This is a genomic window from Aeromicrobium panaciterrae, assembly GCF_031457275.1.
GTDB classification, from domain to species: Bacteria; Actinomycetota; Actinomycetes; order Propionibacteriales; family Nocardioidaceae; genus Aeromicrobium; species Aeromicrobium panaciterrae_A.
This window is the reverse complement of the sequence record NZ_JAVDWH010000001.1, coordinates 2,709,707-2,765,057: the sequence shown is the minus strand read 5'-3', so window position 1 is coordinate 2,765,057 and position 55,351 is coordinate 2,709,707. Positions and strand designations below refer to the sequence as shown.

Annotated in this window: 59 protein-coding genes (1 of these 59 only partly in view); 42 read left to right on the top strand and 17 right to left on the bottom strand. The window is 64.8% G+C overall.

What is annotated here, in order from left to right:
• From tilS to J2X11_RS14130, 9 genes are all read left to right on the top strand, one after another.
• On the top strand, nt 1–912 hold the 3' portion of the coding sequence (gene tilS, locus J2X11_RS14170; RefSeq protein ID WP_309972161.1) for a tRNA lysidine(34) synthetase TilS. Its footprint begins 39 nt before the window's first position; the window shows 912 of its 951 coding nt (coding positions 40–951); its start codon lies off the left edge, out of view; it ends in the stop codon at nt 910–912.
• A 4-nt stretch (nt 913–916) separates the two neighbouring features.
• Nucleotides 917–1,474, top strand: coding sequence for a hypoxanthine phosphoribosyltransferase (gene hpt / locus J2X11_RS14165; RefSeq protein ID WP_309972159.1), 558 nt, complete (start codon nt 917–919; stop codon nt 1,472–1,474).
• A 122-nt stretch (nt 1,475–1,596) separates the two neighbouring features.
• Nucleotides 1,597–3,594 (top strand): ATP-dependent zinc metalloprotease FtsH, encoded by a 1,998-nt coding sequence (gene ftsH / locus J2X11_RS14160; protein WP_309972158.1) that lies wholly within the window; start codon nt 1,597–1,599, stop codon nt 3,592–3,594.
• Nucleotides 3,591–4,157 (top strand): GTP cyclohydrolase I FolE, encoded by a 567-nt coding sequence (folE, locus tag J2X11_RS14155; protein WP_309972156.1) that lies wholly within the window; start codon nt 3,591–3,593, stop codon nt 4,155–4,157. Before ftsH ends, folE begins: the two co-directional genes overlap by 4 nt.
• 2 nt (nt 4,158–4,159) lie before the next feature.
• On the top strand, nt 4,160–4,999 hold the full coding sequence (folP, locus tag J2X11_RS14150; RefSeq protein WP_463675078.1) for a dihydropteroate synthase: 840 nt from the start codon (nt 4,160–4,162) through the stop codon (nt 4,997–4,999).
• Nucleotides 4,996–5,430 carry a nuclear transport factor 2 family protein gene (locus J2X11_RS14145; protein WP_309972152.1) on the top strand — a complete coding sequence of 145 codons (435 nt, stop codon included), beginning with the start codon at nt 4,996–4,998 and terminating at the stop codon, nt 5,428–5,430. The genes folP and J2X11_RS14145 overlap by 4 nt, the downstream gene beginning before the upstream one ends.
• Nucleotides 5,430–5,807, top strand: coding sequence for a dihydroneopterin aldolase (folB, locus tag J2X11_RS14140; protein WP_309972150.1), 378 nt, complete (start codon nt 5,430–5,432; stop codon nt 5,805–5,807). The genes J2X11_RS14145 and folB overlap by 1 nt, the downstream gene beginning before the upstream one ends.
• Nucleotides 5,804–6,367 (top strand): 2-amino-4-hydroxy-6-hydroxymethyldihydropteridine diphosphokinase, encoded by a 564-nt coding sequence (gene folK / locus J2X11_RS14135; RefSeq protein ID WP_309972149.1) that lies wholly within the window; start codon nt 5,804–5,806, stop codon nt 6,365–6,367. Before folB ends, folK begins: the two co-directional genes overlap by 4 nt.
• Before the next feature lie 17 nt (nt 6,368–6,384).
• On the top strand, nt 6,385–6,879 hold the full coding sequence (locus tag J2X11_RS14130; protein WP_309972147.1) for a DUF3180 domain-containing protein: 495 nt from the start codon (nt 6,385–6,387) through the stop codon (nt 6,877–6,879).
• Here J2X11_RS14130 and J2X11_RS14125 read toward each other — a convergent pair.
• Both J2X11_RS14125 and J2X11_RS14120 read right to left on the bottom strand, forming a co-directional pair.
• Nucleotides 6,876–8,525, bottom strand: a complete 1,650-nt coding sequence (locus J2X11_RS14125) for a DUF885 domain-containing protein (RefSeq protein ID WP_309972146.1) — start codon at nt 8,523–8,525, stop codon at nt 6,876–6,878. The two genes, J2X11_RS14130 and J2X11_RS14125, sit on opposite strands and share 4 nt — an antisense overlap.
• Nucleotides 8,526–8,560: 35 nt before the next feature.
• Nucleotides 8,561–9,565 (bottom strand): AraC family transcriptional regulator, encoded by a 1,005-nt coding sequence (locus J2X11_RS14120; RefSeq protein WP_309972144.1) that lies wholly within the window; start codon nt 9,563–9,565, stop codon nt 8,561–8,563.
• Between the two features lie 41 nt (nt 9,566–9,606).
• On the opposite strand from J2X11_RS14120, the gene J2X11_RS14115 reads away from it, so the two are divergent.
• Nucleotides 9,607–9,861 carry a DUF4242 domain-containing protein gene (locus J2X11_RS14115; RefSeq protein WP_309972141.1) on the top strand — a complete coding sequence of 85 codons (255 nt, stop codon included), beginning with the start codon at nt 9,607–9,609 and terminating at the stop codon, nt 9,859–9,861.
• A complete protein-coding gene (locus J2X11_RS14110) occupies nt 9,861–10,133 on the top strand; it encodes a hypothetical protein (protein WP_309972139.1) in 273 nt (90 codons plus the stop codon). Before J2X11_RS14115 ends, J2X11_RS14110 begins: the two co-directional genes overlap by 1 nt.
• 26 nt (nt 10,134–10,159) lie before the next feature.
• Here the strand turns inward: J2X11_RS14110 and J2X11_RS14105 are convergent, their stop codons facing one another.
• From J2X11_RS14105 to J2X11_RS14095, 3 genes are read right to left on the bottom strand one after another with little or no spacing between them, the layout of a single operon-like run.
• Nucleotides 10,160–11,302, bottom strand: a complete 1,143-nt coding sequence (locus tag J2X11_RS14105; RefSeq protein WP_309972137.1) for an NADH-quinone oxidoreductase subunit D — start codon at nt 11,300–11,302, stop codon at nt 10,160–10,162.
• Nucleotides 11,299–12,801 carry a polysaccharide pyruvyl transferase family protein gene (locus J2X11_RS14100; RefSeq protein WP_309972135.1) on the bottom strand — a complete coding sequence of 501 codons (1,503 nt, stop codon included), beginning with the start codon at nt 12,799–12,801 and terminating at the stop codon, nt 11,299–11,301. Before J2X11_RS14100 ends, J2X11_RS14105 begins: the two co-directional genes overlap by 4 nt.
• Entirely contained in the window at nt 12,798–13,730 is a 933-nt protein-coding gene (locus J2X11_RS14095) for an SAM-dependent methyltransferase (RefSeq protein WP_309972133.1), read from the bottom strand. The genes J2X11_RS14100 and J2X11_RS14095 overlap by 4 nt, the downstream gene beginning before the upstream one ends.
• Nucleotides 13,731–13,771: 41 nt before the next feature.
• On the opposite strand from J2X11_RS14095, the gene J2X11_RS14090 reads away from it, so the two are divergent.
• The 7 genes from J2X11_RS14090 (at nt 13,772) to J2X11_RS14060 (ending at nt 21,442) form a co-directional block, all read left to right on the top strand.
• Nucleotides 13,772–14,194, top strand: coding sequence for a hypothetical protein (locus J2X11_RS14090; RefSeq protein ID WP_309972131.1), 423 nt, complete (start codon nt 13,772–13,774; stop codon nt 14,192–14,194).
• Between the two features lie 107 nt (nt 14,195–14,301).
• A complete protein-coding gene (locus J2X11_RS14085) occupies nt 14,302–15,204 on the top strand; it encodes a Rossmann-like and DUF2520 domain-containing protein (RefSeq protein ID WP_309972129.1) in 903 nt (300 codons plus the stop codon).
• Between the two features lie 2 nt (nt 15,205–15,206).
• A complete protein-coding gene (panC, locus tag J2X11_RS14080; protein WP_309972128.1) occupies nt 15,207–16,052 on the top strand; it encodes a pantoate--beta-alanine ligase in 846 nt (281 codons plus the stop codon).
• Between the two features lie 2 nt (nt 16,053–16,054).
• Nucleotides 16,055–16,489: an aspartate 1-decarboxylase gene (gene panD, locus J2X11_RS14075; RefSeq protein ID WP_309972126.1), complete on the top strand. Its 435-nt coding sequence runs from the start codon at nt 16,055–16,057 to the stop codon at nt 16,487–16,489.
• Nucleotides 16,489–17,265 carry a type III pantothenate kinase gene (locus tag J2X11_RS14070; RefSeq protein WP_309972124.1) on the top strand — a complete coding sequence of 259 codons (777 nt, stop codon included), beginning with the start codon at nt 16,489–16,491 and terminating at the stop codon, nt 17,263–17,265. Before panD ends, J2X11_RS14070 begins: the two co-directional genes overlap by 1 nt.
• A gap of 75 nt (nt 17,266–17,340) precedes the next feature.
• Nucleotides 17,341–18,798 carry a lysine--tRNA ligase gene (gene lysS / locus J2X11_RS14065; protein ID WP_309972389.1) on the top strand — a complete coding sequence of 486 codons (1,458 nt, stop codon included), beginning with the start codon at nt 17,341–17,343 and terminating at the stop codon, nt 18,796–18,798.
• A 133-nt stretch (nt 18,799–18,931) separates the two neighbouring features.
• Nucleotides 18,932–21,442, top strand: a complete 2,511-nt coding sequence (locus J2X11_RS14060; RefSeq protein WP_309972122.1) for an ATP-dependent Clp protease ATP-binding subunit — start codon at nt 18,932–18,934, stop codon at nt 21,440–21,442.
• 39 nt (nt 21,443–21,481) lie between these two features.
• Here J2X11_RS14060 and J2X11_RS14055 read toward each other — a convergent pair whose 3' ends face one another.
• The gene (locus tag J2X11_RS14055; RefSeq protein WP_309972120.1) at nt 21,482–22,369 is read right to left on the bottom strand and encodes an A/G-specific adenine glycosylase; all 888 of its coding nucleotides are present in this window, start codon (nt 22,367–22,369) and stop codon (nt 21,482–21,484) included.
• Nucleotides 22,370–22,415: 46 nt separating this feature from the next.
• On the opposite strand from J2X11_RS14055, the gene J2X11_RS14050 reads away from it, so the two are divergent.
• The gene (locus tag J2X11_RS14050) at nt 22,416–23,090 is read left to right on the top strand and encodes a hypothetical protein (RefSeq protein ID WP_309972118.1); all 675 of its coding nucleotides are present in this window, start codon (nt 22,416–22,418) and stop codon (nt 23,088–23,090) included.
• Nucleotide 23,091: 1 nt separating this feature from the next.
• On the opposite strand, the gene disA is transcribed toward J2X11_RS14050, so the two are convergent.
• The 4 genes from disA to J2X11_RS14030 form a co-directional block, all read right to left on the bottom strand.
• Nucleotides 23,092–24,192, bottom strand: coding sequence for a DNA integrity scanning diadenylate cyclase DisA (gene disA / locus J2X11_RS14045; protein ID WP_309972116.1), 1,101 nt, complete (start codon nt 24,190–24,192; stop codon nt 23,092–23,094).
• Between the two features lie 46 nt (nt 24,193–24,238).
• On the bottom strand, nt 24,239–25,615 hold the full coding sequence (radA, locus tag J2X11_RS14040; RefSeq protein WP_309972114.1) for a DNA repair protein RadA: 1,377 nt from the start codon (nt 25,613–25,615) through the stop codon (nt 24,239–24,241).
• A gap of 27 nt (nt 25,616–25,642) precedes the next feature.
• Nucleotides 25,643–26,281 (bottom strand): VOC family protein, encoded by a 639-nt coding sequence (locus J2X11_RS14035; protein WP_309972112.1) that lies wholly within the window; start codon nt 26,279–26,281, stop codon nt 25,643–25,645.
• Nucleotides 26,282–26,361: 80 nt separating this feature from the next.
• On the bottom strand, nt 26,362–27,099 hold the full coding sequence (locus J2X11_RS14030) for a hypothetical protein (RefSeq protein WP_309972110.1): 738 nt from the start codon (nt 27,097–27,099) through the stop codon (nt 26,362–26,364).
• A 54-nt stretch (nt 27,100–27,153) separates the two neighbouring features.
• Here J2X11_RS14030 and J2X11_RS14025 point away from each other — a divergent pair, with 54 nt between their 5' ends.
• The 9 genes from J2X11_RS14025 (at nt 27,154) to J2X11_RS13985 (ending at nt 34,455) form a co-directional block, all read left to right on the top strand.
• Nucleotides 27,154–28,065, top strand: a complete 912-nt coding sequence (locus J2X11_RS14025) for a Ppx/GppA family phosphatase (RefSeq protein WP_309972108.1) — start codon at nt 27,154–27,156, stop codon at nt 28,063–28,065.
• Between the two features lie 24 nt (nt 28,066–28,089).
• A complete protein-coding gene (locus tag J2X11_RS14020) occupies nt 28,090–28,884 on the top strand; it encodes a sugar phosphate isomerase/epimerase family protein (protein WP_309972106.1) in 795 nt (264 codons plus the stop codon).
• Nucleotides 28,881–29,528: a LysE family translocator gene (locus tag J2X11_RS14015; RefSeq protein WP_309972104.1), complete on the top strand. Its 648-nt coding sequence runs from the start codon at nt 28,881–28,883 to the stop codon at nt 29,526–29,528. Before J2X11_RS14020 ends, J2X11_RS14015 begins: the two co-directional genes overlap by 4 nt.
• Before the next feature lie 36 nt (nt 29,529–29,564).
• Complete coding sequence (gene proC, locus J2X11_RS14010) at nt 29,565–30,368, top strand: pyrroline-5-carboxylate reductase (protein WP_309972102.1); 804 nt, start codon at nt 29,565–29,567, stop codon at nt 30,366–30,368.
• Between the two features lie 79 nt (nt 30,369–30,447).
• Nucleotides 30,448–31,623, top strand: a complete 1,176-nt coding sequence (locus J2X11_RS14005; RefSeq protein WP_309972100.1) for an acetoin utilization protein AcuC — start codon at nt 30,448–30,450, stop codon at nt 31,621–31,623.
• A gap of 171 nt (nt 31,624–31,794) precedes the next feature.
• Nucleotides 31,795–31,980, top strand: a complete 186-nt coding sequence (locus tag J2X11_RS14000; protein WP_309972099.1) for a helix-turn-helix domain-containing protein — start codon at nt 31,795–31,797, stop codon at nt 31,978–31,980.
• Between the two features lie 175 nt (nt 31,981–32,155).
• On the top strand, nt 32,156–32,257 hold the full coding sequence (locus tag J2X11_RS13995; protein ID WP_019143756.1) for a 30S ribosomal protein bS22: 102 nt from the start codon (nt 32,156–32,158) through the stop codon (nt 32,255–32,257).
• 3 nt (nt 32,258–32,260) lie between these two features.
• Nucleotides 32,261–33,235, top strand: coding sequence for an NAD-dependent epimerase/dehydratase family protein (locus tag J2X11_RS13990; RefSeq protein WP_309972092.1), 975 nt, complete (start codon nt 32,261–32,263; stop codon nt 33,233–33,235).
• Nucleotides 33,232–34,455, top strand: coding sequence for a lysophospholipid acyltransferase family protein (locus J2X11_RS13985; RefSeq protein WP_309972090.1), 1,224 nt, complete (start codon nt 33,232–33,234; stop codon nt 34,453–34,455). The genes J2X11_RS13990 and J2X11_RS13985 overlap by 4 nt, the downstream gene beginning before the upstream one ends.
• Nucleotides 34,456–34,525: 70 nt before the next feature.
• Here the strand turns inward: J2X11_RS13985 and J2X11_RS13980 are convergent, their stop codons facing one another.
• The 3 genes from J2X11_RS13980 to J2X11_RS13970 form a co-directional block, all read right to left on the bottom strand.
• A complete protein-coding gene (locus J2X11_RS13980; protein ID WP_309972088.1) occupies nt 34,526–35,560 on the bottom strand; it encodes a DUF5667 domain-containing protein in 1,035 nt (344 codons plus the stop codon).
• A gap of 85 nt (nt 35,561–35,645) precedes the next feature.
• Nucleotides 35,646–36,353: a sigma-70 family RNA polymerase sigma factor gene (locus tag J2X11_RS13975; RefSeq protein WP_309972086.1), complete on the bottom strand. Its 708-nt coding sequence runs from the start codon at nt 36,351–36,353 to the stop codon at nt 35,646–35,648.
• Nucleotides 36,354–36,405: 52 nt separating this feature from the next.
• Nucleotides 36,406–37,278, bottom strand: a complete 873-nt coding sequence (locus J2X11_RS13970) for an HAD family hydrolase (protein WP_309972084.1) — start codon at nt 37,276–37,278, stop codon at nt 36,406–36,408.
• Between the two features lie 52 nt (nt 37,279–37,330).
• On the opposite strand from J2X11_RS13970, the gene J2X11_RS13965 reads away from it, so the two are divergent.
• From J2X11_RS13965 to hemB, 8 genes are all read left to right on the top strand, one after another.
• Nucleotides 37,331–38,911, top strand: a complete 1,581-nt coding sequence (locus tag J2X11_RS13965; RefSeq protein WP_309972082.1) for a class I adenylate-forming enzyme family protein — start codon at nt 37,331–37,333, stop codon at nt 38,909–38,911.
• Nucleotides 38,908–39,171, top strand: a complete 264-nt coding sequence (locus tag J2X11_RS13960) for a glutaredoxin family protein (protein ID WP_309972080.1) — start codon at nt 38,908–38,910, stop codon at nt 39,169–39,171. The genes J2X11_RS13965 and J2X11_RS13960 overlap by 4 nt, the downstream gene beginning before the upstream one ends.
• Nucleotides 39,172–39,225: 54 nt before the next feature.
• Nucleotides 39,226–39,765 (top strand): DUF4333 domain-containing protein, encoded by a 540-nt coding sequence (locus J2X11_RS13955; RefSeq protein ID WP_309972078.1) that lies wholly within the window; start codon nt 39,226–39,228, stop codon nt 39,763–39,765.
• 204 nt (nt 39,766–39,969) lie between these two features.
• Nucleotides 39,970–40,644 (top strand): redox-sensing transcriptional repressor Rex, encoded by a 675-nt coding sequence (locus tag J2X11_RS13950; RefSeq protein ID WP_309972075.1) that lies wholly within the window; start codon nt 39,970–39,972, stop codon nt 40,642–40,644.
• The gene (locus J2X11_RS13945) at nt 40,641–41,930 is read left to right on the top strand and encodes a glutamyl-tRNA reductase (RefSeq protein ID WP_309972073.1); all 1,290 of its coding nucleotides are present in this window, start codon (nt 40,641–40,643) and stop codon (nt 41,928–41,930) included. The genes J2X11_RS13950 and J2X11_RS13945 overlap by 4 nt, the downstream gene beginning before the upstream one ends.
• Nucleotides 41,927–42,865 (top strand): hydroxymethylbilane synthase, encoded by a 939-nt coding sequence (gene hemC, locus J2X11_RS13940; protein ID WP_309972071.1) that lies wholly within the window; start codon nt 41,927–41,929, stop codon nt 42,863–42,865. The genes J2X11_RS13945 and hemC overlap by 4 nt, the downstream gene beginning before the upstream one ends.
• A gap of 14 nt (nt 42,866–42,879) precedes the next feature.
• Nucleotides 42,880–44,505, top strand: coding sequence for a bifunctional uroporphyrinogen-III C-methyltransferase/uroporphyrinogen-III synthase (locus J2X11_RS13935; protein WP_463675077.1), 1,626 nt, complete (start codon nt 42,880–42,882; stop codon nt 44,503–44,505).
• 3 nt (nt 44,506–44,508) lie between these two features.
• A complete protein-coding gene (gene hemB, locus J2X11_RS13930) occupies nt 44,509–45,486 on the top strand; it encodes a porphobilinogen synthase (RefSeq protein WP_309972069.1) in 978 nt (325 codons plus the stop codon).
• Between the two features lie 67 nt (nt 45,487–45,553).
• Here hemB and J2X11_RS13925 read toward each other — a convergent pair whose 3' ends face one another.
• The 3 genes from J2X11_RS13925 to J2X11_RS13915 all read right to left on the bottom strand — a co-directional run bounded on the left by J2X11_RS13925 (nt 45,554) and on the right by J2X11_RS13915 (nt 49,083).
• Nucleotides 45,554–46,522 carry an NAD(P)H-dependent flavin oxidoreductase gene (locus J2X11_RS13925; RefSeq protein ID WP_309972067.1) on the bottom strand — a complete coding sequence of 323 codons (969 nt, stop codon included), beginning with the start codon at nt 46,520–46,522 and terminating at the stop codon, nt 45,554–45,556.
• Nucleotides 46,523–46,600: 78 nt separating this feature from the next.
• Nucleotides 46,601–47,773, bottom strand: coding sequence for an HNH endonuclease signature motif containing protein (locus J2X11_RS13920; RefSeq protein ID WP_309972065.1), 1,173 nt, complete (start codon nt 47,771–47,773; stop codon nt 46,601–46,603).
• Nucleotides 47,774–47,910: 137 nt separating this feature from the next.
• A complete protein-coding gene (locus J2X11_RS13915) occupies nt 47,911–49,083 on the bottom strand; it encodes a lytic transglycosylase domain-containing protein (RefSeq protein ID WP_309972063.1) in 1,173 nt (390 codons plus the stop codon).
• Nucleotides 49,084–49,249: 166 nt separating this feature from the next.
• Between J2X11_RS13915 and hemL the strand changes: the two genes are divergently transcribed.
• From hemL to ccsB, 6 genes are read left to right on the top strand one after another with little or no spacing between them, the layout of a single operon-like run.
• A complete protein-coding gene (hemL, locus tag J2X11_RS13910; protein WP_309972061.1) occupies nt 49,250–50,566 on the top strand; it encodes a glutamate-1-semialdehyde 2,1-aminomutase in 1,317 nt (438 codons plus the stop codon).
• Nucleotides 50,566–51,216 (top strand): histidine phosphatase family protein, encoded by a 651-nt coding sequence (locus tag J2X11_RS13905; RefSeq protein WP_309972059.1) that lies wholly within the window; start codon nt 50,566–50,568, stop codon nt 51,214–51,216. The genes hemL and J2X11_RS13905 overlap by 1 nt, the downstream gene beginning before the upstream one ends.
• Entirely contained in the window at nt 51,213–51,788 is a 576-nt protein-coding gene (locus J2X11_RS13900; protein WP_309972057.1) for a TlpA family protein disulfide reductase, read from the top strand. The genes J2X11_RS13905 and J2X11_RS13900 overlap by 4 nt, the downstream gene beginning before the upstream one ends.
• Nucleotides 51,785–52,531, top strand: a complete 747-nt coding sequence (locus J2X11_RS13895; protein WP_309972055.1) for a cytochrome c biogenesis CcdA family protein — start codon at nt 51,785–51,787, stop codon at nt 52,529–52,531. Before J2X11_RS13900 ends, J2X11_RS13895 begins: the two co-directional genes overlap by 4 nt.
• Nucleotides 52,528–54,087 carry a cytochrome c biogenesis protein ResB gene (gene resB / locus J2X11_RS13890; protein WP_309972053.1) on the top strand — a complete coding sequence of 520 codons (1,560 nt, stop codon included), beginning with the start codon at nt 52,528–52,530 and terminating at the stop codon, nt 54,085–54,087. Before J2X11_RS13895 ends, resB begins: the two co-directional genes overlap by 4 nt.
• Nucleotides 54,084–55,019, top strand: a complete 936-nt coding sequence (ccsB, locus tag J2X11_RS13885) for a c-type cytochrome biogenesis protein CcsB (RefSeq protein ID WP_309972051.1) — start codon at nt 54,084–54,086, stop codon at nt 55,017–55,019. Before resB ends, ccsB begins: the two co-directional genes overlap by 4 nt.
• 1 nt (nt 55,020) lies before the next feature.
• Here ccsB and J2X11_RS13880 read toward each other — a convergent pair whose 3' ends face one another.
• On the bottom strand, nt 55,021–55,293 hold the full coding sequence (locus J2X11_RS13880; RefSeq protein ID WP_309972049.1) for a PLDc N-terminal domain-containing protein: 273 nt from the start codon (nt 55,291–55,293) through the stop codon (nt 55,021–55,023).
• Between the last annotated feature and the right edge of the window lie 58 nt (nt 55,294–55,351).

Here is a 55,351-nt window from a genome sequence, read left to right as displayed (position 1 = left end):
GCCGTACGCGCTGCCCTCGCGGATCTGGGTCCCGGCAGCCGGGTCGTGGTTGCCGTGTCGGGCGGCGCCGATTCGTTGGCGTTGGCTCAGGTAACCGCCTTCGTGGCAGGTCATGAGTCGTGGGATCTGCGGGCCGTGATCGTCGACCACCAACTGCAGGATGGCTCGGCCGACGTCGCTCGAGAGGCGGCCAAGCAACTTGCCGGGATCGGCATCGATACCGAAGTGGTGGCTGTGGACGTCGGCCGCGCCGGTGGTCCGGAGGCGGCGGCACGCTCGGCGCGGTACGCCGTCCTCGAAGCGCAGGACGCCGACGCAGTCCTGTTGGCGCACACCCTCGATGACCAGGCCGAGACCGTATTGCTGGGTCTGGGCCGCGGCTCCGGCCCGCGATCGATTGCCGGTATGTCTCCGATCAACGGCATCTTTCGTCGGCCGTTCCTCAAGCTGAGGCGTACCGAGACCGAGCAGATCTGCCGGGCAACCGACCTGGCGTGGTGGGTTGACCCGCACAACAGTGACCCTGCCTTTCGACGCGCACGCATCCGTTCCGAGCTGATGCCAGTGCTTGAAGACGTACTCGGCGGCGGTGCGGCGGAAGCGATCGCGCGTACGGCCGAGCAGGTCCGAGCCGATGGTGCCTGTCTCGATGACATCGCGGATGCGATTGACGACCCGCTCAACGTCGCTTCACTCGCGTCCCTCGCTCCTGCCCTGCGGTCTCGGGTGCTGCGTCGTACGGCGCTGGCGGCGGGAGCCAATCCGTCAGAACTCTCGGCTGCGCACCTTGCCGAGATCGACCGACTGGTCACGGATTGGCACGGACAGCTCCGTATTGAGTTGCCTGGTGGCGTGGCCTGCGTACGAGTAGGGGATTCCCTCGCATACGTGACAACGCCTGTGGGAGGCTGAGCACGTGGATCAGACGCATGTTGCTGGAGAGATCGAAGCAGATCAGGTGCTGTTGACCGAGAAGCAGGTGCTTGATCGCCTCGGCGAGATGGCCGCGCAGATCGAGGCCGACTACGAAGGCAAGGACCTCCTGCTGGTCGGCGTCCTCAAGGGAGCCGTCATGGTGATGGCCGACCTCGCACGAAGCCTCAACCGCCACGTCGAGATGGACTGGATGGCGGTCTCGTCATACGGCTCGGGCACCAAGTCGTCCGGCGTCGTGCGCATCCTCAAGGACCTCGACACCGACATCAAGGACCGCCATGTGCTGGTCGTCGAAGACATCATCGACACCGGCTTGACGCTGTCGTGGCTCATCACCAACCTCAAGTCCCGTGGACCGGCTTCAGTCGAGATCGCCACGCTGCTGCGCAAGCCCGAGGCCGTCACGATGGACGTCGACGTCACCTATGTCGGCTTCGACATCCCCAATGCCTTCGTCGTCGGCTACGGACTCGACTACGACGAGAAGTACCGCAACCTGCGCTGCATTGGCACGTTGTCGCCGCACGTCTATTCCTAGAGGACGACGTGGATCCCGGAACTAACCGTGATTCCGGCTTCGTTCTATGGGTGTACCGGGCGGCGTGTACCGTCTAGATACCCACTATTTACTAGGGAGAAGTGGACGAGTTCCACACTGTCATGAATCTGAAACGCCTCTTCAAGGGCCCGCTGCCCTGGATCATCGCCATCACCGTGCTCGTCTTCGTGGTGCTCGGCTTCGCCAACTCCGCAGACGGCTACAGCGAGGTCAAAACCGCCACGATGGTGAAGTACCTCGAAAACGGCGAGGTCAAGGACCTCAAGTTCGTCGAGGGCGACCAGGAGATCCGCGCGACGCTCAAGGAAGACGGTAAGAAGGTCCGTGCCACGTGGCTCGGTGACCAGGGCTACGAGCTGGTCAAGCAGGCCGATCAGGCAGTCAAGGACAAGAAGCTCTCGAACTACGACGTCGAGATCCCCAAGAGCAGCCCCATCGTGAGTCTGCTGCTCAGCATCGCTCCCTTCGTACTTCTCTTCATCTTCATCATCTGGATCATGAACAACGCCGCCGGTGGTGGCGGACGGGTCATGCAGTTCGCCAAGTCCAAGGCGAAGCTGATGAACAAGGACACTCCCAAGACCACGTTCGCTGACGTCGCCGGTTGCGACGAGGCGATCGAGGAGCTCGGCGAGATCAAGGAATTCCTCCAGGCCCCAGCCAAGTTCCAGGCCGTCGGCGCCAAGATCCCCAAGGGCGTTCTGCTCTACGGTCAGCCCGGTACCGGCAAGACGCTGCTCGCTCGTGCAGTCGCTGGCGAGGCAGGCGTCCCGTTCTACTCGATCTCCGGTTCTGACTTCGTCGAGATGTTCGTCGGCGTCGGCGCCAGCCGCGTTCGCGACCTGTTCGAGCAGGCCAAGGAAAACGCGCCCGCGATCGTGTTCATCGACGAGATTGACGCTGTCGGACGCCACCGAGGCACCGGTATGGGCGGCGGCCACGACGAGCGCGAGCAGACCCTCAACCAGCTTCTCGTCGAGATGGACGGATTCGACGTACGCGGCGGAGTCATCCTGATCGCCGCGACCAACCGTCCGGATGTTCTTGACCCGGCGCTGCTGCGTCCCGGTCGCTTCGATCGTCAGATTGGCGTCGAGGCCCCTGATCTCAAGGGCCGTACCCAGATCCTCAAGGTGCACTCGCGCGGCAAGCCGATCGCACCTGATGTCGACCTCGAAGCCGTTGGCCGTCGTACGCCCGGCTTCAGCGGCGCCGATCTCGCCAACGTGCTCAACGAAGCCGCGCTGCTCACAGCGCGCAACGGCGACAAGACGATCGACAACGCAGCGCTTGACGAGGCAATCGATCGCGTCATCTCCGGCCCGCAGAAGCGCAGCCGTCTGATGAACGAGAAGGAACGCCTCATCACGGCCTATCACGAGGGCGGACACGCTCTCGTCGCTGCGGCACTCCCGCAGAGCGACCCGGTCCACAAGATCACGATCCTGCCGCGCGGTCGCGCCCTCGGCTACACGATGGTGCTGCCCGACGAGGACAAGTACTCGCAGACACGAGCCGAGCTGCTCGACAAGCTCGCCTACATGATGGGTGGCCGAGCGGCCGAAGAGCTCGTGTTCCACGATCCGACGACTGGCGCCGGCAATGACATCGAGAAGGCCACAGCGCTGGCCCGGGCGATGGTGACTCAGTACGGCATGACCGAACGCCTCGGCGCCGTACGTCTCGGCGAGGACCAGGGTCAGCCGTTCCTGGGCCGCGATATCGGCCACGCCCGCAACTACTCCGAATCAGTTGCCGCGATTGTCGACGAGGAGATCAACCAGCTGATCACGTACGCCCACCAGGAGGCGTTCGACATTCTCAGCGAGAACCGCGACGTCCTCGACGCACTCGTCATGGAACTCATGGAGCGCGAGACGCTCGACAAGGCTGAGGTCGCCGAGATCTTCGAGCCGCTGCGTCGTCGCAAGATCCGTCCCCCGTGGACGGGTTCCAAGACTCGCGTGCCGTCCAAGGTCCCGCCGGTTGAAGGAGCGCCGCGTCCCAGTGCCAATGGGCACACGCCCGAGGTCGGCGTGGTGATTGGTCCCGACACCGGACCCGATGCCCCAGCGCCTGACGCTCCGGAGACCGCGTGACGGTCGACCTGCCTCGCGCCGAGGCAGCAATCCGCGAGCTGCTGTTCGCGGTCGGCGAGGACCCAGACCGTGACGGTCTGCGAGACACCCCTGCTCGGGTCGCCAAGTCGTACGTCGAGCTACTTGCAGGGCTCGACCAGACGCCGGAGGAAGTGCTCACCGCCGTCTTCGAGGTTGGTCATGACGAGCTCGTGCTGGTCAAGGACATCGAGATGTGGTCGATGTGCGAGCACCACCTGGTTCCGTTCTTCGGTGTTGCCCATGTCGGCTACATCCCGTCTGAGGGTGGCAAGGTCACTGGCCTCTCCAAGCTTGCCCGGGTTGTCGACGTGTTCTCCCGTCGCCCGCAGGTGCAGGAGCGACTGACGACCGACATCGCCGAAGCGCTGGTCGAGCACCTCGAACCGCGCGGCGTCATCGTCGTGATCGAGGCCGAGCACCTGTGTATGACGATGCGAGGCGTACGCAAGGGTGGCGCCAAGACGATCACGAGTGCCGTACGCGGTCAGCTGCGCGATCCGGCAACCCGAGCCGAGGCCATGGGCCTCATCACTTCGCGCTAGCGATGGTTCCCGGGTTGGCAGGCGACCGCTGCCTGGTCATGGGAGTCATCAACGTGACGCCCGATTCGTTCTCTGACGGCGGCAAATGGCTCGACCCCGCCTCGGCGATCCGGCACGGTATCGAGCTCACGGAGCAGGGCGCCGATCTGGTCGACGTCGGGGGTGAGTCAACCAGACCCGGAGCGATCCGGATTGACGCAGCAGAAGAGTTGCGTCGCGTGATCCCCGTGATTGAGGGACTTGTCGCAGAAGGCATCACCGTGTCCGTTGACACGATGCGAGCGTCCGTCGCTGAGCAGGCTCTCGGCGCTGGAGCTGCGATCCTCAACGATGTTTCGGGTGGGCGCGCGGACCCAGCCATGGTGGGCGTCGCAGCGACCGCAGCATGTCCGCTGGTCCTCATGCACTGGCGACAGCATTCGGCCGTCATGCAGGACAAGGACCACACGACGTACGACGACCTGATCGCCGACATCATCCGCGAGCTGATGGGGCAGGTCGAGGTTGCCCTGGCGGCTGGAGTCGACCGCAACCACATCATCATCGACCCGGGTCTGGGCTTCTCCAAGACGGGCGACCAGAACTGGTCGGTGCTGGCCAACCTCGACTCGTTCACCGCACTCGGCTACCCGGTGCTGGTGGCTGCGAGCCGCAAGCGGTTCCTCGGGGAGCTGCTTGCCGAGGGCGGAGAGCTTCGTCCGACTGACCAGCGCGAGGACGCCACAACGGCGATCACCACGATGTGCGCCGACGCCGCTGCGTGGGGCGTACGCGTGCACGAGCCAGCCGCGTCTGCCGATGCCGTACGCGTCGTCGCACGGACACATCAGGAGCGTCCTTGACCGAGGCGGCTCTCGCGACGCACAGGGCGTTCTACGACGCTGTCGAAACAGGTGATGTCGACCTGATGGCATCGCTGTGGGTCGATGATCCCGAGACGTCCTGTGTGCACCCCGGTGCCGTGCCGCTGCGCGGCACACAGGCCGTCCTGAGGTCGTGGACGGTGCTGATGGCCAACGTCGGCTACATCCAGTTCTTCCTGACGGAGCGCGAGGTCACAGCCCTGCCTCCTAATGATGACGACCCATCCGTCGTCGTGATCACCTGCACCGAGAACATCCTGTCGGGCGGCGAGGCGACCGGAGCGGAGACATTCTCGGGGGCCAAGGCGGTGTGCACCAGTATCTTGGTACGTGACGGAGCCGGCTGGAAATTCTGGTCCCGTCATGCGTCGCCGGTCGCTGAAATCGGCAACTTGGACTCGGAGGGCTGATGGCGATTCCTGAAGGGCTCGACCGCATCGACTTGCGGGGCGTCAGCGCCCACGGACGTCACGGGCTGTTCGATTTCGAACGGGAGAACGGGCAGCTTTTCAGCGTCGACGTGAGCCTCGGTCTTGACCTCGGACCGGCCGCCCGAGACAACGATCTGACCAAATCAGTCGACTACGGGGTCCTCGCTCAAGGTGTGCACGATGCCATCGTGAACGACCCCGTTGATCTCATCGAGACCGTCGCGCTCCGTATCGCGGACATGTGCCTCTCCGATGAGTCGGTGCAATGGGTTAGCGTGACGGTGCACAAACCAGAAGCGCCCATCGCGGTGACGTTCTCAGACGTCGCCGTCACGATCGAGCGGAGCAGACAGTGACCGAATCGCCCACCCCGTATGTCTTGGACGCTGACACGATGACCGGCGGTATGCGGCCCATCCGTCAGGCCGTGGTGGCGTTCGGGTCCAATATGGGCGATCGTCACGGCCGGATCCAGGGCGGAGTGTCCACGCTTGAAGACACCCCTGAGGTCACGGTCGTCGCCATCTCCTCGGTTTACGAGACTGAGCCGATCGGTACGCCCGATGGATCTGACAAGTTCCTCAACGCTGTCGTCCTGATCGACACCACCTTGACGGTCCACACGCTGCTCGATCGCGCTCTTGCAATCGAAGACGCCTTCGGTCGCGAGCGTTCGGAGCCTGGCGCCCCGCGCACTCTCGATGTTGACCTGATCATCGTGGGCGATCGCGTCGCTGACGACGATCAGTTGATCCTTCCCCACCCGCGCGCGCACGAGCGTGGCTTCGTTCTCGTGCCGTGGCTGGAGATCGACCCCGAGGGAGAGATCCCGGGCAAGGGCTTCGTGGCGGATCTGATCAGCGGTGTCGACACCACTGGAGTCACCAAGCGCGAGGATCTCGAGATCATCTTGTGAGCCGCTAGGCCAAGCGCATGAACAAGTCCAGACGTACGTCCGCGCTCGTGATCACGTCGCTCGTCGGCATTGGTCTGGTCGTTGGTCGCCTGATCCCCGAGCTCATCCTCCGGGCTGATCGCAGTGTTCCCGTCGTGAGCTGGGGTCCCGCGGTGATGCTTCTGCTGGGGGCCATCGTTCTTGGCGGACTGGCATGGAACACCTGGCAGAGCCTGCACAAGAAGAACCTGCGCATGACGTCAGACCACGGTGTCACGATGCTTGCGCTGGCCAAGGCGAGCTCCGCCGTCGCAGCTCTGTTCGCGGGAGCCTACGGCGGCTACGCGATCGCATACCTCGACTCCCTCGACTCTCCGCTGGGTGAGGATCGCGTGTTCCACTCCGGCGCTGCCGCGATTGCCGGCCTCCTCATGCTCGTCGCCGCACTGGTGCTCGAGCGGTCGTTGCGCATACCCGGCGGAGACGATGAATCCGACGGGGGCAAGGCCGTCCCGGGTGCCACTCCGGCTTAGCCGAGCAGGGTGTGGCGCAGCGTGCCAAGCCCGACACTGCCGACACCAAGAGCCTGGCGGTGGAACTCCTTGAGGTCGTTGCCGTTCGCTGAAACCCAGTCCGCACGGAGCTGCTCCCAGATGCGCTGACCGACCTTGTATGACGGTGCTTGCCCGGGCCAGCCGAGATAGCGGTTGACCTCGAACCGTACGAATGGCTCGTTCATGTTGACGTGCTGAGCCATGAACCCGAAGGCGTCATTGCCGGTCCAGGTGCCTGAGCCGTCCGGCTTGGGCTTGCCGAGGTGAACGCCGATGTCGACGACGACGCGAGCGGCCCGCATGCGCTGTCCGTCGAGCATCCCGAGGCGATCGGCGGGGTCGTCGAGGTAGCCGAGCTCCGCCATGAGTCGCTCGGAATACAGCGCCCAGCCCTCGCCGTGGCCCGAGTTCCAGTTCATCCGGCGCCATCCGTTGAGCTCGGCGCTGTTGTAGACGGCGAGTCCGCACTGGAGGTGGTGTCCGGGGACGCCCTCGTGGAAGACCGTGGTGAGCTCTCGCCAGGTGTCGAACTCGGTGACGCCCTTGGGCACGCTCCACCACATACGGCCAGCGCGCTCGAAGTCCTCGCTCGGCGGCGTGTAGTAGATCCCGCCTTCTTGCGTCGGAGCAATCAGGCACTCCAGCCTGCGCATCGGCTCGGGGATGTCGAAGTGGGTGCGTCCGAGGTCCGCGACAGCCTTGTCGCTGGTCTCCTGCATCCAGGCCTTGAGCGCATCGGTGCCCTGCAGCTTGCGTGCGGGGTCGGCTTCGAGGAACTCGATCGCCTCGGCGACCGTCGCACCTGACTTGATCTGGTCGGCAATCGACTCCTGCTCAGTGACCATCCGAGCGAGCTCTTCAAGGCCCCACTCGTACGTCTCGTCGAGATCGATCTCTGCACCGACGAAGTAGCGCGAGGCGAGTGCGTAGTGGTCTCGCCCGACTCCATCGGCTTCGGGCGCGTGGGGTGCCAGTTCGTTGTCGAGGAATTCGACCAGCGCTGCGTATGCCTCGATCGCCGTCTTGGCGCCGCTCTCGAGCTCTTGCGAGAGCGAGGTCGGCGCATCAGGTCGCGTTGCGAGCTTGGTGAAGAAGCTGTCGCTGCCGATCTGCTTGCGGGCTTGAGCTGAGACCTCGCGTACCTGACGGATCGCCGGTGCGTTGCCCGCAGCGATGCCCGCGCGGAGCGACTCGAGATATCCCGCCATGGCGCCTGGGATGTTGGTCATACGCTGCGCAACATGTGCCCAGTCGTCCTCGGTTCGGGTCGGCATCAGGTCGAAGATGTCGCGGAGATCCTGGCCCGGAGATGCGATCACATTGAGGTCGCGCTGCCAGAACCCGGCCTCGTACTTCTCGATGCTGAGCCCGAGCGTGCGGGTCAGCTCTGCCTTGGTCACGGCGTCAACCTCATCAGCAGGATCCGACACCCGTACGCGGGCCAGCATCGATCGCGCAGCGTCAGCTGATGCCGCATGGCCGTCAGGGGAGCGGTCGCCATAGTCGGACTCACGACCGGGACGGCCGAGATGGACGTGGAGCTCCGGTTCGAGGTCGAGGAGGGTGTTGAGCCACTCTTCAGAGAGCGAGTCGAGGGCGGTTGGATTCCGAGATTGATCAGCCACGTCTCCGACTCTATGTCGGGCCCAAGTCACCCAGGTTAGAGGCGGGCGACGCGCCAGACGCTTGGAGCTGACCCATGGTCCCGTTTGAACGCGCGGCTGAATGCTTCTTCCGACTCGTAGCCAACACGGTGTGCGATCGCCGTGACGGACAGGGTCGTCGAGCGCAGTAGATCCTCGGCGACATGCATGCGCCAGCCGGTCAGATAGCGAATGGGCGCAAGTCCGAGTACTGAGCGGAAGCGCTCGTCCAGGACGGTTGATGAGACGGTCGCCTCCCGGGCGAGGTCGGCAAGTGTCCACTTGCGGCTCGGGTCACCGTGGATGGCAGCAATCGCCGGCGCGACGACCGGGTCGTGCAGGGCTGCCAGCCAGCCGGTGTCGGTCGCGGGTGCGTTGGCCAGATGCAGCTTGAGCACTTCGCGAAGCAGTAGTTGCGGGATGTCGGTGGGTGCAGCGATGAGATCGCCGGTTGCCGCCGTTGTCTGCTGGAGGACGAGATCGCTGCTCGCCTTGACCCACAACCGGAGTGGGCCGTCGGGTGGCGTCACGACGAATACCGGCGGGAAGATGCCCATGCGTGGATCGAACAACCGGTCGTCGCAGGCCAGATACCCGCAGACGACTTCACTTCTCGACCCGCCGAGCCCATGGACAATGTGCGGCATGCTGCTCCACGGCGGCGGGTTGACGAGCTGAGAGATCGGCACGAGGTCGGCAGTCTCGATTCCGCCCATCCGGTGCTGGTCGTTGTAGGGCAAGACGACAACGTCGCCTTCGTGAGCCCAGACCTTGTCCGACCCTGCTTCGATCCAGCAGCTGCCGGTCACGACGACATGGAACAGCACGAGTTGCGCCGCTTCCGGAGCGAGCACAGCGACGGTGCTGTCGGACGGCATCGATTCGTACGCCCAGGCCTCGGTGTATTCCGCGCGCAGGAAGATCGCGCCGGACAGCTGGATCTGCGCCAGAGCCTGTGAAAGCGCGGCGGATCGGTCATCTGCGGCGGCTTCCGGGTCATGGCCCGGGCGCGCGATCGTCATGAAACTGAGTGTGACAGTGACAACTCGAAGGAGATAGCAAAATGCCGCTCTACATGGATGTTCACGAGAAGCTCCCGGAAGGCGCTGGGCCCGCGGATGTGGCTGAGGCGCACAAGGCCGACCTTGCAACGCAGGGCGCCTACGGCGTCCAGTACCTGCAGTACTGGGTCGACGAAGCCAACGGCAAGGCGTTCTGCCTCGTCGATGCGCCGGACCCCGACGCCGCGATCGCTGTGCACCGCGAGGCGCACGGTCTCGTCGCGGACCGCATCTATCCGGTGGTCGAGGGCATCTGATGTCGCGCGCCGAGAAGTTCAACGCGACCGGTTTTTCTTGCTGGGTCAACGGGTCGAGCGGCCGCGCGTTCCGACTTTTCGGCGGCTCGGCGTGGCTCGTCTTCGGACTGGTGTTCCGCGATCACTGGTGGGGTGTGGCGGCGATGGTGTGGAGTTTCTTCCCGCTCACCGCCGGCATCTTTGATCTCTGCTGGATCAGCGCCGCTCTGGGCGGGCCACTCCGCAGCAGGACCATCCGCAACCAGCAGGCTGGGCGTTCCGTAGCCGCCTAGGGCTCGAGCGAGTTCCGCACGCCGACCTATTTGTCGATGTCGCCGACGACGAAGAACATCGAACCGAGGATCGCGACAAGGTCGGCGACCACACACCCCTGGACGATCTCGGGGAGCACGGCCACGTTGTTGAACGACGCGGTGCGGAGCTTGAGTCGCCATGGTGTCTTCTCGCCGCGTGACACCAGGTAGTAGCCGTTGAGGCCAAGCGGGTTCTCGGTCCACACGTACGTCGAACCTTCGGGTGCCTTGAGAATCTTGGGCAGCCGTACGTTGACCGGCCCGGGCTCAAGTTCGGCGAGGCGGGCCAGGCAGGCATCGGCGAGGTCGAGGGCAACCTTGGTCTGGTCAAGCAGTACGGCGAAGCGGGCGAAGCAGTCGCCGTCGGTTCGCACCGGAACGCGAAGCGTGTCCTGGAGCTCGCCGTATGCGAGGTAGGGCTCGTCGCGACGCAGGTCGAAGTCGAGACCTGATGCGCGGGCGATCGGTCCGGATACGCCGTAAGCCTCGACGAGCTGCTTGGAGAGAACGCCAACGCCCTTGGTGCGGGCGCCGAAGATCTCGTTGCCGAACACCAGATCCTCGATCTGCTGCAAGCGGCTTCGTACGGTCGAGATCGCGGTGGAGGCGCGACCGGTCCAGCCTGCCGGGAGGTCTTCCTTCAGTCCGCCGACGCGGTTGAACATGTAGTGCATGCGGCCGCCGGAGACTTCCTCCATGATTTCCTGGATCGTTTCGCGCTCGCGGAAGGCGTAGAAGATCGGCGTGATGCCGCCGAGCTCCAGCGGGTAGGAGCCGAGGAACATCAGGTGGTTGAGCACGCGGTTGAGCTCGGCGAGGAGCGTGCGAATCCACGTCGCGCGCTCGGGGACTTGCATGCCGAGCATGTCTTCGACGGCGAGTACGACGCCGAGCTCGGAGCTGAACGCGCTCAGCCAGTCGTGGCGGTTGGCCAGCACGATGATCTGGCGGTAGTCGCGCACCTCGAAGAGCTTCTCCACGCCGCGGTGCATGTAGCCGATGATCGGCTCGCAGGCCATGACGCGTTCACCGTCGAGCGTGAGGCGCAGGCGGAGTACGCCGTGCGTGGCGGGGTGCTGGGGCCCGATGTTGAGCACCATGTCGGTGGTGGCGAAGCCCGTACCAACGCTCGCGGTGACCTCTGTCATGAGCGTGAGAACAGACGCTTGAACTTGTTGAACGCCCGTTTGGTGACTCCCCAGGGAGACGTTCGCTCGAACTCCTCGACCAGCTTGATCCGTGCAGCCAGCGCGTCGATCTGCTTCTTCTGGGCGGCGATGACCGCGTTCTGTGCCGAGATCTTCTTCGACGTCGCGGCTTGGAGTCGCGCGTGCCTGCTGCCTGCACCGGACCACAGCGGGTGCGGGTACGGGTGTTGGTAAGCCTGCTTGTTGCGGGTGATGTCCTGAACGTGGTTCGTCGAGAGCCACCGCAGTCTCGCGGCGATCTCGTGTCCGTCGGAGGAAACCAGCGGCTGTACGGGCGGTGGGAACGTGGCGGAGGCGACCCGAGCGTCGAAATCGGACTGGCCCGAACCGGACTTCCAGATGTGGTCGAGACCGTTGCGATCCAGGAACGCCGTGTAGCGGTCGAAGCCCTCGGGGAGTGCCGCATTGAATTCCGTCAGATCCGTTGCGGCGTAGAGGTCGGCCGCCTTCACGTCGGTGCCGAACTCGGGCATCACGGTGAAGGGCATGCGGTGATATTCGGCGAGCTCCAGCGTGCGCGAGTCATGGGCGAGCAGCATCGCCGGAGTGCCGGCGAGCAGGGCCGCGACGTTGCCGTGGAATCGCGTTCCGTACGCGAAGTCCTGCGTGGCCAGGAAGTCGTACCAAGTCCAGGTGTCGAGGAACAGTCGGATGCGATCGCCCTGGTACATCGGGTGATCGAAGTGCACCGGAACCAGCGGGTCCTGAACCTTGGGCGACGGCGTGCCCCACAGCAGCAACCGCAGATCATGTGAGTCCTGGGCGATGTACGTCAGGTTCGGGTGGCGCTCGGCCTGGGCCACAGCGAACGCGCCGATGCCCGGCACCTCAGGGGTGAGGTTGAGAGCCAGGGGACTGTCGGCCGCGATCGCGTCGACCTTCTTGTTGACCGTGAAGTCGCGACCGTGCAGGAAGATCGACGGGCAGCCGATGATGTCGATCGAGTCGGAGGGGAAGCCGAGACTCTCGAGATAGGACTTGGTGAACTCGCCACGTACGCCGATCGAGGCCGAGCGATCGAGGACAAGACCGACGAAGCGCTTCACCGTTTCAGAGATCCCGGCGAGCGATTCGATGCCCTGACCGTGTGCGGCTTGCGCGCCGATGCCGACAACTGTGGTCGGAACGGTGACGCCCTCGAGCAGCTCGTTCAGTCGCTCAAGACGCGACTCGAAATCGGGACGAAAGGCGTTTGCGAGCGGGATGACGAAATGGTCGAACTCGTTGACGCGTGCCGCGTCGCCTTCCTCGGGCGGCATCCGCTCCGAGAGCGTGCCGTTGGAGGTGAGCTCCGCACCGTCGACCGACAGCGCCTTCCAGACCGAGTGTTGGAACAGAAAGTTGCCGCTGTTGCTGTTGAAGACGTCCTGCGTGAGAGTCGCCTCGGCCAGTACTGGCGTGAACGGGTCCTTGCCAGACCTGATCAGCAAACGCGTCATGCGGTCAGTGTTCCATGACCGCGGGTGTCTGTAATGAGCCACCAGAAGTCACCGAGCCCGCTTTTTGCGACAAGCTCGCCAGCCTCGCCAGCTGCGGCGAGAGCGTTGAGGTAAGCCGTGGGATCTGTCGTCGCGAGTTCGAGTGGCGGCCTGCCCGCGTCGAGCCCGAGTTTGCCGAGGGCTTCGCGCTGCGTACGGATGGTCGCGCCGACAGCTGTGGCGACTGAATCGACGGCGACGTGGGCGGTGACATCACGCGTGCCATCTGGGATCACCTCGGTCTCGCGGCCGCTCACGTATGAGCGCAGGCTGCCGTACGGAGGTCGGTCGTCACGGGTGTGTCCGTAGTCGATCGCAATGGCGGTTCCACTGACACGGGCGACCGCATTGGCCCATGCGCCATCGCGGGTTTCGCCGATCTCCGCGCGTTCGCCGGGCTCCGCGATCGGCCACCACTCGCGGAGCCACGCAGAATCAACTTCGCTGCCCAACGTTTCTTCGCCGGACTCGGGGTCGACCAGCACTTCGCGTACGACACCGGATTCATCGACTTCGACGACGTCACACGGGATGTTGTCGAGCCATTCGTTGGCGATAAGCAACCCGTCGATGCGATCGGGCAGCTCAGGAAGCCAGCCAATCGACGGTGGGAGATTCGTCGGGCGGTCGGCGATCTCGACGCCGATGAGCTCGACGCCATCACCGAGGAGCGCGTGCAACGCGGTCAACATCTCGCCACCGCCGGCCGCGAGGTCTACGACCGTGGCAGATCCCTCGCGACGTACAAGCTCGCTGATCGACGTCGCGAAGAGTCCGAGGTGCGCGCTCGTCCTGAAATGGTCGATAGGTCGGCCGGTGCGATAGAACCCCTCGTCGGCGTACAGCGCAGCCGTCCACGCTTCCCGCCAGGAAGGGTGCGGGGAGTTCATTGCTCCACCTTACGAACAGTGGCCGGTGGCATGATGCCGACATGAATGCTGACGTGTTCGGACTTCTGCTCGGCGTCGCGCTTGGCGTGGCCTCGATCTACCTCGTTCGTCGGATCAACGGCGAGCCGTGGATGTATGCCTACGCGTTGCTCACGCTGCCGATCATCTACGTCATGTTCGCTCTGGCAGACGGTTACGGGGAGGTCGCCGGCAAGGAACTCCTAGTGGGGTTGCCCTGGATCATCGCCGGCATCGCGTTGCTGTGGTTCAAGGTCCCCTACGCGACCGTGATCGTTGGGGCCTTCTGGCTGCTGCACGCCGTCTATGACGTCGTCCATGACGATTTGTTCACCAATCCGGGCGTCCCGGACTGGTATCCGCTCGCCTGCCTGGGTGTGGATGGTGTCATTGGCGGCTATCTGCTGTGGCTCGGTCTGCGGGAGAAGCGCCCCACGGCGGTGTGATCGACGGCATAGGGCCGAAACAGTGCGGACGTCGCTGAGGCGGACGTAGACTAAGAGTGTCAATTTGTCTGGTACCCACCGTGGACTGGAACGAAAGGCAAAAGCGCATGATGCGTCCAACTTTGGGCGTGATCGGAGCCGGCAAGGTCGGCGCCGTTCTCGCTTCTCGCTTCCGCACCGCCGGCTACCCCGTCATGGGCGCCACCGGTCGTACGGACACCACTCTGCTCCGAATCAACACGATGCTGCCGGGCGTCGACGTACTCACGCCCGCTGAAGTCGCTGCTGCCAGCGACGTCATCCTGATTGCCGTTCCCGACGACAGCCTCATCGCCGTTGCCGAAGAGCTCGCCGCATCCGGTGCGGTTCGCCCCGGCCAGTACGTCCTGCACACCAGCGGTCGCCACGGCACGGATGCCCTCGCTTCGCTGACGCGTCTCGGCGCTCGCGCCATCGCGTTCCACCCGGCCATGACGTTCACCGGCACTTCGGTCGACTTCGAGCGCACTTGCGTCTTCGGTCTGACTGCCGCTGACGCTGATCGCCCGTTCGCCGAGGAGCTCGTCGCTGCTCTCGGCGGCACCCCGATGTGGGTCGCCGAGACCGACCGCGCGCTCTATCACGCAGCGCTCGCGCATGGCGCCAACCACCTGGGCACGCTGGTTGCCCAGTCGATGGACCTGCTGCGTCAGGCCGGCGCGACCGATCCCGCCGCCGTTCTTCGTCCGCTGCTCTCGGCTTCGCTCGAGAACGTCCTCGCCTACGGCGATGCGGCGCTCACAGGCCCTGTCGTACGCGGCGACATCACCACGATCCGTGCTCACATCGACGCGCTCGCGGCTGCGGGTGTCGACGATGCAACCGTCGACGCTTACCTCGAGCTCGCTCGCGCAACAGCCAGTCGCGCCGAGGCCGATGGCCGTATCGCTCCCGCCACCGCGGGCAGCATCCGCTCAGTCCTCGATGAAGCCGACTGGGACACCATGGCGCAGATCGCGGCAGGCATCTGACCATGTCCATCACGATCGCGCGGACACGCGCTGAGCTCGCCGCTGCTGTCGGCGACGCGACGGTCGCGTTTGTACCCACGATGGGCGCCCTGCACGACGGCCACGTCCAGCTGCTCAAGCACGCCCGCCCGCTCGGTGAAGTGCTCGTCGCCTCGATCTTCGTCAATCCGACTCAGTTCGCGCCGGGGGAGGACTTCGAGGACTACCCGCGTACGTTCGACGCTGATCTCGAGCGTTGTGCCGAAGCTGGCGTCGACGTCGTCTTCGCGCCAGCCGTCGAGACGATGTACCCGTCAGGCTTCGACACCACGATCACCGTCGACCCGGGCCCGCTCGGCTCGATCCTCGAAGGCGCCGCCCGCCCGACCCACTTCCGTGGCGTCCTGACGGTCGTCGCCAAGCTGTTCGGTCTCGTACGTCCCGACGTCGCCGTGTTCGGCGAGAAGGACTACCAGCAGCTCACGCTCATCCGTCAGATGTCGCGTGAGCTCGCCCTCGATGTCGAGATCGTCGGCTGCCCGACCGTTCGCGAGGCCGATGGCCTGGCCATGAGCTCGCGCAACATCTACCTGACCGCCGACGATCGCGTACGCGCTGCTGCCGTTTCAGCGGCCCTTCGCGCTGGCGTTGCCGCTGGACCCGAAGGTGCTGACGCCGTACTGGACGCCGCACACGCCGTACTTGATGCCGCCGGCATCACCCCTGACTACCTCGTCCTGACCAACCCCGAGCTCGGAGACCCCGAGCCCGGCCAGGAAGCTCGCCTGCTCGTCGCTGCCCGCGTCGGCAAGCCGCGCCTTCTGGATAACTGTGCATTAACTATTGGCGCAACAAAGCTAGGGAGCTGACCATGCTGCGGACCATGATGACCTCGAAGATCCACCGTGCGACGGTGACGCAGGCTGACCTGCACTACGTCGGCTCAGTCACGGTCGATCAGGACCTGCTCGACGCAGCCAACCTGCTGCCGGGCGAGATGGTGCACATCGTCGACATCGACAACGGTGCACGACTGGTGACCTACACGATCGCCGGCGAACGCGGCAGTGGCGTGATCGGCATCAACGGTGCCGCCGCCCGTCTGGTGCACGAAGGTGACCTCGTCATCCTCATCGCCTATGGACAGATGGAAGACGCCGAGGCGCGCGAGTTCGAGCCGAGCGTCGTGTTCGTCGACTCCGAGAACAAGATCATCGGCACGGGCAGCGATCCCGCCGAAGCGCTTCCGGGCACTGGCCTGATCCGCGGTGACATCGTCGACAACCCGCTGTTCGCCACGGTCTAATGTCTCTTCTCTGCCTCGACGTCAGCAACAGTCATACGACGATTGGTGCGTTTGACGGCGAAGAGCTGATCGCTCATTGGCAGGTGTCGTCTGACGAGCGCCGTACCGCCGATGAGTGGGAGTTGTTGATCAGCGGGCTGGTTGCCAACAGCGACGTCAAGCGGGTCGAAGCGGTCAGCATGTGCTGCACCGTCCCGTCGATCCTGGTCGAGCTTCGTGGACTGCAGGACCGCTATTACGCCGACATGCCTGTGGCGATCGTCGGCCCGGGCGTCAAGACCGGCGTACCGATTCACACCGACAATCCGCGCGAGGTCGGCGCTGACCGCATCGTCAACGCGCTCGCCGCGGCCGAGCTGTACGGCGGCCCGGCGATCGTCGTCGATCTCAACGGCACCGCCACGATCTTCGATGTCGTCGACGACGCCAACCGCTACATCGGTGGCGCCATCGCCCCGGGTGTCGAGCTGGCGCAGGAAGGTCTGGCTCGCCGCGGCGCCCAGCTTCGCAGTGTCGAGCTCGCGCTACCGCGCGACGTCATCGGCAAGAACACCGTCGAAGCGATCCAGTCCGGCCTCGTCTTCGGCTTCGCTGGTCTGGTCGACGGCATGGTTGAGCGCATCATCGATTCGCTGGGTGCCGACCCCGACCACGTCACCGTGATCGCGACGGGCTCGTACCCCGAAGCCGTTCTGGACCAGTGCAGCTCGATCACAACGCGCGATCCGTGGCTGACCCTGACCGGCCTGCGCCTCATCCACGAAAAGAATCAGTGACGCAGGCCGATAGGCTTGCTCCTCGTGAACGACGCCACCCCGACACCTCCGGCTGAGGACGACCTCCCCGAGCAGATGCTTGTGCGCCGCAACAAGCGCCAGCAGCTGCTCGACGCCGGTGAAGACCCTTATCCCGTCGTCGTCGATCGCACCCACACTCTCAAGCAGATCGTCAGCACGTACGACGCCGAAGGTCTCGGCGCAGACGTGCAGACTGGCGACATTGCGTCGATCACGGGCCGCGTCATCTTCCTCCGCAATACAGGCAAGCTCTGCTTCGTACGGCTCCGCGAAGGCGACGGCACCGAGCTGCAGGCCATGCTCTCGCTCGACCTGGTCGGCGAGGAACGCCTCGCCGCGTTCAAGTCGCACGTCGACATCGGTGACCACCTCGCAGTGACCGGCGAGATCATCACCAGCCGCCGCGGTGAACTTTCCGTACAGGCCACGACCTGGCAGATCGCTGCCAAGACGGTGCGCCCGCTGCCCAACGAGCACAACCCGCTGTCGGACGAGGCGCGTAGCCGTATGCGTTACGTCGACCTGATCGTCCGTCCCGAGGCTCGCGAGAACGTACGCGTGAAGGCCAAGGTCCTGCAGTCCTTGCGGGCCACGCTCGATGAGCGCGAGTACGTCGAGGTCGACACCCCCACCCTCCAGCACACCAACGGCGGCGCTGCCGCGCGGCCTTTCGCGACGCACACCAACGCGTTCGACGAGGACATGCTGCTGCGCATCGCGATCGAGCTGCATCTCAAGCGCGCGCTCGTCGGTGGCGTCGACCGGGTCTACGAGATCGGCAAGACGTTCCGCAACGAGGGCGTCGACAACAGCCACAACCCCGAGTTCATGATGCTCGAGGCCTATGAGGCATACGGCTCCTACGACACCATGGCTGAGCTGACCCGTGACCTCGTGGTCAACGCAGCGCGCGCAGTTGGCCGCACGGTCGTACCGGGTCGCGATGGCACCGAGATCGACCTCGAAGCCGATTGGCGTCGCGCTTCGATCCATGAGCTCGTCTCTGAAGCCACAGGCACCGAGGTCGACAACGACACCTCGGAAGCCGACCTCAAGGCGCTCGCCGCCAAGCACGAAGTCGCGCTGCAGGACCACTGGGGCGCCGGCGAGATCGTGCTCGAGCTGTTCGAGAAGCTCGTCGAGCACACGCTGATCCAGCCGACCTTCGTCTGTGACTACCCCGAGGCCGTACGTCCGTTGGCCAAGAAGCACCGAACCAAGCCGGGTCTCGTCGAGGCTTGGGACCTGGTCATCAACGGCGTCGAGTTGGCTCCTGCCTACTCCGAGCTCAACGACCCGGTCATCCAGCGCGAACGGCTCGAGGAGCAGTCGCGACTCGCTGCGGCCGGCGATCCCGAGGCGATGGACATCGACGAAGACTTCCTACGGGCTCTCGAGTTCGGCATGCCGCCCGCTGGCGGTATGGGTCTCGGCGTCGACCGCCTCGTCATGTTGCTGCTCGGAATTGGCATCCGCGAAGCCATTCTGTTCCCGCTCAGCCGCGCCGAGTAGGCCCATTCTGCCGACAGCGAACGTCGGAACACCGGCCTCGTGGTGACGGTTGAGTGACTATATGGACATTCGGCTCGCCGTTTCCCATACCCGACTAAACTGAACTGATAGTCCAGCAGAGGGGGACGCCCAAATGTTCGAAAGATTTACTGACCGTGCTCGTCGCGTGGTCGTGCTTGCCCAAGAAGAGGCACGCATGCTCAGCCACAACTACATCGGCACGGAGCACATCCTCCTCGGCCTGATCCACGAAGGTGAAGGCGTCGCCGCCAAGGCTCTCGAGAGCCTCGACATCTCGCTGGAAGCCGTACGCGGCCAGGTCGAAGACATCATCGGCCAGGGCCAGCAGGCCCCGAGTGGACACATCCCCTTCACTCCGCGCGCCAAGAAGGTCCTTGAGCTCAGCCTGCGCGAGGCACTGCAGCTCGGCCACAACTACATCGGCACGGAGCACATCCTGCTCGGCCTCATCCGCGAGGGTGAAGGCGTTGCTGCGCAGGTCCTGGTCAAGCTCGGTGCTGACCTCAACCGCGTACGCCAGCAGGTCATCCAGCTCGTCAGCGGATTCCAGGGCAAGGAAGCCGAGCAGGTCGGCGGTCAGACAGAGAGCGCACCCAGCACGTCAGCAGTTCTCGACCAGTTCGGTCGCAACCTGACGCAGGCTGCCCGCGAAGGCAAGCTCGACCCGGTCATCGGTCGCGATGACGAGGCCGAGCGCGTCATGCAGACGCTGTCGCGCCGTACCAAGAACAACCCTGTCCTCGTCGGTGAGCCCGGCGTCGGCAAGACCGCAGTCGTCGAGAGCCTCGCCCAGGACATCGTCCGCGGCGATGTCCCCGAGACGCTGCGCGACAAGCAGATCTACACACTCGACCTCGGCGCACTCGTCGCCGGCTCGCGCTACCGCGGCGATTTCGAAGAGCGCCTCAAGAAGGTCCTCAAGGAGATCCGCACTCGTGGCGACATCATCCTGTTCATCGACGAGATCCACACGCTCGTCGGTGCCGGTGCTGCCGAAGGCGCGATCGACGCTGCCAGCATCCTCAAGCCGATGTTGGCTCGTGGCGAGCTGCAGACGATCGGTGCGACGACGCTCGACGAGTACCGCAAGCACTTCGAGAAGGACGCAGCACTCAACCGCCGCTTCCAGCCGATCCTCGTCGAAGAGCCGTCCGTGCTCGACACGGTCGAGATCCTCAAGGGTCTGCGCGATCGCTACGAGGCGCACCACCGTGTCTCGATCACGGACGAGGCGCTCGTCGCCGCGGCCACGATGGGTGACCGCTACGTCTCCGACCGCTTCCTCCCGGACAAGGCAATCGACCTGATCGACGAAGCCGGAGCCCGACTGCGCATCCGCCGTATGGCAACGCCGCCGGAGCTGCGCGAGTTCGACGACAAGATCACCGACGTACGCCGCCGCAAGGAAGGCGCCATCGACGCACAGGACTTCGAGGCTGCTGCCTCCCTGCGCGACGAGGAGAAGAAGCTCATCACCGCCAAGGGCGAGCGCGAGAAGCAGTGGAAGTCGGGCGACCTCGACACCGTCGCAGTTGTCGACGAGCACCTGATCGCCGAAGTCCTCGCCAAGGCGACGGGCATCCCGGTCGGCCAGCTCAGCGAAGCTGAGTCCAGCCGCCTGCTCAACATGGAGGAAGAGCTCCACAAGCGGGTCATCGGCCAGGAAGAGGCCATCAAGGCACTGTCGCGGGCGATCCGTCGTACGCGCGCTGGCCTGAAGGACCCCAAGCGTCCAGGCGGATCGTTCATCTTCGCCGGACCTTCGGGTGTCGGCAAGACGTGGCTGTCCAAGGCGCTCGCCAACTTCCTGTTCGGCGACGAAGACTCACTCATCCAGCTCGACATGTCGGAGTACAGCGAGAAGCACACCGTCTCGCGCCTTTTTGGCTCGCCTCCCGGCTACGTCGGCTACGAAGAGGGCGGCCAGCTGACCGAAAAGGTCCGCCGCAAGCCGTTCTCCGTCGTGCTGTTCGACGAGATCGAGAAGGCTCACCCCGACATCTTCAACTCGCTGTTGCAGATCCTCGAGGAGGGCCACCTGACCGACGGTCAGGGTCGAGTCATCAACTTCAAGAACACGGTCGTCATCATGACCACCAACCTTGGTGCTCGTGAGATCTCCAAGGGCGTCAACCTCGGCTTCAGCCAGGCTGGCGACACCGCGGGTTCCTACAACAAGATGAAGGAACGCGTCTCGATCGAGCTCAAGCAGCACTTCCGTCCTGAGTTCCTCAACCGTGTCGACGAGATCATCGTCTTCCCACCGTTGACTCAGGAAGAGATCCTGCAGATGGTCGACATGATGATCGACTCGCTGGAGAAGCGCATGGCCGAGAAGGACATGAGCATCGAGCTCACGACCGAGGCCAAGGTTCTGCTGTCGACGCGAGGCTTCGACCCCGTGCTCGGAGCGCGACCGCTGCGTCGAACCGTGCAGCGCGAGATCGAAGACGTCATGGCCGAGAAGCTCCTGTACGGCGACCTGCGCGCAGGCCAGCTCGTACTGGTCGGCGTCGAGGGCGAGGGCGCAGAAGCCGTCTTCACCTTCGAAGGTCGCGCCAAGGCTGAGCTCGAGCTGACCGAGGTTACGACGCCTCCGGCAGTTGAAGCCGCAGCCGAGTAAGGTTCCGAACGAAAGCCCCCGCTCCGGTGGGGGCTTTCGTCATTCCGGAAGTCGGTAGAGGTCGTCTTCGAGCGGCTCGACCAATCCGTCGGCGACCAATCCGTCGAGTGCGCGCTCGCGCTGCAACTCATCGGTCCAGACCAGGTCGAGCTGGGTCTTCGGCACTGGGACGGGCGAGTCGCGCAGGACCGCCATGAGTCGCCCGCGACACTGGCGATCGGTACCGGCCCAGGCCTGACCACTGCGTGGAGGCCCGTCGTACGCCGGGTAGCCCTCCTTACGCCAGCGGCAGCTGCACAGATCAGCGACCGGGCATTCGGAGCAGATCGGCGCGCGTGCAGTACAGATCAGTGCACCGAGCTCCATCGTGGCGGCGGCCCAGCGATGGGCGTTGTGCTCAGGCATGAGGGAGGTTGCCAGCTCGCGTTCGGCCGATGTGAGCGACGTCGCGGGGAACTGCTGACCTGCGGCGATGCGGGCGAATACCCGTCGAACGTTCGTATCGAGCACGACGTGACGCTGTCCGTACGCGAAGGACGCGACTGCTGCTGCTGTGTATTCGCCGATGCCTGGCAGAGCCAGTAGCGCCTCGTGAGATTTGGGAACCTCGCCGCCGTGCTGCTCGACGATCGCTGTTGCGGCGGCGTGAAGACGGAGGGCGCGACGCGGATAGCCGAGGCGGCCCCACGCGCGTACGGCCTCTCCCGTTGACGCCTTCGAGAGGTCGGCGGGTGTCGGCCAGCGCTCGATCCAGGCCTCATACACCGGCAGAACTCGAGACACCGGCGTCTGCTGAAGCATGAACTCCGAGACCATGACAGCCCAGGGTGACGCGTTACGGCGCCAGGGGAGATCGCGGCTGTTCGCATCGAACCAGCTGATGATGCTGTCGTGCAGCTCGGCGGTGTCGGCGGTGTCGGCGATCATGGCGAGTCGATCCTCGCATGAAGCCCCAGCGCATTAGTTTGAGACTGTGAGCCAGAAGCGGTTGCCTGCCGAGATCTATTGGCGCCGTCGACTCCTGTTCCTGGCTCTCGTCATTGCGCTGATCTGGATCGGTACGAAGGTCCTCGGCGGTGGGGGCGATCCCAAGGCGAAGCCGGAGCCGACGGCAACGTCGACCGCGACGGCCACCTCGATTCCTGCCCCGACCGAAGGTGCCCTGACGGTCAAGCTCACGAGTGCCACCCGCAGCTGTGATGCGGAGAAGATCCGCGTGACGCCGACTGTGAAGCCCGGTCAGCTGACAAAGGGTCCTGTCGAGGTCGGACTGGTCGTCAGCTCGACCGAAGATACTGCGTGCACGCTGACTCCCGCCGCTGCGGATCTGCTCGTGGTGATCAGTGCCAACAAGGTTGCTGTCTGGGACTCGACGGTCTGCAAGACGTCGCTCCTCACGGATCCGGTTGCGATCTCACCCGGATGGGCGACCCTTGCTGAGGCGAGCTGGTCAGGCCGCGGCTCGGGCAACAAGTGCTCGGTCAAGGAAGGTTTCGCGACGCCTGGCACCTACACGATCCAGGCGGGGACCCTCGGCGGCGAACCCGGCAAGACCACATTCACGCTCAACCCCAAGCCCAAGCCAAAGCCAACCGAAACCAAGACAACGCCCAAGCCCAAGGGCACGACGAAGCCGGCTGACGAATAGATCAGACGTAGCGCTCGAGGATGCTGGACTCCGCCAGGCGGGAGAGGCCCTCGCGTACGCCGCGGGCGCGCAGGTCGCCGACGCCTTCGACAATCTGCAGATCCTCCATGCTCGCGGCGAGCAACCTCTGCAGTGAGCCGAAGTGCTCGATGAGCCCGTCGACGACGGTCGACGGAAGGCGGGGGATGCGAGCCAGCAGTCGGTAGCCCCTCGGTGAGACCGGGCTGTCGAGCGTGTCGACCGAACCGATCCGCAGCGCCTGAGCGACGGTGCCGAGGTCGACGAGGTCAGGCGACGGGATGTCAGCGAGCGCCCCGAGGACGGCTTCGGTCGTACGTGCACGTCGACCGGTCGGCATGTAGTCGCGGATGATCAGCTCACGTTCGGCGTCAACGCCACCGATGAGTTCTTCGAGCTGCAGCGCAAGCAATCGTCCGTCGGTACCGAGCTCAAGAACGTAGGTGTCGATCTCGCCGGCGATGCGGCTGACCATCTCGAGTCGCTGGGCGACAGCCGCGACATCGCGAACGGTGACAAGATCCTCGATCTCCAGCGCCGACAACGCGTCGGACACTTCATCGAGGCGGTTGCGGTAGCGCTCGAGGGTCTGAAGGGCCTGGTTGGCGCGGCCGAGCACGGCGGCGGTTTCTTCGAGAACCCGGCGAAGGTCGTCCTGGTAGAGCGCGATGATGTGCATCGACGCTGAAACCGAGATGACCGGGACACTGGTCTGTCGGGCTACGCGGTCCGCGGTGCGGTGACGGGTGCCGGACTCCTCGGTGAAGATCGACGGGTCAGGCATCAGGTGCACGCCAGCCATCAGGATGCGGCTCGCATCCTTGTCGAGGATGATCGCGCCGTCCATCTTGGCGAGCTCGCGGAGGCCGGTTGCGGTGAACGGGACATCGAGACGGAACCCGCCGGTCGAGATCGCTTCGATCTGGCGATCGTGGCCGACGACGATCAGCGCGCCGGTGCGGCCGCGAAGGATTCGCTCTAGACCCTCGCGCAATACGGTTCCGGGCGCGACAGAAGCCAAAGTCGCACGAAGCCGTGCCGCTGAGTCGGGCTTTTCTACGCCACGATCTGCAGGAGTAACCATCTGGCTCTTCACCCCCTCACCTGAGTCGCCCACAGTCTAGAGGTTGTTAGTAGGGAGGAGGCGAATCGAGACACGCCACGGCTTCAGCGATGGTCTGCACCGCGCTGATGGTCATGGCGCCCTTGAAGTCGTCGATGCCCTCAGATCCAGCGGGCACGACGGCACGTTTGAACCCAATGCGTTCGGCCTCGCGCAGGCGAACTTTGAGGTTGCTGACCTTGCGGACCTCGCCTGCAAGACCGACCTCGCCGAAGGCCACCAGGTCGGGCGGTGCAGCCTTGCCGCTGTGAGCGGAGGCCGTGGCGATGGCAACTGCGAGGTCGACTGATGGATCGGTCAGCCGCGCGCCACCGACGGTTGCGGTGTAGACGTCGTGCTTGGACAAGTCGACGCGGCAATGCTTCGTCAAGACGGCGAGGATCATCGCGACGCGGGAAGAGTCGAGGCCGCTCGACGTACGTCGTGGGGACGGGTTGGGCGTCTCGACGCTCAGCGCCTGCACCTCGGCAAGCAGGGGTCGCCGGCCCTCCATCGTGACCGTGACGCACGTGCCGGGCACCGGAGTCTCGTGCCGGGACAGGAACAGGCCGGTCGGATCGGGCACTTCGACGATGCCGTCGTCGACCAGGTCGAAACAGCCGATCTCGTCGACCGGACCGAAGCGGTTCTTCACGGCCCGCAGCAGTCGAAGGCGCGAACTGCGGTCGCCCTCGAACTGCAGCACGACGTCAACCAGGTGCTCGAGGACTCGAGGTCCTGCGACCGATCCGTCCTTGGTGACGTGGCCAACGAGGAGGGTGGCGATGTTCTCGGACTTGGCGCGCTGGATCACCGCGGACGCCACCTCGCGTACTTGCGTGACACCTCCCGGCACTCCGTCGATATCGGCCGAGCCGATCGTCTGCACCGAGTCGACAATCAGTAGTCCGGGCTTGACGGTCTCGACGTGGGTGAGGAGCGCGCCGAGGTCGGTCTCGGCGGCGAGGTAGAGGAGGTCGTGAACGGCGCCCGTACGTTCGGCCCGAAGCCGAACCTGGGCAGCCGACTCCTCGCCAGACACATAAAGGGTGCGCCTGCCAGCGCGTGCCCAGCGGGCGGCAACTTCCAGGAGCAGGGTCGACTTGCCGACGCCAGGCTCTCCGGCGAGCAGGAGCACAGCGCCCGGAACGACGCCGCCGCCGAGGACGCGATCGAGCTCACCGATGCCGGACGTCTCAGAACGTGCTGACTCGATCGTGACCTGGCTGATCGGGATGGCTGGTGAGGCGACTGGAGCAGCTTGCGTGCGGCCCGTACGAGCGGGAGCAGCGATGTCGACAGTGCCCCAGGCTTGGCATTCGCCGCAGCGGCCAACCCATTTGCCGGTGGTCCAGCCGCAGTCGGCGCAACGGTAGCCGGGCCGTGCGGTCTTGGTGGTCGCCATGGCGGTCAGCCTAGGCGGGGGGTCGGACTAAATTCGGACGTCGCCGTGAGGTGTGGAGAACGTTGCGGCCATGATGCCGGGAAGCCCGTGCGGGGCTGTCCAGTTGACCTCGATCTCCTCGAGAGCGTCGATCACGGGCTCGCCGAGCCAGTCCGACAGGCGCTGGGGTGAGCCAGCGATGTCGAGCGACGTCAGGCTGATCTCGGAGCCAGCCATCTGTGACGGGTGCTCGGAGGGGTCGATGTCCCAGCACGTGACGTAAGGGAGTTGGGGATCGGCGCGCATGCTGCTGGTGCCGATCTGGCGCCACTCGAGGTTGAAACCGTCGGGACGACGGCGGTTGCCGGGCACAGCGTGCCGGCCGATGCGGTGCTCGACCTCAGTCATGTCGTCGACCGAGACACACCATGCCATCCAGCCACCGCCGGCATCAGAGCGCTCACGTACGGCCTGCCCGAAAGCGGCCTTGTCGGAGGCGGGGTGGTCGAGTACCTCGACAACTTCGAGGTATTGGCGGTTCTTGAGCGGCAGGATCATGTTGCGCGTGCCGAACCGTGGGTGCGCGCCGCCGTCAATGAACGTGGCACCGAGCAGCTTGCCGAGCGAGGCCGTCGTGCCTGCGAGGCCGTCAGCGCCGACGGCGAAGGAGACGTGATCGAGGTGCATACAGCATTGTTGCCTGACAGGGGAGCCCGCTGATTCGGGGGGTTACCAAAATGCGTGCAGAAGCCGTGGTGTAGTGCGGATCACAGGCTGGCGCGGTGTGGGTTCGGAGCCCCCGCAGCCTCATGCGCTTCGCACTGGTTGACCAGTTCGGCGTAGCCAGCCTCACCCATGAGCTCGGTCAGCTCGTCCCGGTTGGAGACGTACACCGGCTCCATGCCGACATGCGCCTCAGTGTTGGACGAGCAGTACCAGTCGAGGTCCGCTCCGCCCGGGCCCCAACCTGCGCGGGTGTATTCGCCGATCTGCACTTCGGTGTACGTCGAGCCGTCTCCGCGATCGACGTCGCGGAACTGACGGCGCAGCGGCAACTGCCAACAGACGTCGGGTTTGGTGGTGTGTGGCTTGATGCCCTCGTCGAGCGCGTAGCCATGGAGCGCGCAGCCGTAGCCGCCCTCGAATTCGCGGGAGTTGTGGAAGATGCAGGCACCTTCGTACGCCCGGGTCTTGAGCTCGCCCTCGTCGTCCTTCTCGGTCCAGCCTCGTGCGTGACCCTCGGCGTGGTTCTCCCACTGCGCTGGAGTCAGCTTCTCCATGACGACCTCGACACGCTTGGCGTCTTCATCGTCGGCGAAATGAGCGCCGAGAGTGCAGCAGCCCGCCTCGGGGCTGGTCTCGTAGATGCCGGGGCAGCCCGACCCGAAGATGCAGGTCCAGCGCGACGTCAGCCAGGTGAGATCACAGCGGAACACCTCCGTCTCGTCGGACGGATTGGTGAACTCGACATACGTACGGGGAAACCCGAGCTCGACTTCTGGCACCACGCCAGCGTAGTGCTGCCCGTCAAGACACCTGGCAGTGAGAGAATGACGGGTATGCGCATGGGCGTGCTCGACATTGGGTCCAACACGGGCCACCTCCTCATCGTTGATGCATTTCGTGGAGGCCCGCCCGTACCGGCTCACTCCTACAAGGAGCCCCTACGGCTGACGGATCACCTCGATTCCGACGGAGCGATCTCCGACGACGGCGTTGCCCGGCTCAGCAAGTACATGGTCGAAGCCAAGGCGGAGGCCGAAGACAAAGGCTGCACGCAGATTCTCGCGTTCGCGACCTCCGCCGTACGCGACGCGGTCAATGCCGACGACGTCATCACTCAGGTCAACCAGGCGAGCGGGCTTGAGCTTGAAGTGCTCGCTGGCGACGACGAGGCGCGGCTGACCTTCCTCGCGGCGCGTCGCTGGTTCGGCTGGTCGTCGGGTCGCCTTGGTGTGTTTGACATCGGAGGAGGGTCGCTCGAGATGGCGGCCGGTTCCGACGAGAGTCCCGACGTCGCCAGCTCCGTACCCCTTGGCGCAGGTCGCCTCACCCGCGAATGGCTCAATGCGGGCAAGAGTGGGGCGGACCTCCGACTTCACGTCCGTTCCGCGATTGCCGATGAGGCCGGCGCGCTTCTACGCGGTGGCTCGTTCGACCGTGCCGTGGCAACCAGCAAGATGTTCCGATCCCTCGCCCGCATGTGCGGCGCAGCGCCTTCAAGTGACGGCCAGTACGTACGCCGATCGCTGCGTCGCGACGATCTGTCACCGCTCGTTGAGCAGCTCGCGACGATGCGTCCCGACGACGTCGCGTCATTGCCTGGAGTCTCCGTTGACCGGGCTGATCAGATGTACGCAGGCGCGATCGTCGCCGCGGCAACGATGGACCTGTTCGATCTCGCCGAGCTCGAGATCTGCCCATGGGCGCTGCGCGAGGGCGTACTCCTGGAGCATCTCGACCAGTTGTAGGCACATCGGCCTAGTCTTGGTCTCGTGTCCGAAGCCATCCGCGTCTCGATGTCGACCTCCTCGGTTTATCCGGGGTCCACGTCGAGCGGATTTGAGGCGGCGGCGCGGCTCGGTTATGACGGGGTCGAGGTCATGGTCGGCATCGACGAAGTCAGTGCTGACATCACCGCGATCAAAGCGCTGAGCTCGTTCCACGAGATCCCGGTGGTCTCGGTCCACGCGCCATGCCTGCTCGTTACTCAGCGCGTATGGGGCAGCGATCCCTGGGGCAAGCTCGACCGCAGCGCTGACATGGCGCACGAGGTTGGTGCCAAGGTGATCGTCGTGCACCCGCCGTTCCGGTGGCAGCGTGACTACGCCCGCAGCTTCGTCGAGGGCATCGCCGACATGGAGAAGAAGCACGGCATCACATACGCCGTCGAGAACATGTACCCGTGGCGCACCGGCAAGCGCGAGTTCCAGGCGTACGCTCCGGGCTGGGATCCGGTCGAGCAGGACTACGCGCACGTGACGGTCGACCTGTCGCACAGCTCCACTGCGGGTCAGGATCCCGTGAAGATGGCCGAGGACCTCGGCGATCGGCTCGCCCACGTACACATCACCGACGGATCCGGGTCGCTGAAGGACGAACACCTCGTGCCCGGTCGCGGAACCCAACCCTGTGAGGCATTCCTCGCGACCGTCGCTGCCTCGAACTTCGGCGGTGAGATCGTGGTCGAGATCAACACCCGCAAGGCCGCCGACCAGCAGGCCCGCGAAGCCGACTTGCTCGAGGCCATGGCGTTCACCCGTCTCCACGCAGCGCGGGTGGCGACGTGATCACGGCTGATCAGATTCTGGCCTTCGGACTTGCGGCGCTCATCCTCATTGCGATCCCCGGTCCAAGCGTGGTGTTCGTGATCGGGCGCGCGCTTTCCTACGGCCGCGGGATCGCGCTTGCAACGGTCGCCGGCAACTCACTCGGTCTGCTCGCAATCGTCGTCCTCGTTGCGCTTGGTCTTGGCGTGATCGTCCAGGAGTCAGTCCTGGTGTTCACGATCCTCAAGTTCGCCGGAGCTGCCTACCTCGTATGGCTTGGCGTTCAGGCGATCCGGCACCGCAAGGGCTTCGACGTCAGCGATGCCGGTACGGGAGTCGCTCCGGCGTTGTCGACGGCCAAGGCGATCAGGCAGGGATTCATCGTCGGGTTCTCGAACCCGAAGGCGTTCATGATCCTGGGAGCAGTGCTGCCGCAGTTCGTGGATCGCGGGGCCGGCCACGTACAGGTGCAGATGCTCCTGCTCGGACTGCTGGCGTTCAGCATCGGCGTCGTGTCCGACAGCCTGTGGGCCGTCATCGCCAGCCAGTTGCGCTCGTGGTTCAACGCATCGCCCAAGCGCGGCGAGGCGATGGGCGCCATCGGTGGCACCTCGATGATCGGGCTTGGCATCGGTCTCGCAGTGACGGGCAACAACCACCGCTAGCGAACCTGGTGTGACCGTCACCACTAGGGTGAAAGCATGAGTCAGCGCATCGCGATCCTCGGCGCAGGCGTGATGGGCGAGACGCTCCTCGCCGCGATCCTGGGCCAGGGCCACCCCGTCGGCGATCTCGTGATCAGCGAGAAGCGCGATGAGCGGGCAGCCGAGCTCCGGGAGACATACGGCGTCGAGGTCACTGGCAACGCTGAGGCTGTCACCGGCGCCGACACGATCCTGATCGTGGTCAAGCCGCAGGACGTACCGTCGCTGCTCACCGAGATCGCGGCCAACGTCGACGCATCGTCGACAGTTGTGTCGCTTGCAGCCGGAATCTTGATCGAAACCATCGAGGCGGCCCTTCCGGCCGGTGTCGCCGTCGTACGAGCGATGCCCAACACTCCTGCGCTTGTCGGCGAAGGGATGTTCGGCATCTCGCCGGGCGCCTCCTGCTCCGACGGCCAACTCGTGGCAGTCTCTGCTCTCCTGGAGTCCGGCGGCAAGGTCGTGGTCGTCGACGAGTCACAGCAGGACGCCGTCACCGCGGTGTCCGGATCCGGTCCGGCGTACGTCTTCTATCTCGCCGAGGCGATGATCGCGGGCGGTATCGATGCAGGACTCGACGAGGCAACCGCCCGTACGTTGGCCGCCCAGACGCTCGTCGGCGCCGCGAAGCTGCTTGCCGAGTCCGACGAGACGGCCGATGAGCTGCGTCGTCGAGTCACGTCACCCAACGGCACCACAGCAGCCGCGATCGCGACCTTCGACGACAACGGCGTCAAGGACGCGCTCATCGCCGGCGTCAAGGCTGCGGCAGCACGTTCGGCGGAGCTGTCCAAGCCGTGAGCGAGCGCAGCGAGCGAACCGCGAACACTGGATTCACGCCGTGGCCTCCGTACCGTGCCTTTCCAACGGGGGTTGCGGCGTGAGCGAGAAGGCAGTTCTCGTCTTTGACGAGACGATGACGAGCTACAACTTCGGCCCGTCCCACCCGATGGCGCCCGTACGCATTGATCTGACGATCAGCCTGGCGAGGGAGCTCGGCATCCTCGACGAGATGGATGTCATCGGTGCCGACGCGGCGACCGAGGATGACCTCAATCGGATCCACTCGGCCGAGTACATCGAGAAGGTCCACAAACTCAGCGACAACCCAACCCATGGCGATGCGTCAATTGGCCTCGGCACGGCAGACAACCCGGTCTTCGCGCAGATGCATGAAGCGAGCTCGCTCGCGGCCGGAGCGAGTGTTGAGGCGGCTCGCCGAGTCTGGACCGGGCAGGCCCCGCGATCAGTCAACATCGCCGGCGGGCTTCACCACGCCATGCGCGACCACGCGAGTGGGTTCTGCATCTACAACGACGTGGCTCTCGCAATCCGTTGGCTGCTCGACAACGGTGCGGAGCGCGTCGCGTACGTGGATGTCGACGCTCACCACGGTGACGGCGTACAGGCGATGTTCTACGACGATCCGCGCGTGCTCACGATCTCGATCCACGAAGGACCGCAGACGCTGTTCCCCGGGACTGGCTATGCGACGGAGACTGGCGGCGAAGGCGCCGAGGGTTCGGCCGTCAACGTGGCGCTTCCACCGGGCACCTCGGACGCTGGCTGGCTGCGCGCCTTCCACGCCGTGGTCCCGCCGATCGTGCGTGAGTTCAACCCCGACATCCTGGTGACGCAGCATGGCTGCGACTCACACATGGACGATCCGCTGACCAATCTGATGCTGACAGTCGATGGTCAGCGCTCCTCCTACCTCGCTTTGCGCGATTTGGCCGAAGAGGTCTGCGGAGGCAAATGGGTGGCGACCGGCGGTGGTGGGTACGCCGTCATGGACGTGGTGCCGCGAGCTTGGGCGCACCTGTTGGCGATAGTTGCTGGAACGCCAGTCAATCCTGAATCTGCGACTCCTGACGAGTGGCGAGCACGCATTGCCCAGCTGCGCGGCAGCGCAGCACCCCTCACGATGTCGGACGGCCGCACGGTCGGTTATCGCTCGTGGGAGGAAGGTTACGACCCTGCGAGCTGGCTGGACCGCTCCATTCAGGCCACCAGGACAGCCGCGTTCCCGCTCATTGGCCTTGATCCGCAACCCTGAATAGGGCCAAATCGGGTGACGTTCCCCACCTGAAGCGATTTTGGTGAACTACTGTCACGCAGGCCTCATTTGCCACTAGTCTCAACGCAAGCACGCGCGCTGTTTCTCCGGTGGGGAAGCCGGAGAGCGCGCGTGCCCTCAGACAAGTTCCCCCAGACAGTAGGTGGAGAGATGGCATCCGGCCAGACGTACATGACGGTGGCAGAGGTCGCCACGCAGATGCGCGTGTCCAAGATGACCGTCTACCGCCTCGTTCACTCCGGTGAGCTCGAGGCCGTACGCGTCGGTCGCTCCTTCCGCGTCCCAGAGACTGCGGTCGAGGAGTTCCTTTCCAAGTCCTACTTCCAGGCTGGCTGAGCCTTCTTTCACTGAGTCCGCTCTCACACCGGTCGGCCGAAATCGGGACGTCCAGTGCCGTGTAGGCTGTGATTCAGCCAAAAGCGGCAATTGAGACGTTGCCGTCAGGCTCGGCAAACCATCTTTTGTGCACATAGCCACCACTGCGTGGCCAACAGGAATTGAGTAGTGACCCGTGGGTTCAGTCATCAAGAAGCGTCGCAAGCGGATGTCGAAGAAGAAGCACCGCAAGATGCTCAAGCGCACCCGAGTGCAGCGCCGCCGTCTGGGCAAGTAACTCATGGGCAGGGTCGTCCTCGTCACGGGAGTCGCGAGCAATTTCGCGTCGCAATTCGCCCTGCGCGTTGCCGGCCTCAAAGGCGTCGACAAAGTCGTCGGCATCGACACGATCCTGCCTACTGGTCATCTCGAGGGAGTCAAGTTCGTCCGGGCTGACATCCGCACCCCTGTGGTCGGCAAAGTCATCGCGGTCGAAGAGGTCGACACTGTCGTGCACCTCGACGTCGGCCCACCAACCGGCCGCCGAGCAGGCGCAGCCAAAGAGCTCAACGTCATCGGCACGATGCAGCTGCTGGCTGCCTGCCAGCGTGCCGCGGGCGTCAAGAAGCTCGTGCTCGGATCGTCGACTGCGGTCTATGGCACCTCACCGCGCGATCCGGCGATGTTCACCGAGTCGCTGCTCGCCCGTGACGGTGTACGTACCGGCTTCCCCAAGGACATCGTCGAGGTTGAGTCGTACGTACGCGGGTTCGCCCGTCGCCGTCCCGAGGTCATCATCACGACCCTGCGCGGCGCCCAGCTGCTGCACCCAGATCTCGACACCCCGCTACGCAACTACTTCGACAACCCGGTCTTGCCGACGGCGCTCGGCTACGACCCGCGTCTGCAGTTCCTCCACGTCGACGACGCCATGAACGTACTCACCGAGTCGGTGATTCACGACCGCCCCGGCACGTTCAACGTTGCCGGCGACGGCGTCGTGATGCTGAGCCAGGCAGCCCGTCGACTCGGCAAGCCGGTCATTCCGTTGCCGTCGTTCGGTTTCGCTGCCGGCGCCCGCCGCGTGCTCAAGGCGATGGGCTCTGACTTGTCGCCCGACCTGCATCGCCTGCTCATGTACGGACGCGTTGTCGACACCACGGCTTTGCGTGACATCTTTGGCTACGACCTCAAATGGACGTCGGAGCAGGCGTTCGAGGAATACCGCCGTACGTCCCGACCCGGCATTCTCTCCTCGATTGGGGGCCGCTCATGAGCGAAGACAAGCTGAAGGGCATTGGTACGACCGGTGAAGCCGGGCGAGGCAGCAGCGCGAAGTCGCCCTCGAGCGCTGCTCGCGCTCTTGCGGGGGACAAGCCTCCCGCCAAGAAGCCCGTCCAGAAGGCCAAGCCTGTCGAGCCTGCCGCCAAAAAGGCCCCGGCCAAGAAGGCACCAGCGAAGAAGGCTCCGGCCAAGAAGGCGCCTGCGAGCGAGAAGCCTCGCCTCCGTGCCGTGACCGACGAGGACGCCGCGAAGGCAGCAGCGGACGCAGCTGAAGAAGCAGCGCGCAGGACACGTACGGCTGGCGCGGCCCCACTGTCAGCAGGCATCCCGCTTGACGAGATCTTCGTCGCGATCATCCAGGCCGCTCAGCGCGTGCTTGGTTCTGACTGGGAGTCGCGTATCGCGACCCTGTTGGCGACGATCCGTACCCGACTCGACGGCAACTACGAAATCGACGAGTTCGGCTTCGACCCGCAGATCACTGAAGTCTTCGCGGCTGCGATCGAGCCGCTGGCCGAGAAGTGGTTCAGGCTCGAGGTCCGCGGCATCGAGAACATCCCCGAGGAGGGTGGCGCACTCCTGGTGGCCAACCACTCGGGAACGATCCCGCTCGACGGTCTGATCACGGGCTATGCCGTCAAGAAGTACGCAGGACGCAACCTGCGCCCCCTGGGCGCTGACCTGGTCTTCTCACTGCCGTTCGTGGGTCAGGTGGCCCGCAAGGTCGGCGCGACCCTCGCGTGCGCCGACGATGCTGAGCGGCTGTTGACCACTGGCGAGCTCGCTGGTGTGTGGCCCGAGGGCTTCAAGGGCATCGGCAAGCCGTACGCCGATCGCTACAAGCTCCAGCGCTTCGGTCGTGGTGGCTTCGTCTCGTCAGCCATGCGTGCTCAGGTGCCGATCGTCCCGGTGTCGATCGTTGGCGCCGAGGAGATCTACCCGTTGGTTGGCAACGTGCCGTCGCTCGCGCGACTGCTCGGGCTGCCGTACCTCCCGATCACGCCGTTCTTCCCACTGCTCGGCCCGTTGGGTCTGATCCCTCTGCCGAGCAAGTGGATCATCGAGTTCGGCGAGCCGATCCGTACAGACGCGTACGAGCCTGAAGCGGCCGACGACCCGATGCTGCTGTTCAACGTCACGGACCAGGTCCGAGAGACGATCCAGCAGACGCTCTACAACTTGCTCGTAGACCGCGGCAACGCGTTCTTCTGAGGTCGAGCGAACCGCGGCGAAGCCGCTAGGAACGTCGAAACCTTGATGAGTTAACCCGCCAAGGCGACGGTCAGTTGTTGCCGAGCAGGCCGTTGAGGAGACCCGGTACGAGTCCCTCGTCGCCGAGCAGACCATCGATCAGCGGGTCCGTGACCGGCGCGAGGCTGATCGGCGGAACGGTGACCGTAGGTGTGGGCAGCACGGGTGCCGGAGTCGAGCCGGTCGAACCGGATGTGCTCGGTGTCGTGGTGGACTTGGAGTCCGACTTCTTGGCCGTCGACGCTTCCCGCAGGTCGTCAGCCGAAGCACTCTGAGTCAGCGCGGTGACGGCGTTGACCAAGGACTGGGCATCAGCCGATGCGCATGTCGAGCACAGTGTCGAAGCCTGAACAGCAAGATCGCTGACCGTCTTGGCAGCCGAGGCGAACGAGTCTTCGGCGCTTTCGGGTACGAGCGTCGACAGCGTCGCGAGCTCAGTGGCTGCGGCGGCGGCGAAGTCGTTGACCTTCTGGATCGACTTGGTCTTGCCGTTGCTGTCGAACTCGTCGAACAGCGAGTTGGAGCCAGTCTCGGCCTGGCTGCTGAAGTCATCGAGGGTCGACGCGATCAGCGAGTCGGTGCGCGAGGACGGGTTGTCGCTCAGCTGGCGAGCTTCGGCGAGGCGTTCAGACGCCTGGGCGAGCATGAACGCACCGCGCGAGCCGTCGTCCTGGTGAAGTGCGAGTTGTACGGACTCGACGCTGCGCTTGACGGAGTAGAGCATCTCGCCAGGAACGGCGGAAGCGCTGGTGGAGACAAGGCCGACGACGCCAGCAGAGGCGAGAGCGGCTGCGGTGAGACCGGCGATGCGACGGCGTACGGGGCGCTGTGTCGTGGCAGCGGCGATGGTGCGGGGCGTCGACTTGACTGGCAGGAGGGCCGTCTGGGCCTCTGTCATCAGAGCCGAGCGAAGGGACAGGCGGAACTCCGGGGTCGGCTCGGCAACGGCAGCTTCGCACAGGGTCTCGGCGAACCGGACCAACTCGGCGATCTGCTCGTCACGGGGCGCACGTCCGCTCCAGGCCTCATTAAAGGACTGGGCGTCGTCTGCTCGACGGCCGATCATGAAGGGTTCCTCCCGATGATTAGTTCAACACTCATATCAACGACCTTGGAGGCCTCGAAGTTACGGATCGTCACCGTGAATCGGCTCATCGGACATCCTCCGAGACTGTTTTGGCGAGACTGCGAACCGCACGCAGCTGAAGCTGCTTCACAGCGCCTTCGCTGCGGCCAAGTGCGGCGGCGGTCTGAGCGATCGAAAGGCCCTGAATGAAACGCATCAGGACGCAGTCGCGCTGTTCGTTGGGCAGCGAGTTGACCGCCTCGAACAGCATCTCGTTGGAGATGAGCGACAGGACTTCTTGTTCGGGGCTTGCCACGACCGTCTTGCCCTCGGGGATGGTCTCCGAAACGATCTCGAGGCGGGCGCGGCTCGACTTGAAGTGGTCGGCCACCAGGTTGCGAGCGATCGTCGTCAGCCAGGCACCAAAGTCCTTTCCCTGCCAGTTGAAGCGCTGGATCGCGCGGAGTCCGCGTACGAATGTCTCGCTGGTCAGGTCTTCGGCAAGCTGCTGCGAGCTGACGCGGTAGTAGATGAAGCGGAAGACGCCAGACACGTAGTGGTCGTAGAGCTGGCCATAGGCCTCGGAGTCACCCTCTTTGGCGAGGTCGACGAGTGCGCGCAGACGAGACGCTTCGGGATCGAAGCCTTCATCGTCGGGACCGGGGCCGGAGCCGGTGGAGGGCGCGTATGCGGGGGAGTCGGCGACCGTCAGAGCGATCGCGAGCTGCCTGTTGTCGAGACCCATGAGGGCATACGACAACGCATCGCGCAGCGCAGTCGTTGAAAAACTCACAGGCCCTCCCTGATCAGAGGGAGTCTAGCCCGTATTGGGGTTCATGTCAGGATTACTGTTTTTTCTGGCGCCGCAGCAATTTGAGGGTTCCGCCGGCCGCTCCAGCGGCGAGCGCGGTCTTTGCGCCTGCGACGGCCACTTTGCGGCCTGTTCGGTAGTCGCGAATGCGCCATCCGTTGGCCTTGGCGTGCGCCCTGAGCGTCTTGTCGGGGTTGACCGCGCACGGGTGTCCGACCATCGACAGCATCGGCAAATCATTGCTGGAGTCGGAGTACGCGTAGCAGTCGTCGAGCACCAGTCCGTCGCGTCCGACGATCTCGCGTACGGCAACAGCTTTGCCCTCGCCGTGGAGCATCTCGCCTACCAGCTCACCGGTGTAGACGCCGTCGATGTGTTCGGCGACGGTTCCGAGGGCACCGGTCAGGCCGAGGCGCCGCGCAATCGTGTTGGCGATCTCTACGGGCGCTGCGGTCACGAGCCACACGTTCTGGCCGCGATCGAGATGCCACTGCGCTAGGGCGCGCGTACCGGGCCAGATCTTGTGGGCCATGTTCTCGTCGAAGATCTCCTCGCCGACCTCTTCGAGTTCCTCAACCGTGTGGCCCTTGATGAAGGCCAGCCCGGACGCTCGCGCCTTGGCGATGTGTTCGGGATCCTCGACGCCAGCGAAGCGGAAGTAGAACTGCTGCCAAGCCGCTTTGGCGATGTCTTTGGTCGTGAAGAACTTGCGTCGATGCAGTCCCTTGGCGAGGTGGAAGATCGAGGCGCCCTGCATGATCGTGTTGTCGACGTCGAAGAATGCTGCAGCCGTCGTATCGGGTGCGGTGCTCAGCGCGTCTTCCATCTCTGAATCGGACGCGCCGGCCTGTCCGGCAAGCAGCGATCGCGACTTGAGGTTGCGCGGCTGATCAGGGTCCTTGGACATGCAACCGACAGTAATGGGTATGTGACATATGGGGCTGTGGTTGACTCGATGCGTGACTGTCAATGTCAGCGATTACCTGCGTGAGGCCGCGGTGCGCGACCCCGACGGTGTTGCGCTGGTCGAAAACCGAGCGGATCGCCGGCAGCTCACCTGGAAGCAGTTCGACGAGGCCGCCGATGCGGTGGCGCGTGGACTCTCCGGGCGCGGCTTGAGGGCCGGCCAACGAGTCGCTCTCGTGATGGCCAACCGCATCGACCTGCCGATTGCCTATTACGGAATCTTGCGGGGCGGCATGGTCGCCGTTCCAATCAATCCACGCTCCACGACCGGCGAGATCGGCCGTATGCTCGCCGATTCGCTCAGCAAGGTCGTGCTCTGCGACGAAGCCGGTGTGGCGCAGGTACGCGAGGCGGTCACTCAGGAGATCGCCGTCATCGTCGATGGCACTGAGGCGCAGGGTGACGAGACGTCTTTCTCAAGCTTCCTGGCTGATGCCACCGGAACCGATCCCGCAGCGCCTCCGGACCCTGAAGCCCTGGCGGTTGTGCTCTACACATCGGGTACGAGCGGCAAGCCCCGCGGAGCGATGCTGAGCCACCGCGCGCTGATCGCCAACATCGAGCAGGTCGCGGCGCTCGAGCCGCCGGCCGTGACGCCTGAGGACGTATGTCTCGGGCTGCTGCCGATGTTCCACATCTACGGGCTCAACTGCGTTCTCGGTCAGGCCGTGAAGCAGGGTGCGTCTGTCGTTCTGGTCGACGGGTTCGACCCGGGTGGGCTGCTCGACCAGATCAAGGCCGAGGGCGTCACCAACCTTCCGCTCGCCCCGCCCGTTGTTGCGGCGTGGGCCGGTCGTGACGACCTCCGCGACAAGCTGGCTGGCGTCAATCTGATCCTCTCGGGCGCATCGACGCTCGATCCGGAGCTCGCCGACTCGTTCTTCTCCTCATCCGGCAAGCACATCGAGCAGGGCTACGGACTCACCGAGACCGCTCCGGTCATTGCGGTCACCATGGGTGCGCGGCGTGCCGAGGATGGCGGTCCGCGCGGTGGCTCTGTCGGTCGTCCGCTGCCGGGCATCGACGTACGCATCGTCGAGGCGAGCGGTGAAGATGCGTCGCCAGGCGATCCCGCGGAGATCTGGGTCAGCGGCGACAACTTGTTCAACGGCTACTGGCCCGACGGCATCGACGGTCCCCGCGAGGACGGTTGGTATCCCACCGGCGACGTCGGATATCTGGACGAAGCTGGCGACCTGACACTGGTTGATCGTCTGCGCGAGCTTGTCATCGTCTCCGGGTTCAATGTCTATCCGTTCGAGGTCGAGGACGTCATCTCCGAGGTCAACGGCGTAGCCCAGGTTGCAGTCGTCGGCTTGCCCGATGAGGAGACCGGCGAAGCCGTCGTGGCATTCGTCGTCGCCGAGTCCGGCGCGGGCGATGAAGCACTGCTGCGCGAGTCGGTCGAAGCCCATTGCCGTACGCGCCTCGCCCGCTTCAAGCAGCCGCGTCGGATCGTCGTGGTCAAGGGTCTGCCTCAGTCGGCCACCGGCAAGGTCGCCAAGGGTCGGCTGCGCGCTCTCGCCCGTAGCGAGACCCTCGGCCTCGAAACACTCGGTACTCAAAAACAGTGAGCTCACCAGCCCACGCCGACGACGCCCGCGTCGTCGTCTACGCCCGCGTCGACTGCCACCTCTGCGAGGTGGCCGAACAGTTGGTCGCCGAGATCTGCGCGGACACGGGGGACACCTGGGTGCGGGTCGAGATCGACGGCGAACCCGATCTGGTCGAGCGGTTCACCGAGCAGGTGCCTGTGACGTTCGTCGACGGCAAGCAACACGACTTCTGGCGAGTCGACGAGCGCCGCCTCCGAGGGGCACTGAGTCATCGCTGATCCAGTTTCTGCGTTCCGTATGTGAGCGGATCGGGTCCCCACCATGATCAGCGCATGACAAAATCGATCCCCACGCTTGGCTTGTTCACCTCGAGGCGAATGATCGCGGGTGTTCTCCTAGCCTTTGTGACCTTCGCGGCAGCTGGCTGCGGCGCCTCCACCATTGATCCGGACTCGATCACGAAGCAGATTGTGAAGGCTCAGCAAGAACTGGTTCCCGACCTCAAGGTCGACGGTGCGAAGTGCCCGGCCGACATCGAGGCCACGAAGGGCGCGACGTTCGAGTGCACGGTCAACGTGGACGGTGTGAAGGCGCCGTATGACGTGACCGTCACCAAGATCGAAGGTGACGATGTTGTATTCGACTTCGAGCCCGCCAAGGCGATCATCTCTGTCGCGGAGACCGTCAAGTTCGCGGAGGACACAGCGGCCAAGAGTGACATGGTGGGTGCAGAGGTCGACTGTGGCGACGCCGCAATCATCGTCCAGGACGCCGGCACAACCTTCCCTTGCACGCTGACACTCGGTGACGAGCAGCAAGATTTTGAGATCGAGATCGTGGACACCAAAGGCACGATCAAGATCAAGGAGTAGCGGAGCGACTGAGGGCGCCTGGGACGAATCCCTAGGCGCCCTCAGCATGCTCAACTGATGACCTGAAGCGCCACCGGATTTGTGTCTATTGCGTCTCACCGGATCGCTCGATTTTGAGAACACGTTCACAAACTCTTAAACTAGGTCGGCGCAGCGTGCCAGTCCCAATTGGGATAATCCCCGGCCGCGCAGCGCAGGAGCACCGTGACGATACTTCGCAACAGGCCTTCGGCCGGTTCACCAGAGCGTGGCATCCCCGACGCCACCGTGGCCCGGCTACCGGTCTATTTGCGCGCCCTCAACGCTCTCACCGAGCAGGGCATCGGTACGTGTTCGTCCAATGATCTCGCCGCACAGGCCGGCGTGAACCCCGCCAAGCTGCGCAAGGATCTCTCGCACCTGGGCTCCTACGGCACCCGTGGAGTCGGCTACGACGTCGAATACCTCCGCTACCAAATCGCTCTCGAGATCGGCCAGAACCAGGACTGGGACGTCGTCATCGTCGGCGTCGGCAACCTGGGCTCGGCGCTCTCGGCCTACCAGGGCTTCAGCACCCGCGGCATCCGCGTCGCTGCCCTGGTCGACAGCAACCCCGAACGCGTCGGTACGACTATCTCCGGCATCGAAGTCTCCGCGATGGCTGACCTCAAGAAGGTTGTCGCCGAGCGCGAGATCTCGATCGGCATCATCGCGACCCCAGGCGAAGCCGCCCAGGAAGTCGCCGATCGCCTGGTCGAGGCCGGCATCACCAGCATCCTCAACTTCGCGCCTGCCCTCGTGCAGGTCCCGGACAACGTGGACGTACGCAAGGTCGACCTGTCGATCGAGCTCCAGATCCTCGCCTATCACGAGCAGCGCAAGGCGGGTGAAGCGTCATGAGTGTTTTGGTTGTTGGCATGAGCCACAAGTCGGCTCCTCTCGAAGTGCTCGAGAAGGTCGCGCTGGACCCGACTGCGTCGATCAAGCTGTCGCAGCTTGTCCTCGAGACGCCCTTCGTCACTGAGTCCGTTGTCGTGTCGACGTGCAACCGCGTCGAGATCTACGTCGAGGCCGAGCGATTCCACGGCGCCGTTGAAGAGGTGTCCCGCCTGCTTGCGGAGCACGCCGATCTCGGCCGCGACGAGTTCGTGCGCCACGTCTACGTCCACTTCGACGAGGCAGCTGTCGCTCATATCTTCGGCGTTGCAGCCGGTATGGACTCGATGATCCTTGGTGAGAGCCAGATCCTCGGTCAGGTACGCGACGCGCTGCTCACGGCGCAGACCGAGTCGACTGTCGGCCCGGCGCTCAACGCGCTGTTCCAGCAGGCCCTTCGCATCGGCAAGCGTGGTCACGCCGAGACCGGTATCGACCGCCTCGCGCCGTCGATCGTCACGGCCTCGTTCGCCGCTGCCGGTGACATCGTCGATGCCCGCGACACTCGCTTCCTCATCGCAGGCGCTGGCACGATGGCCAAGCTCGCCGTTCGCACGCTGGTCGATCGTGGTGTCGACGCTGATCAGATCGCGGTGGCCAACCGCACGTACGAACGCGCGCAGGATCTCTCCATTGAGTCGGGCGTCCGCGCTGTCCGCTGGGAAGACTTGGACGACGAGCTCGCGGCCGCCGACGTATTGATCAGCTGCACTGGAGCCAACGGCGTCGTTTTCGATCGCCCACGCATCGAGGCTGCTGGTCGCCCGCAGGTGCTGATCGACCTCGCACTGCCGCGCGACATCGATGGTGGCGTCCGCGACATTGACGGCGTCTCGTTGATCGATCTCGTGGTGCTGTCGAAACTGACCGAGAACGCCGAGCTCGCTGCCGACGTGAAGCAGGTGCGCTCGATCGTCGAAGACGAGGTGCGTACGTTCCTCGTCGCCAAGGCTGCCTCTCAGGTCACGCCGACCGTTGTCGCGCTGCGCACGATGGCCACTGACGTTGTCGACGCAGAAGTGGCCCGCATCGAGGCGCGCCTCCCCAACCTCACCGCAGACGAGCTTGCGTCCGTACGCCAGGCGCTTCGCCGTGTTGCCGACAAGCTGATCCACACGCCGACCGTTCGCGTGCAGCAGCTCGTCGATGGCACCGGCAGCCTCACGTACGCCGAGGCGCTCGCTGATCTTTTCGCCCTCGACCAGGCTGCGGTTGACGCCGTGACGCGCGTCGGAGGTGAGCAGGCATGACCACCGTCAAGCTCGGCACCCGCGCCTCCACACTCGCGATGACGCAGTCCACCACGATCGCCGACTGGCTTCGCAGCAAGCACGGCGTCGAGGTCGAACTCGTTCAGATCTCCACCGAGGGGGACCGCAGCACCGAGCCGCTCGCCGGTATGGGTGGCCAGGGCGTGTTCGTTGCTGCCCTGCGCGAAGCGCTGATCAGCGGTCAGATTGACGTCGCCGTCCATTCGCTCAAGGACCTGCCAACAGCGCAGGACGAGCGCCTGGTCATTGCAGCAATCCCGTCACGCGTCGATCCGCGCGATTGCCTCGTTGCTCGTGACGGCATGACGCTCGGCGAGCTGCCGCAGGGTGCGCGCGTCGGCACCGGCTCGCCGCGTCGTGAAGCGCAGCTCAACGCACTCGGCCTCGGTGTCGAGGTCGTACCGATCCGCGGCAACGTCGACACTCGCCTGGCCAAGGTGGCATCCGGCGACTACGACGCCGTACTCCTTGCTCGTGCCGGTCTGCTGCGGCTGGGCCGCGCCGACGAGGCAACTGAGCTCATTGATCCCCTTCAGATGCTTCCTGCCCCCGGGCAGGGCGCTCTGGCCTGTGAATGCCGCGCCGACGATGTCGCGACGATTCACCTCCTTGACGGTCTCGACGACATTGACACCAGAGTCGCCGTGACCGCCGAACGCAGCCTGCTTGCCGCACTTGAGGCAGGTTGCAGCGCACCAGTCGGGGCTCTCGCGGAAGTCGCCTCTGGCGACGACGGCGACGAGCTGTGGCTCCGTGCGGTGGTCGGAGATCTTTCCGGCTCGCCCACCATCCGACTGTCCGCGACCGGCTTGCCTTCCGAAGCCGCCGCGGTTGGTGAACGTCTTGCTGCCGAGATGCTCGCCGAAGGTGCCGACACTCTCGTGGCCGTCGCCTCACCAACCCCAGGCAGATAGAGAAAAGGAACACCGTGACAATCACCAATGCGATGCCAGCACCGTCGACGCCGAGTCCCGGCTCACGCAAGGCCCCACGCGGCCATGTGAGCTTTGTGGGCGCGGGGCCAGGCGATGCCAGCCTGCTGACGGTGCGTGCTGCTGAACTGCTCGCCCAGGCTGATGTCGTCATCACGGAACTGCCCGAGCAGGAAATCCTCGTCACCAACGGCGCCGAGATCATCGACGGCGGAGTAGGGGAGGACGGCGAGCAGCTGACACACGCAGCGCGCGCCCGCCTCGTCGTACGCCACGCCAAGACCGGCGCCAATGTTGTTCGGCTCATTTCTGGCGACCCGTTCACGTACGCCACCGGGCCCGAAGAGGCTTCGGCCTGCACCAAGGCCGGTATCGGCTTCGAGATCGTCCCGGGTATCTCCTCGGTCTCGGCCGTCCCCGCGTACGCCGGTGTGCCACTCACCAACCGCACGCACCGCGAATACTCCGTGGTCAGCGTCGGCGACTCGAACGTCCACTGGGGGGACCACGCCGGTCAGCAGACGCTCGTGCTGCTCTCGGCCGTAGCCCGCATCGGCGAGGCCGCTCGCGGACTCATCGAGGCCGGTCGCTCGCCCGAGACGCCCGTTGCCATGACTCGCGTCGGCACGACGACCGAGCAGACCACGGTTGTGTCGACGCTCGCTGACATCGCCGCGGACGCCAAGGCTGCCGGTATGACCGCTCCGGCGATCACCGTTGTCGGCGAGGTCGTCACGATGCGCGAGGCGCTGTCGTGGTTCGAGACCAAGCCGCTGTACGGCTGGCGCATCCTGGTGCCCCGCACCAAGGAGCAGTCCGCTGGACTCGCGACTCGCCTGCGCGGCTACGGCGCGATCTCGGAAGAGGTCCCCACGATCTCGGTCGAGCCGCCCCGCAACCCGCAGCAGATGGACAAGGCCGTTCGCGGTCTCGTCGAGGGTCGCTACGAGTGGATCGCGTTCACCAGCGTCAACGCCGTCAAGGCCGTCCGCGAGAAGTTCGAGGAGTATGGGCTTGACGCTCGTGCGTTCTCGGGTCTCAAGGTTGCTGCCGTCGGCGACAAGACCGCTGAAGCCATCGCCACCTGGGGCATCCGCGCTGACCTCGTCCCCACGGGCGAGCAGTCGGCTCGCGGTCTCCTCGAGGACTGGCCTCCGTACGACGACCTGCTCGACCCGATCAACCGGGTGTTCCTGCCTCGCGCAGACATCGCCACGGAGACTTTGGTCGCCGGCCTGATCGATCTGGGCTGGGAAGTCGACGACGTCACGGCCTACCGCACCGTCCGGGCAGCGCCGCCGCCGGCGCCGGTCCGCGAGGCGATCAAGACCGGCAAGTTCGACGCTGTGATGTTCACGTCGTCGTCCACGGTCCGCAACCTCGTGGGCATCGCTGGCAAGCCGCACACGTCGACGATCATCGCGTGCATCGGTCCGGCCACGGCCAAGACCGCCGAGGAGCACGGCCTGCGGGTCGATGTCCTCGCGGAGTCGCCGTCGGTCGACGTACTCGCTGATGCGCTCGCCGAGTTCGGTGCCGCTCGTCGTCTGGCGTTCCTGGACGCTGGCGAGCCGGTCACCAAGCCGTCGCAGCGTCGTCCCTCGACACGGCGCAAGGCCTGACCTATGTCTTTCCCCGCTGACCGTCCTCGTCGCCTGCGCCAGTCGCCGGCGATGAGGCGGTTGGTGGCGGAGACACACGTCGAGCCGTCGCAGCTGGTGCTGCCGCTGTTCGTGGCCGAAGGGCTCAGCGAGCCCCGGCCGATCGCGAGTATGCCGGGCGTTGTCCAGCACACCCGCGAGACTGCCCGCAAGGCGTACTCCGAGGCCGCTTCCCTGGGACTCGGCGGCGTGATGTTGTTCGGTATTCCGGAGCACAAGGACGCCGTTGGGTCAGGTTCGCTTGATCCGAACGGCATCCTCAATGTCGCTCTCGCCGATGCTCGAGCGGAGGTCGGTGACGAGCTCGTCATCATGTCTGACCTCTGTCTCGACGAGTTCACCGATCACGGTCACTGTGGTGTGCTCGACTCCAGCGGTCGCGTCGACAATGACGCAACGCTTGAGATCTACGCGCAGATGGGTGTCATCCAGGCTGCTTCCGGCGCTCATGTGGTCGGTCCCAGCGGGATGATGGACGGCCAGGTTGCTGCCGTGCGTGAGGCGCTCGACGCTGCCGGTCACTCCGACACCGTGATCCTCGCGTATGCCGCGAAGTACGCCTCGGCGTTCTACGGTCCCTTCCGCGAGGCTGTCGATTCGTCGCTGCAGGGCGATCGCAAGACGTACCAGCAGGATCCCGCCAACGGCCGCGAAGCCGTACGCGAAGCGCTCCTCGATGTCGCCGAGGGTGCCGACATCGTCATGGTGAAGCCGGCCCTGTCGTACCTCGATCTGATCGCGGACGTACGTGCCGCTGTCGTTGTACCCGTCGCCGCCTACAACGTCTCCGGCGAGCTCGCGATGGTTGAAGCCGCAGCCGCCAATGGCTGGATCGATCGTGAACGTGCGATCGACGAAGTGCTGCTGTCGATCCGCCGCGCCGGCGCCGACATCGTGCTGACCTACTGGGCAGCCGAAGTAGCCGCCCGCCTCAACCGCTGAGCCTGCGGCGCGCGCAGCCAACCAAGCCTGCAAACTCCTTTCAGAACACTGTCTTGGGTGCGGGCAATCAGGGTGTGAGATCGCGAACGAGTTCGGCGGCGGGACGAACGTCGTGGATTCTCGCCACCGTCTCGCCAGCGTAGAGCGGGCTTTTCTCGAGTGCTCTCGCTGGAAAGGTGTCGCTTGGTGTCTGCGCCGTGAGTGCGAGAGGACTGCTGCTTCCCGAGTGCAACGTATGAATGGAAAACCGCGCCGGAAGGCGCATCACAAGCGGGGTGACGACGGCGTGAAGCCTGCGAATACTGCTCGGACCCAGCGAGTTGTCATGAAGCCACCTACGTGTTGCCGCGTTCGGCAGGACTCGGTGAGGTGCGTGCGGCCAACCTAGTCCAAAGAGCTCCGTAAGAATGGTTTCGGAACCTTCGACCACGCGGCGCTGATACTCCGTCGAGATCGGACACTCGTCGCTTGCGAGAAAACGTGTACCCAACGCCGTTGCCGTCGCTCCGGCCGCCAGTGCCCGGCGAACATCGTCAGCGTCGGCGATGCCTCCAGCGAGGAAGATTTCGGAATCAGGCGGAATCGCGGCACGTACTAGCCCCAGCAATTCAAGCGCCGGTACCTTCCCGCGCACATGACCGCCCGCCTCGACACCTTGCACGACAATGCCGTCCGCTCCCGCCGCGATCGCGGCTTGGGCTTCGTCGACCGAGCCAACCGTGTGCAGCCAGGGCTTGTCCACACGGCGCTGTGGCACTGATTCCCAATGTGTGACGACGAGATCTGCATCGTTCGCGACCTGCCAGTGGCGCTGCGTCGCCTGTGGAACGGTCAAGTTGATGGAAATCGGTCGTGATGTGAGTGACCGCGCTTTCATCAGTTCGTCACGCAGCGACGCCACAGGAAGCCAGCCGATCGTCCCAAGGCCACCTGCTTCGGAGACGACCGCGGCAAGTTCGCCAGCGGGAAGTCCTCCCATACCTGCCTGAACCACCGGCGATACAACACCCAGTCGTTCTAGGAGTTTGGACGTCATGGTTGTGACGCTACTCGGGATAGCAGGTGCGTGTTGTTCTTCGAGGCGATGGGGTCGGCAAGGCTTTTGTGTTCACCCTCAGGCGGCGAAGGCGATGCGCGTCAGTCGGTGCATGAGATCCAGGCCGGGGCGCGCTCCGGAGTGGTCGCGCATGGTGAAGTCGGTTGGTTCGGCTATGTGGTGGGTTTTGATGTTGTGGTGCCTTCGGCAGAGTGCCCGGAGGTTGGTGCCGTTGGTCGGACCGTCAGGTCTGGGAATCTCGTGGTCGAGGTCTGACTCCATCGACGGTCTGGAGCAGGTCGCGAATCTGCAGGTGCCGTCTCGAGCTTGGATCGATGTGCGGAGTGCATCTGAGGGGAATGGTCTGGGTTCGGTGGTGTCGAGGATCCGTCCGAGTGGGTCGGTGAGGATCCGGAACCACAGGGTGCCGGGCTGCTGGGTCATCTCGCGGACCATCTGGGCGGGGAGCGCGAATGATCCGTCGAAGGATTCGCCTGGCAGGTCGTCGAGGCCGGTGAGTGAGGTGACGGGGACGGTGACGCCGATGACTGCTCGGGAGCTGCTGGTCTGGCCCTCAGCAACCCCACGCAACTGGTCGATGAACAGGTCAGCCCGACGCTGGTCGAGGGTCCGGTCATCGGACGTCGCTTTGGCACGCTCGGTGAGCATGGCGTCGATCAGGAGTGCGTCAGGTGTCGGGATGTAGGCGGTGAGGAAGGACATGCCGTCGTCCTGGTGGTTGACCCATATCGACCGCTTGGACTGTTCTTCTTTCGCAGTCGCATCGCTGGTCTCCCAGGTGGCGACGAACCGGTTGAGCTTGGCCTTCAACTGAGCTGTGGTGTGGGTGGCGGCGTAGTCACCGATCGTCCCGTCCAGATGGATGAGGTTCTCCTGCGTCGTCAGCTTCGCAGTGGCGGAGGCGATCAGGCTGACCCGGAAGGCGTCGATGCGGCCTTGGCCGTAGGCGGTCCAGGTCAGTGGCATCAGGTTGCGGATGCGTCGGGAGTCAGCAAGACGAACCTGCACGGTTCGGGTCGGCTGATGCAACGCCACTCCGAGTTCGTCCGCCGCGAAGCTGATCTCCATGTCACGCACCCGCGGGTCCTCGTGGCGTTCGGCCTCGATCCTGCGAACGTCCACAAACTGGAGCATGTCGGCGGCGGTTTCGGCTTCCAACTTTGCACGCACGACCTCTCGCGCGGCGATCCTGTCGAGGATCTCCTGCCCGGCGTCGATTGCTGTGCTCATACGTCAAAACTAGTCGCCACCACTGACAGTCGATTCAGCCGGAATCTGCTCTGTGGACAGCGAATTTCGACGATCAGCTGTGGACTCCAGACAAAGCGAAAGGCCCTCCCGAAGGAGGGCCTTTCGTCGTGTTCAGATCAGCTGAGCAAGCCGGTGATGCACTTGGTGAGCTTGGCCAGGTCGAGCGTCGAAAGACCGCTTGCGAGGCACTGGGCCTTGGCCTGAGCCCAGGTCAGTGTGGAGCCGCCGCCGCCGGAGCTGCCGGAGGTGCTGCCGCCGCCAAGGTCTCCGAGGATGCCGCCTACGAGACCGCTGAGGCCGTCGCTGGTTGTGCCGCCCCCGGTGCCGCCGTCAGTACCGCCATCGGTACCACCGTCAGTGCCGCCGTCAGTGCCGCCATCGGTGCCGCCGTCGGTTCCCTTGGGGGGCTTGTTGGCGTTGTTCTCAGCCCTCTTGGCCTTCTTGCGCTGAGCCTCGGTGAGGGTCTGGTCGTTGCTCTGGCTGGTCAGGACCGACGCAGTCGAGAAGTCGTTCGGCGTCTGCGTGAACTCACCGGCCGCGTAAGCCGCCGAGACCTGGAGGACCAGGTCGACGTACGACTGCGAGTGGTTGTAGCGACGAACCGCAGCGGCAGCGCCCTGCTCCGTGGAGAGGTTGCCGGGACCGGCGCAGAGGTAGATGCCGGCCGACGTTGCAGCGTCATCGATGTCCTGGGGGTTCTTCATGCCGTCGTTGTCGGAGTCGACCGCGACGGACTTCCAGGTGCTGGGGATGAACTGCAGCGGACCAACAGCGCGGTCGTAGACCGAGTTCTTGTCGATGGCGCCGTTGTCGGTGTCGGCGACCTTGGCGCGGCCGTCGTTGCCGTCGAGCGGGACACCGTAGATGCCTGGCTTGGCGATGCCGTCAGCGCTCAGCGAGTTGCCGTCACTGCGTCCGTGGTTGCTCTCGACGCGGCCGATGGCTGCGACGAGGTTCCACGGAAGGTTGCAGGAACCGTCAGCGCTGCCGAGCAGAGTCTCGGCGCGACGGTAGGCGTAGAGGGCCGCAGACGGAATGCCGTTGGTCGACAGCGTCGCGACGGTGCCGTTGAGGCCGGCGCGGGGATCGATGCCGCCGGGCGTCTCCTGGACGCTGGCCGGCTGATCGAAAGCGGTCGACGGAACGTCAGGAACGGCTCCGCCGCCACTGCCATCCGAGGCCGTTGCAAAGGTTGAGTTGGTCAGCGCAGCTCCCCATGCGCCAACCAGTACTGCCATCGGTACCAAGGCACTGGCCTTCTGCCACCGAGTGAGCTTGCGTGCTCCCATGTGTTCTTGCCCTCCAACGTACATACATCGAGTAACTGGATGTTACAGCGATTGTGGACCGTCGTGGAAATAGTCCAGATATGAGAACAACGAGGCCCACGGTGCATTGTTACGCGGAGATGACGCCGCCGACCCGTGTGAAGAGGCCGCTTGGGACAATGGTGAGGTGACCCCGACACCGGCCTCCCAGAAGCTGTTCGATCGCGCCCTCGCCGTGTCGCCGGGTGGCGTCAACTCACCGGTGCGAGCGTTCCGTGCCGTCGGCGGCACACCGATCTTCATGAAGTCGGGCTCAGGAGCCTGGCTGACTGACGTCGACGGGAAGACCTACGTCGACCTGGTCGGCTCGTGGGGGCCCATGCTGCTCGGGCACGCGCACCCCGAGGTGCTCGCCGCGGTCGACAGCGCCGTCGCTCTTGGCACGTCATTCGGTACACCGTCTGAGCCTGAGGTCCTGCTGGCCGAGGAGATCGTCGCTCGTACGTCAGTCGACTCCGTACGACTCGTGTCGTCAGGTACCGAGGCGACCATGTCGGCCATCCGCCTCGCCCGTGGGTTCACGGGCCGCGACAAGATCGTGAAGTTTGCTGGTTGCTACCACGGCCATGTGGATGCGCTCCTTGCCGAAGCCGGCTCGGGAGTTGTCACCCTCGGCATTCCCGGTACGCCCGGAGTCCCGGCACACGTCACGGCAGACACGATCGTGCTGCCGTTCAACGACAGGGCCGCGGTTGAGGCCGCGTTTGCCGAGTACGGCGCCGAGATCGCGTGCCTCATCACCGAGGCGGCACCCGGCAACATGGGCGTCGTCCCCCCGGCTCCCGGATTCAACGCGTTCCTGTCGGAGATCTGCACTGCCAACGGCGCACTGTTCATCAGCGACGAGGTGATGACCGGATTCCGCGTCACCTCCGCCGGCCACTGGGGTGTCGACGGCAAGGTCGAGGGCTGGAGCCCCGACCTGGTCACGTTCGGCAAAGTCATGGGCGGTGGCTTCCCCGCGGCAGCATTCGGTGGTCGCGCCGACGTCATGAACTTGCTCGCACCGGTCGGTCCCGTCTATCAAGCCGGCACGCTCTCGGGCAACCCGATTGCCACCACTGCCGGGCTCGCAACGTTGAAGCTTGCGACGCCCGATTCGTACGGCCGCCTCGACGCAACATCTGCCGAGCTGCAACGCCTGGTCGGCGAAGCGCTCACTGCCGAAGGCGTCGAACACATCGTCCAGAACGCAGGAAACATGTTCAGCGTCTTCTGGGGAGTGACCGACCGGGTGGCCAACTTCGCCGATGCGCAGGAGCAGGAGGCGTGGCGCTACAAGGCGTTCTTCCACGCCATGCTCGACGCCGGCGTCTACCTCCCACCGAGCGCATTCGAGTGCTGGTTCGTCTCGGCCGCACACGATGCTGAGGCACTCTCTAGAATTGCCGAGGCGCTCCCCAGCGCCGCGCGCGCCGCCGCACGAGCCGAAAAGGACAACTGATGACCGAACGCACGATCGTGCACCTGATGCGCCACGGCGAGGTTCACAACCCCGAAGGCGTGCTCTACGGCCGCCTTCCCGAGTACTACCTCTCAGACCTCGGCCATCAGATGGCTGCTGCGGCTGCCGAGTGGTTGTCGAAGAACGAGATCGTGCACCTGGTTGCCTCTCCGCTCGAGCGCGCGCAGCAGACGGCAGAGCCCCTGGCGAAGATCCTCGACGTGCCGATCCACACCGATCCTCGCGTCATCGAGGCAGGCAACCAGTTCGAGGGCAAGACGTTCGGCGTGGGCGATGGTGCGCTTAAGCGCCCGCAGAACTGGTGGAAGCTGCGCAACCCGCTCCGTCCATCGTGGGGAGAGCCCTACAAGGAGATCGCAGCCCGTATGAAGGCTGCCGTTGACGACGCTCGCGAAGCCGCTCGCGGCCATGAAGCCGTGATCGTGTCGCACCAGCTGCCCGTCTGGACGGCCCGCCGCGCGTACGAGAAGAAGAGCTTCGTCCACGATCCGCGCAACCGTGAGTGCTCGCTCGCGAGCCTCACCAGCCTGACCTTCGATGGCGACGAGTTCGTCGGACTGACCTACGCAGAGCCGGCCGGACACCTGATCCCCGAGGCGCTGCGCAAGAAGTTCGTCGGCGGCGCGTGACCCATAGGCACCGTGTCCTTGCAGCGGTGATCGGGGCACTCGTCCTGGTCACCGGTTGCAGCGGTGCCGGCAACCGAGGGTCGACCGGTGGCTACGTCACCGCGAACGGCGCGATCACCCAGGTCGATCCCGCTGATCGTCAACTGGCGCCGATCCTCGAGGGCAAAGATCTCGACGGCAAACCGTTCACGTCCGAGGCGTTCGCGGGCAAGACGCTCGTCGTGAATGTCTGGGGTTCGTGGTGCCCGCCGTGCCGCAAGGAAGCGCCGGCGCTCAAGCTCGTCTCCGACGAGTACGCCGACAAGAACGTTCAGTTCGTCGGCATCCTCGTACGCGATGACGTGGCGTCTGCCCGAGCGTTCAACCGCAAGCACGACATCACCTACCCGAGCATCGACGACTACTCGAACCGCAACGGTCTCGGCTTTGCCTCGTCGCTTCCGGCGCAGGCAATCCCGACGACCTGGATCATCGACTCAAAGGGTCGCGTTGCAGTACGCATCGTGTCTGAGAACCTCACCGCATCGACCCTGTCCGGCTTGATCGATGACGTACAGGCTGGTGTGGCGTGACCGACTGGTTCGTCGAAACGGTCGGTTCAGGATCGTTGATCCTGGCTGTGCCCATCGCAGTGCTTGCGGGACTCGTCTCCTTCTTCTCACCGTGTGTGCTTCCGCTGCTGCCCGGCTACCTCTCTTATATGACCGGTGTTGGCGTGCAGGATCTCGACACCGCACGACGTGGCCGGATGCTGACAGGCTCGGTCCTGTTCGTGCTCGGCTTCTCCGTCATCTTCGTCGCGGGAGGCACACTGTTCGGCTCGATCGGTCTGCGATTGGCGGAACACCAGCGCACGGTCTCGATCGTGATGGGCATCGTGGTCATCGCACTCGGCTTCGTGTTCATGGGATTCATCCCGTTCATGCAGCGTGAGGTCAAGATCCACGCCGTCCCGGCTGTGGGCCTGGCCGTCGCTCCACTTCTGGGAGCGCTGTTCGCATTCGGCTGGATCCCGTGTGTCGGGCCGACGCTCGGTGCTGTGCTCGGCCTCGCCAACACCGAGGGCACCGCCGCGAGAGGCGCGTTCCTCTCTTTCACGTATTGCCTCGGCCTCGGCATCCCCTTCGTACTCGCGGCACTGGGATTCGGACGCTTCATGCGTGCGATCGCGTGGGTCAAGCAGAATCAGCGCGCCGTGAACGTCGCCGGCGGCCTCATGCTGGTTGCCGTTGGCATCCTGCTCGTCACGGGCGCGTATGACTCATTGGCCGACAGCCTTCGCAGCTCGTTCGGCACCGGGACGTCGGCAATATGAGTAGCGACGGACAGAACGCAGTCCCGGCGCTGGGCAGCCGCGAGTTCACCAGGTGGTTCTGGCGTCAGCTGACGTCGATGCGTACGGCGCTGTTCTTGTTGCTTCTCCTCGCGATCGCGGCGGTCCCCGGATCGCTGGTGCCTCAGCGAGGCGTCGACGCACGGGCGACCGAGGCGTACCTGATCGATCACCCCAAGCTCGGTCCGATCCTCGACAATCTCGGCTTCTTCAGCGTCTACACGTCGCCGTGGTTCAGCGCGGTGTACCTGCTGCTGCTCGTCTCTCTGGTCGGCTGCATCCTGCCGCGATCGTTCGTCTACCTCCGTGCCTTGCGCGCCAGGCCACCCAAGGCGCCCAAGAACTTCAGTCGGCTCCCGGCGTCGGCGTCCTTCGAGACGGAGGCTTCGATCGACGAGGTCGCGGCTGCGGCCCGCAAGGTGCTGCGTCGGGCGCGAGTCGATGTCGTCAGCGAGAAGGATTTCGTCGAGCTCAGCGCCGAGAAGGGCTTCCTCCGCGAAGCCGGCAACCTGGTCTTCCACATCAGCGTGGTTGTGGTGCTCGTCGGCGTGGCCGTGGGCACGCTGTTCGGCTATCGCGGATCGTCGATCGTGACCGAGGGTGACGGCTTCTCGAACGTCCTCACCCAGTACGACGAGTTCGGCTCCGGATCGCTCTTCAACACCGATGACCTGCCGCCGTTCTCGCTGCACCTCGATCAGTTCACTGCGAAGTTCCAGCCCCTCGGCAGCGCCCAGGCCGGAGCGCCGAGACTGTTCCGCGCCGAGGGAACGTACGGGTCCAAGCCCGGCGAGGCCGAGAAGCCGTTCGACATCACGGTCAACCACCCACTCTCGATCGATGGCACCTCCGTCTATCTCGTGGGCCAGGGCTACGCGCCGGTCATCAAGGTGACCGATGCCAAGGGCGATGTCGTGTTCGAGGACGCCGTACCGTTCCTGCCGACCGACCCGTCGTACACCTCGAACGGCGTGGTGAAGGTTCCCGGCGCAGAACCCGAGGAGCTCGGCTTCCAAGGCTTCTTCCTGCCGACGGCAATTTCCGGTGAGGACGGGATCTCGATCTCGGCCTTCCCCGGTGCTGCCAATCCGCTGCTCGGCCTCTTCGTCTGGCATGGCGATCTGGGCCTCGATGACGGACTCCCGCAGTCGGTCTACGTGCTCGACAAGACCAAGATGAAGCAATACCTGGGCCCGAACGGCAAGGGCTTCCGCATCAGCCTGAGCCAGGGTCAGGAGGCTGATCTTCCGGGTGGCGGCACGATCCAGTTCGTCGAGCTGCGCCAGTTCGTACGGTTCCAGTTCAGCTCGTCACCGTTGGTCAAGGTCCCGCTGTTCGGGATCGTGGCCGGACTGCTCGGTCTGATGATCTCGTTGTCGGTCAAGCCAAGAAGGACCTGGATTCGAGCCCGCCGGGAAGGCTCACGTACCGTTGTCGATGTTGCAGCGCTTGACCGAGTGCCCCGCGACGACCTGCCGGCTGACCTGGACGAGTTCCTCACCCGATTCAGGCACGCACTGACAGAGGAGAAGTCATGACCGTGGCGCAGCTCGCCCAGTTCTCGAACTACGCGATCGCCTCAGCGACCGGTGTTTTGGCGCTCGCCTTCGTTGCGTATGTCGCGCAGTGGAGCTTTGCTCGTGGGGTCGTACCTGACCGTGAGCTCGTCTCTGCCGGCTCTGCAGGCGCGGCTGACGCAGATCAGCCGGGCGCTGAACGCAGCAGCATGGCCGGCGGCATCGGGTTCTCGCTCACCGCTTTGGCCGCAGTCATCTTGTTCGCTGGAGTGCTCACCCGAGGTCTCGCCGCCGAGCGCGTGCCGTGGGGCAACATGTACGAATTCGGTTGCGCCGCAATTCTCGTCGCGCTGACCTCATACATCGTGCTGGTCCGCGTGTGGTCGATCGACTGGGTCGGACCAATCATCACCGGCTTCGGCACCGTCGTTCTTGGCCTGTCGATGCTCGTGTACGTACCGGCCGGACCTCTCGTCCCCGCGCTGCACTCGTACTGGCTCGTCATCCACGTCCTCGGCGCCATGATTGCCGGATCGTCGTTCCTGGTCGGCGCAGCCGCATCGGTGCTCTATCTGATCAAGGCACGCGCCGAACGCAATACTCCGGAGGACGAGCGGAGCGGCTTCCTGTGGAGCATCCCTGATTCCGCGCGTATCGATCAGATCGCATACCGGGTTCATGCCTTCGCGTTCCCGATCTGGACGTTCGCTGCGTTGATCGCCGGACCGATCTGGGCGCAGTACTCGTGGGGCCGCTACTGGGGCTGGGACCCGAAGGAGGTCTGGGCGTTCATCACCTGGGTCGTCTACGCCGGTTACCTGCACGCCCGCGCCACGGCTGGATGGAAGGGCAAGTCCGCCGCGATCGTCGCCCTGATCGGGTTCGGCTGCTTCATCTTCAACTTCGTAGGCATCAACCTGTTCGTCGCAGGTCTCCACTCGTACGCCAAGTAATTCAGAGGCCGCGCAGGTAGTCCGGATCGTCGTCTGGTCCCTTGGGGCCCGGCGGGGGAGTCCAACCGCCACCGCTGCTTGGCTTGGGCGGAGCGGCAGGCTTCAGCCGACCGAAGAACAGCCACAGGAGCGGGCCGACCGGCGCAAGCAGCAGGATCAGGAACCACAGCGGCTTGGGCAGAAACCGTACGCGGTCCGGGGGCGTCGCGATCAGGTCGAACAGGGCATAGACGAACAGCGTGATGCCGATTGCGACGATCAGTGCCTTGCCCATGCACCAACCGTACCGGGGAGGTTGCAACCGAAAGTCGGCATCGGCCCGGCAACGATTA

Excerpts from the sequence above, each read along its gene's own strand:
- ftsH (WP_309972158.1), top strand. The coding sequence starts at position 1,597 with ATGAATCTGAAACGCCTCTTCAAGGGCCCGCTGCCCTGGATCATCGCC.
- folP (WP_463675078.1), top strand. The coding sequence starts at position 4,160 with ATGGTTCCCGGGTTGGCAGGCGACCGCTGCCTGGTCATGGGAGTCATC.
- folB (WP_309972150.1), top strand. The coding sequence starts at position 5,430 with ATGGCGATTCCTGAAGGGCTCGACCGCATCGACTTGCGGGGCGTCAGC.
- J2X11_RS14130 (WP_309972147.1), top strand. The coding sequence starts at position 6,385 with ATGAACAAGTCCAGACGTACGTCCGCGCTCGTGATCACGTCGCTCGTC.
- J2X11_RS14120 (WP_309972144.1), bottom strand. The coding sequence starts at position 9,565 with ATGACGATCGCGCGCCCGGGCCATGACCCGGAAGCCGCCGCAGATGAC.
- J2X11_RS14115 (WP_309972141.1), top strand. The coding sequence starts at position 9,607 with ATGCCGCTCTACATGGATGTTCACGAGAAGCTCCCGGAAGGCGCTGGG.
- J2X11_RS14110 (WP_309972139.1), top strand. The coding sequence starts at position 9,861 with ATGTCGCGCGCCGAGAAGTTCAACGCGACCGGTTTTTCTTGCTGGGTC.
- J2X11_RS14105 (WP_309972137.1), bottom strand. The coding sequence starts at position 11,302 with ATGACAGAGGTCACCGCGAGCGTTGGTACGGGCTTCGCCACCACCGAC.
- J2X11_RS14100 (WP_309972135.1), bottom strand. The coding sequence starts at position 12,801 with ATGACGCGTTTGCTGATCAGGTCTGGCAAGGACCCGTTCACGCCAGTA.
- J2X11_RS14095 (WP_309972133.1), bottom strand. The coding sequence starts at position 13,730 with ATGAACTCCCCGCACCCTTCCTGGCGGGAAGCGTGGACGGCTGCGCTG.
- J2X11_RS14090 (WP_309972131.1), top strand. The coding sequence starts at position 13,772 with ATGAATGCTGACGTGTTCGGACTTCTGCTCGGCGTCGCGCTTGGCGTG.
- J2X11_RS14085 (WP_309972129.1), top strand. The coding sequence starts at position 14,302 with ATGATGCGTCCAACTTTGGGCGTGATCGGAGCCGGCAAGGTCGGCGCC.
- panC (WP_309972128.1), top strand. The coding sequence starts at position 15,207 with ATGTCCATCACGATCGCGCGGACACGCGCTGAGCTCGCCGCTGCTGTC.
- panD (WP_309972126.1), top strand. The coding sequence starts at position 16,055 with ATGCTGCGGACCATGATGACCTCGAAGATCCACCGTGCGACGGTGACG.
- J2X11_RS14070 (WP_309972124.1), top strand. The coding sequence starts at position 16,489 with ATGTCTCTTCTCTGCCTCGACGTCAGCAACAGTCATACGACGATTGGT.
- lysS (WP_309972389.1), top strand. The coding sequence starts at position 17,341 with ATGCTTGTGCGCCGCAACAAGCGCCAGCAGCTGCTCGACGCCGGTGAA.
- J2X11_RS14060 (WP_309972122.1), top strand. The coding sequence starts at position 18,932 with ATGTTCGAAAGATTTACTGACCGTGCTCGTCGCGTGGTCGTGCTTGCC.
- J2X11_RS14055 (WP_309972120.1), bottom strand. The coding sequence starts at position 22,369 with ATGATCGCCGACACCGCCGACACCGCCGAGCTGCACGACAGCATCATC.
- disA (WP_309972116.1), bottom strand. The coding sequence starts at position 24,192 with ATGGTTACTCCTGCAGATCGTGGCGTAGAAAAGCCCGACTCAGCGGCA.
- radA (WP_309972114.1), bottom strand. The coding sequence starts at position 25,615 with ATGGCGACCACCAAGACCGCACGGCCCGGCTACCGTTGCGCCGACTGC.
- J2X11_RS14035 (WP_309972112.1), bottom strand. The coding sequence starts at position 26,281 with ATGCACCTCGATCACGTCTCCTTCGCCGTCGGCGCTGACGGCCTCGCA.
- J2X11_RS14025 (WP_309972108.1), top strand. The coding sequence starts at position 27,154 with ATGCGCATGGGCGTGCTCGACATTGGGTCCAACACGGGCCACCTCCTC.
- proC (WP_309972102.1), top strand. The coding sequence starts at position 29,565 with ATGAGTCAGCGCATCGCGATCCTCGGCGCAGGCGTGATGGGCGAGACG.
- J2X11_RS14000 (WP_309972099.1), top strand. The coding sequence starts at position 31,795 with ATGGCATCCGGCCAGACGTACATGACGGTGGCAGAGGTCGCCACGCAG.
- J2X11_RS13990 (WP_309972092.1), top strand. The coding sequence starts at position 32,261 with ATGGGCAGGGTCGTCCTCGTCACGGGAGTCGCGAGCAATTTCGCGTCG.
- J2X11_RS13985 (WP_309972090.1), top strand. The coding sequence starts at position 33,232 with ATGAGCGAAGACAAGCTGAAGGGCATTGGTACGACCGGTGAAGCCGGG.
- J2X11_RS13980 (WP_309972088.1), bottom strand. The coding sequence starts at position 35,560 with ATGATCGGCCGTCGAGCAGACGACGCCCAGTCCTTTAATGAGGCCTGG.
- J2X11_RS13970 (WP_309972084.1), bottom strand. The coding sequence starts at position 37,278 with ATGTCCAAGGACCCTGATCAGCCGCGCAACCTCAAGTCGCGATCGCTG.
- J2X11_RS13955 (WP_309972078.1), top strand. The coding sequence starts at position 39,226 with ATGACAAAATCGATCCCCACGCTTGGCTTGTTCACCTCGAGGCGAATG.
- J2X11_RS13945 (WP_309972073.1), top strand. The coding sequence starts at position 40,641 with ATGAGTGTTTTGGTTGTTGGCATGAGCCACAAGTCGGCTCCTCTCGAA.
- hemC (WP_309972071.1), top strand. The coding sequence starts at position 41,927 with ATGACCACCGTCAAGCTCGGCACCCGCGCCTCCACACTCGCGATGACG.
- hemB (WP_309972069.1), top strand. The coding sequence starts at position 44,509 with ATGTCTTTCCCCGCTGACCGTCCTCGTCGCCTGCGCCAGTCGCCGGCG.
- J2X11_RS13925 (WP_309972067.1), bottom strand. The coding sequence starts at position 46,522 with ATGACGTCCAAACTCCTAGAACGACTGGGTGTTGTATCGCCGGTGGTT.
- J2X11_RS13920 (WP_309972065.1), bottom strand. The coding sequence starts at position 47,773 with ATGAGCACAGCAATCGACGCCGGGCAGGAGATCCTCGACAGGATCGCC.
- J2X11_RS13915 (WP_309972063.1), bottom strand. The coding sequence starts at position 49,083 with ATGGGAGCACGCAAGCTCACTCGGTGGCAGAAGGCCAGTGCCTTGGTA.
- J2X11_RS13905 (WP_309972059.1), top strand. The coding sequence starts at position 50,566 with ATGACCGAACGCACGATCGTGCACCTGATGCGCCACGGCGAGGTTCAC.
- resB (WP_309972053.1), top strand. The coding sequence starts at position 52,528 with ATGAGTAGCGACGGACAGAACGCAGTCCCGGCGCTGGGCAGCCGCGAG.
- ccsB (WP_309972051.1), top strand. The coding sequence starts at position 54,084 with ATGACCGTGGCGCAGCTCGCCCAGTTCTCGAACTACGCGATCGCCTCA.
- J2X11_RS13880 (WP_309972049.1), bottom strand. The coding sequence starts at position 55,293 with ATGGGCAAGGCACTGATCGTCGCAATCGGCATCACGCTGTTCGTCTAT.